35 protein-coding genes and 1 pseudogene (1 of these 36 only partly in view) are annotated in these 57,671 nt (G+C 75.2%); 16 read left to right on the top strand and 20 right to left on the bottom strand.

Going from position 1 to position 57,671, the window contains the following annotated elements; translation table 11 throughout:
* The 8 genes from GBN72_RS15320 to GBN72_RS15285 all read left to right on the top strand — a co-directional run.
* A protein-coding gene (locus GBN72_RS15320) for a MetQ/NlpA family ABC transporter substrate-binding protein (protein WP_164540649.1) crosses the window boundary here: on the top strand, positions 1-777 show its 3' portion. Its footprint begins 81 nt before the window's first position; 777 of the gene's 858 nt are visible here — the last part of the coding sequence; its start codon lies off the left edge, out of view; it ends in the stop codon at positions 775-777.
* A gap of 52 nt (positions 778-829) precedes the next feature.
* Positions 830-2,080 (top strand): acyl-CoA dehydrogenase, encoded by a 1,251-nt coding sequence (locus GBN72_RS15315; protein WP_151772344.1) that lies wholly within the window; start codon positions 830-832, stop codon positions 2,078-2,080.
* The gene (locus GBN72_RS15310; protein ID WP_151772343.1) at positions 2,064-3,482 is read left to right on the top strand and encodes an NtaA/DmoA family FMN-dependent monooxygenase; all 1,419 of its coding nucleotides are present in this window, start codon (positions 2,064-2,066) and stop codon (positions 3,480-3,482) included. The genes GBN72_RS15315 and GBN72_RS15310 overlap by 17 nt, the downstream gene beginning before the upstream one ends.
* A complete protein-coding gene (locus tag GBN72_RS15305) occupies positions 3,479-4,504 on the top strand; it encodes a methionine ABC transporter ATP-binding protein (protein WP_218042054.1) in 1,026 nt (341 codons plus the stop codon). Before GBN72_RS15310 ends, GBN72_RS15305 begins: the two co-directional genes overlap by 4 nt.
* A complete protein-coding gene (locus tag GBN72_RS15300) occupies positions 4,501-5,172 on the top strand; it encodes a methionine ABC transporter permease (RefSeq protein ID WP_151772342.1) in 672 nt (223 codons plus the stop codon). Before GBN72_RS15305 ends, GBN72_RS15300 begins: the two co-directional genes overlap by 4 nt.
* A gap of 106 nt (positions 5,173-5,278) precedes the next feature.
* Entirely contained in the window at positions 5,279-5,845 is a 567-nt protein-coding gene (locus tag GBN72_RS15295; protein ID WP_151772341.1) for a hypothetical protein, read from the top strand.
* Positions 5,846-5,943: 98 nt separating this feature from the next.
* Positions 5,944-8,046, top strand: a complete 2,103-nt coding sequence (locus GBN72_RS15290) for a M48 family metalloprotease (RefSeq protein ID WP_218042053.1) — start codon at positions 5,944-5,946, stop codon at positions 8,044-8,046.
* A gap of 134 nt (positions 8,047-8,180) precedes the next feature.
* Entirely contained in the window at positions 8,181-9,644 is a 1,464-nt protein-coding gene (locus GBN72_RS15285) for a choice-of-anchor A family protein (RefSeq protein WP_151772339.1), read from the top strand.
* Between the two features lie 128 nt (positions 9,645-9,772).
* Here GBN72_RS15285 and GBN72_RS15280 read toward each other — a convergent pair whose 3' ends face one another.
* Both GBN72_RS15280 and GBN72_RS15275 read right to left on the bottom strand, forming a co-directional pair.
* Entirely contained in the window at positions 9,773-10,843 is a 1,071-nt protein-coding gene (locus tag GBN72_RS15280) for a glycoside hydrolase family 11 protein (RefSeq protein WP_151772338.1), read from the bottom strand.
* 486 nt (positions 10,844-11,329) lie between these two features.
* Positions 11,330-12,439, bottom strand: coding sequence for a GDSL-type esterase/lipase family protein (locus tag GBN72_RS15275; protein ID WP_151772337.1), 1,110 nt, complete (start codon positions 12,437-12,439; stop codon positions 11,330-11,332).
* A gap of 222 nt (positions 12,440-12,661) precedes the next feature.
* Here GBN72_RS15275 and GBN72_RS15270 point away from each other — a divergent pair, with 222 nt between their 5' ends.
* Both GBN72_RS15270 and GBN72_RS15265 read left to right on the top strand, forming a co-directional pair.
* The gene (locus GBN72_RS15270) at positions 12,662-12,985 is read left to right on the top strand and encodes a nuclear transport factor 2 family protein (protein ID WP_151772336.1); all 324 of its coding nucleotides are present in this window, start codon (positions 12,662-12,664) and stop codon (positions 12,983-12,985) included.
* A gap of 50 nt (positions 12,986-13,035) precedes the next feature.
* Entirely contained in the window at positions 13,036-13,923 is an 888-nt protein-coding gene (locus tag GBN72_RS15265) for a MerR family transcriptional regulator (protein WP_151772335.1), read from the top strand.
* Here the strand turns inward: GBN72_RS15265 and GBN72_RS15260 are convergent.
* Together GBN72_RS15260 and GBN72_RS34730 are read right to left on the bottom strand one after the other, a co-directional pair.
* Positions 13,902-14,219 (bottom strand): annotated as a pseudogene (locus GBN72_RS15260) (N-acetylmannosamine-6-phosphate 2-epimerase); the annotation flags it as partial. The gene GBN72_RS15265 and the pseudogene GBN72_RS15260 overlap by 22 nt on opposite strands.
* Before the next feature lie 26 nt (positions 14,220-14,245).
* Positions 14,246-14,596, bottom strand: a complete 351-nt coding sequence (locus tag GBN72_RS34730; RefSeq protein WP_439959769.1) for an ROK family protein — start codon at positions 14,594-14,596, stop codon at positions 14,246-14,248.
* Between the two features lie 121 nt (positions 14,597-14,717).
* On the opposite strand from GBN72_RS34730, the gene GBN72_RS34725 reads away from it, so the two are divergent.
* Positions 14,718-15,401 carry a DUF4232 domain-containing protein gene (locus GBN72_RS34725; protein ID WP_151772333.1) on the top strand — a complete coding sequence of 228 codons (684 nt, stop codon included), beginning with the start codon at positions 14,718-14,720 and terminating at the stop codon, positions 15,399-15,401.
* A 24-nt stretch (positions 15,402-15,425) separates the two neighbouring features.
* Here GBN72_RS34725 and GBN72_RS15245 read toward each other — a convergent pair whose 3' ends face one another.
* The 9 genes from GBN72_RS15245 to GBN72_RS15200 all read right to left on the bottom strand — a co-directional run bounded on the left by GBN72_RS15245 (position 15,426) and on the right by GBN72_RS15200 (position 24,381).
* Positions 15,426-16,769, bottom strand: a complete 1,344-nt coding sequence (locus GBN72_RS15245; RefSeq protein ID WP_439959768.1) for an ammonium transporter — start codon at positions 16,767-16,769, stop codon at positions 15,426-15,428.
* Positions 16,770-16,805: 36 nt separating this feature from the next.
* Positions 16,806-17,747 (bottom strand): urease accessory protein UreD, encoded by a 942-nt coding sequence (locus GBN72_RS15240; protein WP_151772332.1) that lies wholly within the window; start codon positions 17,745-17,747, stop codon positions 16,806-16,808.
* Position 17,748: 1 nt separating this feature from the next.
* The gene (ureG, locus tag GBN72_RS15235; RefSeq protein ID WP_151772331.1) at positions 17,749-18,369 is read right to left on the bottom strand and encodes an urease accessory protein UreG; all 621 of its coding nucleotides are present in this window, start codon (positions 18,367-18,369) and stop codon (positions 17,749-17,751) included.
* Positions 18,370-18,410: 41 nt separating this feature from the next.
* Entirely contained in the window at positions 18,411-19,091 is a 681-nt protein-coding gene (locus GBN72_RS15230) for an urease accessory protein UreF (protein ID WP_246212574.1), read from the bottom strand.
* Positions 19,092-19,160: 69 nt separating this feature from the next.
* The gene (gene ureC, locus GBN72_RS15225) at positions 19,161-20,885 is read right to left on the bottom strand and encodes an urease subunit alpha (RefSeq protein ID WP_151772329.1); all 1,725 of its coding nucleotides are present in this window, start codon (positions 20,883-20,885) and stop codon (positions 19,161-19,163) included.
* 1 nt (position 20,886) lies between these two features.
* Positions 20,887-21,324 (bottom strand): urease subunit beta, encoded by a 438-nt coding sequence (locus GBN72_RS15220; RefSeq protein WP_151772328.1) that lies wholly within the window; start codon positions 21,322-21,324, stop codon positions 20,887-20,889.
* Positions 21,321-23,036 carry a sirohydrochlorin chelatase gene (locus GBN72_RS35880; protein ID WP_281371773.1) on the bottom strand — a complete coding sequence of 572 codons (1,716 nt, stop codon included), beginning with the start codon at positions 23,034-23,036 and terminating at the stop codon, positions 21,321-21,323. Before GBN72_RS35880 ends, GBN72_RS15220 begins: the two co-directional genes overlap by 4 nt.
* Before the next feature lie 4 nt (positions 23,037-23,040).
* Positions 23,041-23,346 carry an urease subunit gamma gene (locus GBN72_RS15205; RefSeq protein WP_151772327.1) on the bottom strand — a complete coding sequence of 102 codons (306 nt, stop codon included), beginning with the start codon at positions 23,344-23,346 and terminating at the stop codon, positions 23,041-23,043.
* Between the two features lie 60 nt (positions 23,347-23,406).
* Entirely contained in the window at positions 23,407-24,381 is a 975-nt protein-coding gene (locus GBN72_RS15200; protein ID WP_151772326.1) for an urea transporter, read from the bottom strand.
* A 104-nt stretch (positions 24,382-24,485) separates the two neighbouring features.
* Here GBN72_RS15200 and GBN72_RS15195 point away from each other — a divergent pair, with 104 nt between their 5' ends.
* The 5 genes from GBN72_RS15195 to GBN72_RS15175 all read left to right on the top strand — a co-directional run bounded on the left by GBN72_RS15195 (position 24,486) and on the right by GBN72_RS15175 (position 29,253).
* Entirely contained in the window at positions 24,486-24,998 is a 513-nt protein-coding gene (locus tag GBN72_RS15195; protein WP_151772325.1) for a fluoride efflux transporter FluC, read from the top strand.
* Positions 24,995-25,369, top strand: a complete 375-nt coding sequence (locus GBN72_RS15190; protein ID WP_151772324.1) for a fluoride efflux transporter FluC — start codon at positions 24,995-24,997, stop codon at positions 25,367-25,369. The genes GBN72_RS15195 and GBN72_RS15190 overlap by 4 nt, the downstream gene beginning before the upstream one ends.
* On the top strand, positions 25,363-27,396 hold the full coding sequence (locus tag GBN72_RS15185) for an FUSC family protein (RefSeq protein ID WP_151772323.1): 2,034 nt from the start codon (positions 25,363-25,365) through the stop codon (positions 27,394-27,396). Before GBN72_RS15190 ends, GBN72_RS15185 begins: the two co-directional genes overlap by 7 nt.
* A 185-nt stretch (positions 27,397-27,581) precedes the next feature.
* Positions 27,582-28,241 (top strand): hypothetical protein, encoded by a 660-nt coding sequence (locus GBN72_RS15180; protein WP_151772322.1) that lies wholly within the window; start codon positions 27,582-27,584, stop codon positions 28,239-28,241.
* A 145-nt stretch (positions 28,242-28,386) separates the two neighbouring features.
* The gene (locus GBN72_RS15175) at positions 28,387-29,253 is read left to right on the top strand and encodes a hypothetical protein (protein WP_151772321.1); all 867 of its coding nucleotides are present in this window, start codon (positions 28,387-28,389) and stop codon (positions 29,251-29,253) included.
* Between the two features lie 39 nt (positions 29,254-29,292).
* Here the strand turns inward: GBN72_RS15175 and GBN72_RS15170 are convergent, their stop codons facing one another.
* The 7 genes from GBN72_RS15170 to GBN72_RS35270 all read right to left on the bottom strand — a co-directional run.
* The gene (locus GBN72_RS15170; RefSeq protein ID WP_151772320.1) at positions 29,293-29,943 is read right to left on the bottom strand and encodes a DedA family protein; all 651 of its coding nucleotides are present in this window, start codon (positions 29,941-29,943) and stop codon (positions 29,293-29,295) included.
* An 87-nt stretch (positions 29,944-30,030) separates the two neighbouring features.
* A complete protein-coding gene (locus tag GBN72_RS15165; protein ID WP_151772319.1) occupies positions 30,031-31,080 on the bottom strand; it encodes an LLM class flavin-dependent oxidoreductase in 1,050 nt (349 codons plus the stop codon).
* Positions 31,081-31,186: 106 nt separating this feature from the next.
* On the bottom strand, positions 31,187-31,960 hold the full coding sequence (locus GBN72_RS15160; RefSeq protein WP_151772318.1) for a thioesterase II family protein: 774 nt from the start codon (positions 31,958-31,960) through the stop codon (positions 31,187-31,189).
* The gene (locus tag GBN72_RS15155; protein ID WP_151772317.1) at positions 31,960-32,475 is read right to left on the bottom strand and encodes a GNAT family N-acetyltransferase; all 516 of its coding nucleotides are present in this window, start codon (positions 32,473-32,475) and stop codon (positions 31,960-31,962) included. The genes GBN72_RS15160 and GBN72_RS15155 overlap by 1 nt, the downstream gene beginning before the upstream one ends.
* A gap of 95 nt (positions 32,476-32,570) precedes the next feature.
* The gene (locus tag GBN72_RS15150) at positions 32,571-32,774 is read right to left on the bottom strand and encodes an MbtH family protein (RefSeq protein WP_151772316.1); all 204 of its coding nucleotides are present in this window, start codon (positions 32,772-32,774) and stop codon (positions 32,571-32,573) included.
* Positions 32,775-32,924: 150 nt separating this feature from the next.
* Positions 32,925-53,099: a non-ribosomal peptide synthase/polyketide synthase gene (locus GBN72_RS15145; RefSeq protein ID WP_151772315.1), complete on the bottom strand. Its 20,175-nt coding sequence runs from the start codon at positions 53,097-53,099 to the stop codon at positions 32,925-32,927.
* Positions 53,100-53,113: 14 nt separating this feature from the next.
* On the bottom strand, positions 53,114-57,671 hold a 4,558-nt coding region (locus tag GBN72_RS35270; protein WP_246212503.1), incomplete at its 5' end, for a non-ribosomal peptide synthetase.

The raw sequence follows: 57,671 nt of genomic DNA, 5'->3' as shown, positions 1-57,671 counted from the left end.
TCGGATCCGGGAGCCGCCACGGACGGGGAAGGGGGACTTCCCACCGTGAAGGTCGCCGGCGGCCTGAGCGACCCGACCGAGGAGGGCGTGATCAAGTACGTGGCCGATCACGTCGCCGCCGACTACGGAATCAGGATCGAGATCACGCCGGTGGACGACGGCAACTCGCTCATCAAGGAGCTCAACGACTCGGACAGCGTGGACGCGGCCGTCCTCGGCTACAAGCCGTGGATCGACGGTCTGAACAAGAGCGAGGGATACCACGTCGAGGCGGTGGCGCCGCTCTTCAGCCAGCACTGGGTCTTCTACTCGAAGAAGTACGAGTCGCTGGAGGACCTTCCTCGTGACGCCAGCGTCGCGTACCGGGGTGACGCCCCCTTCTACACCGGGCAGATCCTGACGTCCCTCGACGAACTCGGCGTCATCGGTCTGCGCGCGAACCCCGACCCCCTGACCGTCTCGACGGACGACATCACGTCCAACCCGAAGCACCTCGATTTCGTCAGCGTCCAGTCCGCCGCGCGAGCACTGGACGACGTGGACCTGGCGGCGAGTCAGTCGACGGAGTTCGCGCTCGCCGACATCCCGGCCAAGTACAAGATCGCTCAGGTCGAGAACCAGGATCTCTTCGCCAAGCAGCTGGCCGTGCGGGCCGACCGCGTCGACGACCCGGACATCCAGAAGGTGATCGAGGCGTTCAAGGACCCGCGCGTCGGCAAGTGGGCCACGGAGAACTTCGGGGACCTCGTCTCGGCCGTCGACGGCACCAGTTCCTGAGCGGCGTTCCACCGGGGAGCCGAGCGCACATGGGCATCGAGAGCTGAGGGACATGACTGGGACGAAGCAACGGGGTCGCCGCGAGGAGAGACCCGGGGAACCCCTCGCCGAGCGGCGGGGCAAGGAGGTCCTGCGCCACGACGGGGTGGCGGAGGTGTCGGAACTGGTCCGGGAACTGCTCGGCCGGCCGGCCGGCGAGTGGCACAGGGACACACTGGTCGCCCGGTTGACCGCCGCCGGCGCGTTCGGCCTGACGGCGGACGGCGACCCCGGCTCGGAGGTGCGGGCGGACGCCGTGGTGCGGGTGACGCTGCTGGTCGCGCGGCTGTCGCCCTCGATCGCCCAGGTGGTGCAGACGCACTACTCGGCCCTGGCCGCGCTCGCGCGCTACGTGCGGCTCGACGGCTCGCGGCCGGCGGAGCTGCCCCGTGGCCGCTACGTGCAACTCCAGTCCGAGCCCACCGGGGTGACCGGCTCCACCGTGAGCTCCACGATCCGGCGGACCCCGGACGGACTGCGCCTCGACGGCGTCAAGGACTACGCGACGGGCATCCCGTGGGCGCAGTGGCTGAACACCGGAGCGATCCTCGACGGCCGGAAGGTCCAGGTCCTCCTGCCTCGTTCGGCGGCGGGCCTCTCGGTCCGGCCGACCTGGTCGGTGTTCGGCCAGCAGGACACGGAGAGCAACCGCGTCGAACTGGTGGACGTGCCCGTCGACCCGGATCTCGTCTTCGTCCCGGACGGCGTACCGCAGTCACCCATCACGAAACTGGCCCACGCGGCCATCGACATCGGTATCGGCGAAGCGGCCCTGGACGCCTTCAGGTCGTTCCTGCTGCACGACGGGCGGATTCGGCACGGTGCGGCGAGCGCCGGAGTCGATGGCATCCTCGACGACCCCTACATCCGCCGCCAGTTCGGCCACGGGGTGGTCGAACTGGCGGCGCTGCGCGCCCGGCTCCTCGAGCTCGCCGCGGCGATCGGCGGCACACGTCCGGTCGAGCCGGTCGAGCCGGTCGAGCCGGTCGAGCCGGTCGGCGAAGACGGCCAGGACGCCGAACGTGACGCCGATCTGGAGGCGCAGATCCGCGCGTTCGCCGCCTACACGGGCGAGGCCGCGGTGAAGCTGACGTCCGAACTCTTCAGCAACGCGGGCGGGCGTGCCGCGCACCTGGAGCGCCGACTGGACGCCTTCTGGCGGGACGCACGCGTCCACACCCTGCTGAATCCGAGGGACTGGAGCCTTTCCGAACTGGGCCGGCGGTTCCTGAGCGAGAGGTCCTCCGATGACCGGGACACCTGAGCCGCTTCGCCTCGGCCTCTTCCTGCGCCCCTTCGGCCACCACGTCGGCGCCGCGGCCGTCGGGGACGTGCGGAAGTACCCGAGCCAAGTGGCGATGTACGCGGACTACGCACGGCGGGCCGAGTCGGCCCACTTCGAGTTCGTGTTCCTCGCGGACAGTCTGCTCCACACGTCGCGCCCCAAGGGCGACTTCGTCCCGCAGGTCGAACCGTTCACGGCGCTGAGCGCGATCGCGGCGCTGACCTCCCGGATCGGGCTGGTCGGGACGGTCTCGACGACCTACAACGCGCCGTACCACATCGCGAGGCGGCTCGCGGCGCTGGACCATCTGTCCGGCGGGCGCGCGGGCTGGAACGTCGTGACGTCGCGGCACGACGCCGAGGCCCGGAACTTCGGCCTGCGGGATCATCCCGATCACGTCGAGCGGTACGCCAGGGCGTCCGAGGCGATCGAGGTCGTCAGGCAGCTGTGGGACAGCTGGGAGGAGGACGCGTTCTCGCTCGACCGGCCCTACGGCGAACGGTTCGTCCCCGGCAAGGTGCGGCCGGTCGAGTTCGCCGGGAAGCACTTCACCGTCGCCGGTCCGCTCGATCTGCCGCGTCCGCCCCAGGGAGCGCCGCTGATCGTCCAGGCGGGCGGCTCGGCCGACGGTGTGGCGCTCGGTTCCGGGCAGGCCGACGTCGTGTTCACCGCGCAGAGCGATCCGGGCGAGGGGATCGACTACCGGCAACGCATCCGGGAGGCCGCCCGGCTCGCGGGGCGTCCACGGCCACCGCTCGTCGTTCCGGGTCTCTACGTCCTCCTCGGCTCCTCCGAGGAGGAGGTGCGCCGGCGCTCCGACCGGCTCGCCGAGTTCATCGACTACGGTGCGGAGCTGGAACGCCTCTCCCTGCAGCACGGGCTGTCGCTCTCCGAGGAGGATCTGGACCGGCCCGTCAGCGCGGTGGAGGAGATCCTGGTCCCCACCGGCAAGGGGAGCCTCTGGCTCCAGGCCGCCCAGGTCAGGAACGCGCTGCGCCGGGGGTTCACCCTGCGCGAGTACGTGCGCGACAACGCGGAGCGCTCCTCGCACCTGCCGCTCGCCGGAACCCCTGAACAGGTGGCCGCGGGGATCATCGCACTGCGGCGGCGTGGATTCGCCGACGGGCTGAACATCAAACCGGCCGTGATGGACGTCGACCTGCCCGCGTTCGTCGACGAGGTGGTGCCGATCCTCAGACGCGCCGGCGTCCGCCCGGCGGGCTACGAGGGAACGACGTTGCGCGAGAACCTGGGTGTCGCCGTGGGCCCCGCCGTGTCGCACGGCCGCCGGACCGCAGATGCCACCCACGCCGCCCACGCCGCCGACGCCGCCGACGCCGCCGACGCCACCGATGCCGCCGATCGGAGTGATGACAGGTGATCCAGTTGATGTCGGCCGGAAAGACGTACTATCCGCGCGGGCGCTCCCCCGTCGTCGCGCTGAAGCCCACGACGCTGGACATTCCGGCCGGCGAGGTGACGGCGATCCTCGGCGAGAGCGGTGCCGGGAAGACCACGGTCGGGCGGCTCGTCAACGGTTTGACGCGGCCGACGACCGGATCGGTCTCCATCGACGGCGTGGACATCTCACGGCTCCCGCACAAGAAGCTGATCGACGCCACGCGGAAGATCGGTGTCATCTTCCAGGGATCGGCGCTCCTGTCCCGGCGAACGGCTCTGGAGAACGTGGAGCTTCCGCTCCAGATCTCCGGGGCCGGGCGGGCAGCACGGCGTGCGCGCGCCAGGGAACTCCTCGCGCGGGTCGGGCTGGAGGAGAAGGCCGGCGCCTACCCGTCACAGCTCTCGGGCGGGCAGAAGCAGCGGGTCGCGATCGCGCGCGCCCTGTCGGCCCGCCCCGACTACCTGCTCGCCGACGAGGCCACCTCGGGGCTCGACTCGGAGACGACCAGGTCGATCCTGCGGCTTCTTCGCGAACTGCGGGACGATCTGCGGCTGACCGTCGTCCTCATCACCCACGAGATGGACGTGGTCCGGGAACTCGCGGACCGGGCGGTCCTGTTCGAGGGCGGGGCGTTGGTCGAGCAGGCGGCCGTGAGCGATGCCGCGCGAACGCCGGACTCCCGGCTCGGCCGTCTCGTCCTTCCTCCCGTCAACATCGCGCCGGCACCACCCGGCACCACGACGTGGGAGGTCGGCTACGCACGGGAGGTGGCCCTGGACTGGCTGCCGGAACTGTCGGCACGCCTGGACGCGCGCATTCCCCTCCTCGGCGGGATCTCGGAGGTCATCAACGGCCACCCGGTCAGCAGGCTCTACCTCGCGATCCCCTCCGGTCTGCCGGCCCAGGCCGTCGCCGGGGCCGGGGAGGCCCTCGGCCTGGTCCTGCTACCTCGCGGTGGCGACGCCCCGGCCGACTCCCGGAAGGTGACACTCGCGCGATGATCCTGGCTCAGAACACCTCGCTGCAGGACGCCTTGACGCTGTTCTGGCCGGCCTTGCTGCAGACCTTCCAGATGGCCGCCATCGTGCTCGCCCTCACCACGGTGATCGGCGTCCCCTTCGCCACCTACCTCTTCAACGTCTCCCCCTTCGGCCTCTTTCCCCGGTACCACGTCTACACGGTGCTGAGCTGGCTCGTCAGCCTGGGAAGGTCGGTGCCCTTCCTGGTGCTCATGGCGGCGATCGTTCCGTACACACGGGCTCTGATGGGCACCGGCATCGGCGTGCGCGGTGCGATCGTTCCGCTGACGCTGGGTGCCCTGCCGGTGGTGGTACGCCTGGTCGAGTCCGCGCTCAGGAGCGTCCCGCCCGAGATCTCGGAGGTCGCCCAGGTGTCCGGTGCGTCGCGTCTGCGGACGATCCTGGTCGTGCAGTGGCCCGAGGCCGTCCCCGCCATCATGACGAGTTCGACGATCGCGGTCATCGGCGTCTTCGAACTCATCGCCGTCGCGGGGGTGATCGGAGCCGGCGGCATCGGGTACCTCGCCATCTCCTTCGGATACAACCGGTTCGACAACACCGTCATGCTGGTGACGGTCGTGGGACTGGCGGCGATCGCCATCACCATTCAGCTGGTGGGGGACGTCTTCGCGCGGATCCTGCGGAAGTAGTCCGGGCCGCGAGGGTGTGAACGGCGCGAAAGTCCGTTCACACTCTCGCGCCCCCTGGCCTATCCTGCGCCCGTCAAGGCATTACGGCGACGCGACGGGGGCGGCGGTGGGCACGGTTACCTACGACAAGGATCTGGCCACACGGCTGGCACGGCGGGCCGTGACCGAGGCGGCTCCGCACGAGCTGGCCCAGTTCGACATCACGGCGGCGGCCTTCCACGCCGCGCCCGAGGAGCGGCGCGTCGGCGGCGCCGTCCACCGCGGCGATCCCCTGGCCCTCGGGCTGGAGACGGCGGCCGCCATGCTCGGCACGGTCGCCCTGGCCGCCTCCGTCCAGGTCCTCACGCACCTGGGCCAGCAGGCGGCGGACCACGTGACCGACACCGCCCGCCGCGGACTGCTCAGACGCTTCGGCCGCCGCCGCCGGACCGAGGGGGCGGAGCCGCCGCGCGCGCTGGAGAGCCGCGACCCGCTCACGGCGGAGCAGCTCGCCGAACTGCGCCGGGTCGCCCGCGACACGGCGTTGCGCCGCCAGGTTCCGGAGGCGGAGGCGCGGGCGATCGCCGACGGCATCGTCGCCGAACTGGCCACCGCCACGGCGGGCGAGGCCGCGGGCCGCGCGCCCGACGGTCCCGCACCGGAACCGGAGGGCCCGTCCGAAGACGCGTCGTGACGGCGCCGCCGCCCCTGCCCCGGCCCCGTGAGACGGGCCGGTGGCTCCTGGCCCTCCCGGCCGGAACCACGGTCCGGTTCCTCCTGCTCATCGCCTCCGTGGCAGTCGCCACCTCTCTCGTGGCGAACATGGCGACGGCCGTGGTCCTGCAGGCCGTGGACGTCCGCGAGGCGCAGGCGCACATGGACTGCCTCGCGCGCGCCTCCACCGAGGCCGCACGGCGTCACGCCGACGGCGTGGCGGGCCCGGTGCCCGGCTTCCACGACACCGGCTGCGTCGACCCGCGCCCCGCCCTCGGATGGCTGGTCCCGCTGGTCGCCACCGGCGGGCTGCTGCTCGTGCTCGCGGCCGTATATCTGGCTCTTCCCCGCTGGCGCACGGTACGACGCGGATACCTGCCGCTCACCGCCATGGGCGAGCTGTCCGGGTATCTCGGCGGGCTGCTGCGGGAGACGGGGGTCCGGGCCCGGGTGACCTTCCTGGCCGAGCCGCTGAACCCGACCGTGTCGGCCCTCGCGTTCGGCCGGGCCGGACGACGGCGGGTGGTGCTGAGCGGCGGACTGCTCGCCCTCCACCAGCGCGACCGGCCGGCCTTCCGGGCGGTCGTGCTCCATGAACTGGCCCACATCCGCAACCGCGACCTGGACATCGGCTTCGTCGCCCTGATCGTGTGGCGGACCTGCGGGCCGGTCCTGCTGGTGGTCGCCACTCTGTCGCTGTTCCTCAGCCCCGCGGCCGGCAACCTCCGCCTGTTCGCCTCGCTGGTCCTCTATTCCGCCGAACTCGCCCTACTGGCCGTTCTGGTGACACTGCTCGGCAGCGCCGTGCTGCGCAGCCGTGAACTGTACGCGGACGCCAGGGTGCGCGAGTGGGAGGATTCCGGCGACTCCCTGCGGCGGCTGTTCGAGGTCTACGGCCCGGGGGTGCGGGGCGCACGCACGGGCACGGCGGCCGGCCGGCTGAAGTGGCTGGTGCGGGTGCACCCGTCCCCGGAGCGGCGGATGGCGACGCTCGTCGACACCCGCCCGTTGACCCGGCCGCGGTTCTGGGACATGGCGGCGGTCGGCGCCGCGGTGGGGTTCTTCAACGCCGTGGCGGGGCTCGGGCCGGGTGGCGGAGGCTTCCGGTCCGGCTCGGCGCCCGACGTTCTCGCGTCGGTACTCTCCGCGCTGCTGCTCCTGGCCGCCGGCGGCACGGTGGTGTGGCGCGCCGTCGCGGACGGCGCGGCGGCACCGGCGCAGCTGCGGAACGCGGGGATCGGCCTCGGCCTCGGCCTCGGCGTGACGAACCTCCTCGGCACCTACCGCGTGTGGGTGCAGTTCGGCATCGGCGGGTCGGGGCTGTCGTCGGCCGTCCCGTACGCGGTCCTGACCTGTCTCGCGGGCTGGGTGCTGGTGCGGTGGCTGGCCTCGGTCGCCCGGGCCTGGCAGCCGGTCCTGGAGCGGACCGGGCGGGCACGGCTGGTGCCGGCCCTCGTCCTGACCGTCTTGGCGGCCGGGCTCTTCACCACCGTCGACCTGGTGCTGCGGCTGCCCGGGCTGATGACCTACGCGGCGGCGTACTTCGCCCCCGACCTGCCCGGTCCGCTCCTGCTGGTCTGGGGCATCGGCCGGCTCCTGGGCGACCGGCTGACCAGCCATGTGCTGCCGCTGCTGCTCACGGCGGCGCTCGTACCCGTCGCCGGGTACGCCCTGGCCCGCCGGACGGACCGGGCCGCGCAGGGCTTCGGGGACCCGCTGCCGACGGCGGGACTCGCGGTGCGACTCGGCGTCCCGGCGGCACTGGTGGCCGCCGCGGGGAACCTGGTGGCGGCGGTCCTCCTCCCCTCCCTCCCGGTCTGGTCGTTGCTGGCGTTGTTCGGCGCGGGTCAGCTGTGGGCCGCGCTGCGGGCGACCCGCGACCATGCCCCGCTGCGGCTGGCCCGCGGGCTGACGACCGTGCTCTCGTGCGGGGCGCTGGCCTTCCTCGCCTTCGTCATGGCGGCCGAGGTGCTCGCCACCTGCCTGGACGGTGCGTGCACGCCGCTTCCGGACGCCGGGCAGACGCGCACCGTGCTGCTGGGCGTGTCGGTCACCTCGGGCCCCGCGTGGGCGCTCTTCGCCCTCCAGGTCTCGCTCACCGGCGCGTACCGCCGCCGGACCGGACGCGCGCCGGGGGGCGCGGGCCGCCGGTCCGGCACGCCCGTGCGCCCTCACCTGTGACGCGGTCGCACCGCGGAGCCCGCCTCGCCGCGGACCGGGTGCCGCACAGCGATCACTGCTCCGTCCGGCCCCATGCCCGTCAGCCTGGCCGTACACCCGATGCCCATACAGGCACATATACATATCTTGCGACCATGAGACATGTGATGAAACGCCCTCCCGGACGTTCGGCGTTCGCGTCGCCCCTGGTGCTGCTGGTGGCCGCGGGCACCGCCTGCTCGGGCACCCTCACGGCCCTGACCCTGACCGGCCGGAGCGCGGAGGTCGCATCCCGCGCCCCGGTCGTCATCGGCAATCCGGTCGAGGGGAACAACGGATTCGGCGTCGTCACCGAAGGCGACGCCACCCTCGGCAGTACCGAGTCCGAGGGTCCGGTCGCCGTCGGCGGCGACCTGACCTTCGGCGCCGGCTACAACGTCGCCCTGGACACTCCGGGCGACTTCGTCGTCCCCGGAGACGCACGGCCGACCGCCCTCCTCGTCGGCGGCAGGATCGACCACGCCGGCAGCAGCCCGGTGGGCGTCCTGAGGGTCCTCCAGGACGGCTACGTGAAGATCGGGGACGAGACCGGCAGCACCGCGCTCGACCGGGACCCCAACGGGGCGAGCGTCAACACCCGGGTGGTCGAGGAGGGCAGCACCTACGACTCCACGCCGCGCGTCGAGCTCACCGTGGGGCAGCCGGCCGGGTCGGTCTTCCGGTCCGGGCTGATGGACTTCACCTCCCTGTTCTCCGTCTACCGGGACCGCGCCGACCGGATGGCCGAGTGCGCCGCCGACGTGACGCTGCTCGACGGCTCCGGCAACCCCCTGGATCCGTCGGACATCACGCCGGGGACCGACGTGCGGATCTCGCTGACCGGCGGCCGGACGAACGTGCTGCGCCTGACCGGGCAACAGCTCAACGACATCGACGAGATCACCTTCCTCGACCGGCCCACCGCCGACACGCCACTGCTCGTGGACGTCGACACCACGGCGACCGCCGGGGTCTTCGCCTGGAACACCCCGACGCCGGCCGGCATCTCCAGCGCCGATGCCCCCTACATCCTGTGGAACTTCGCGGACGCGACGAGCATCACCATCGAGTCGGGGGACTCGGTGGAGGGGACGATCTTCGCCCCGCGTGCCGACCTCGTCGACCTCGACCCCTCGAACATCGAGGGGGACGTGATCGTGAAGACCCTGGTGGCCGGCCCGTTGACCGGCGGCCCCTCGGGCGGAGGGGTGAACGCGGGCGAGATCCATTACCACCCGTTCGACGCCGAGCTGCTGTGCGGGCCGGCCACGAGTCCCTCCCCGAGCCCGTCCGGCTCCGGGTCACCCTCCCCCAGCCCCACGGGATCCGGGTCACCCTCCCCGAGCCCGTCCGGCTCCGGGTCACCCTCCCCCAGCCCCACGGGATCCGGGTCACCCTCCCCGAGCCCGTCCGGCTCCGGGTCGCCTTCCCCCAGCCCCACCGGCTCCGGGTCACCCTCCCCCAGCCCCACGCATTCCCCGACCCGGCCGCCGAAGCCGCATCCTCCGCACCACCCGCAGCACCCGCAGCACCCGCAGCACCCTCACCCCGAGCCGGGTTACGGCTACGGGCACGACTGACGCCCCTTCCGGCCGGTACGGCGCCCCGGTCCCGGGAACGAGGTCCGGGTTCCGGGACCGAAAAAGGGGTGCCCGGCCTGCGAAGACGCAGGCCAGGCACCCCCTTGCCGTTCGGTTGCCGACCGGGGTCAGCTCACGGTGCAGCTGCCGACCGACGGGGTCGGGCTGCTGGGTCCGCTGACGGTGAAGCCGAACGACGTCGACTGCCCGGCGCCCAGGGTGCGGTTGTGGCCGGCCGGGGTCACCGTCACCACGTTCCCGCTCCTGCTGGCGGTGCCGTTCCAGAGCGAGGAGATCGTCTGGTTGCTGGCCAGCGTCACCGGCACCCGCCAGTTGGTGACCCCGCCGCTGCCGGCGGTGATGGTCACCTCACCGTTGAAGCCGTTGTTCCACGAGTTCGTGGTGCGGTACGTGGCGCTGCAGGCGCCGGTGCCGCCGGGCGGGGGCGTGGTGGGGGGCGGGGTGGTGGGGGGCGGAGTGGTGGGGGTTCCGCCGGTCAGGGAGACGTTGGAGCTGCCGGTGCTCTGGTAGCCCTCGGTGGCCATGATCATGTAGTAGTTGAACGACCCCATGGGCATCCCCGCCCGCTCCCAGGCGTCGAAGTGGACACCGGTGTTGATGGTGCCGCTGCTCCGCTTGCTCTGGCGGATGCTCCAGTACTGCTGGAAGGTCTTGGTGCCTTCCACGGAGGGCTGGTTGGTGCGGGTGGACTCGTAGATGTCGTACGTGCCGCCGCCGTCGGTGACCGTGCCGCGCTTGGCGCCGGCCGAACCGGGGTTGTACGGGCCGAAGTTCTCCACGATGTAGTACTCGACCAGCGGGTTGGCGGTCCACCCGTACAGGGCCAGGTAACCGTTGCTGCCGGGGTTGAAGCTGCCGGAGTAGGTGACGGCCCGGCGACTGCCGTTGCTCCACCCGAGGCCGCCGACCCAGTTGTTGGTGTTGCTCCACTGGCTGCTGTACTGACCGGCCGCGCCCAGCGTCATGGTGACGGAGCCCGGGTCGTCGGTCCAGAAGGAGTAGTAGTACCCGTTGTACGTACCGGTCGAGTTGCTGGTGAGGACCTGGTCGGCACGGGCCGTGCCGGGCAGGAGCAGCCCGGAACCGGCAGCTGCCACCAGCGCCCCGGCGCCACCGAGGACGAACCTCCTACGGCTGACCGGAGCTAAATCGGACTTCTTCTCGGGGGTTTCGCTCATACGAGTGTTCCTCCTCGTAAATGGCACCGTCAGTGACCGAGAGACACGCCGAACGCGCCTCCGTGTACAGCGACGAGGCGACAGGGGGACCGGCCGTACGCCTGCGACGTATGACCGGGGAGCGTCACAACAGTCTTCGGAGGCGGAGAAGTTGTCAATGGTTTCGGAACGTTTTCGAAACTTGGCGGCCTCATGGACTGCGGTAGCCCTGGGGCGACCGGACGGCGGGGAGCACGCGGACGGAGAGCGGCCGTGACGGCTCCGGCCCGGCACTCCGAAACTTTCGATCCCGTTCCGCGGCGTGCCGAGGCGGCCGCGACGGGACTTCCGGAGGCTGCGCGGCCGTCGTCCCGGCAGCCCGCACGATCACGCAGAGTGTGCGTCCCGGGCGCCGGAGCGCCCCCGGCCCCGGGGCGGGGGACGGGCCGGCGCCCGGGCGCGGAAGCGATCCGGACGCCCGCGCCGCCGCGCACCGTCCCCCTGCCCTCAGGAGGCGGCCCGCGCCGTGCAGCCGACGGCCGCCGACGGGCTTCCGCCCGTGCCGGAGCCGGTGACGATGGCGCCGAAGCCGGCGCTCGCTCCGGGAGCGAGGGTGCCGTTCCACGCCGCGTTGGTGACCCTGGCGGTACCGGCGGAGGTGGTCAGGCTGCCGTTCCAGACCTGCGTGACCCGGCCGCCGCCGGCGGGCGCGACGGTCACCGTCCAGCCGGAGAGGGCGGAGGAGGAGGTGTTGGTCACCGTCACCTCGGCCTGGTATCCGCCCTGCCACGAGGAGACGGCCCGGAAGGTCGCGGTGCAGACGGCCTCGCCGTCACCCGGTTCACCCGGTTCACCCGGCTCACCCGGCACGCCCGCGTCGAGCAGCGAGGCCAGGGCCGGGTACCAGCGGGCGGCGATCTTCGCGTCGCCCGAGGCGTTGGGGTGCACGCCGTCGTAGGTGTCGGCGGCCGTGCCGAAGCCGGTCCACTGGTCGACGACGGTGACCGGGGAGAGACTCGTACTCGTCGCGGCGGCCCAGGCGGGGATCCGCGCGTTCAGCTCGACGACGCGCTGGGCGCACTCCCCGCAGGTGCTGGGGTTCATCGGGATGATCTGCGCGACGAGGACCTTCACGTCCGCGTCGACGGCCCGCATCTGCTCCACCAGCTTGGTGTAGGCGGCGAGGATGCGGTCCGGCGGGATGTTGCTCCAGACGTCGTTGGTGCCGAAGTGCATCATCACGACGTCCGGGCGGGTCGCGGCGAGCCGCGCCGGAAGCAGGTTCTGGCCGGCCGTGTTGGTCACCAGTTCGCCGCCGTGGCCCTCGTTGTCGCCGTCGTACTCCTGCCCGCAGCCCTGCGGGCCGAGGGTGCCGACGAAGTCGACGCCGGTGTACCCCGCGTCACGCAACTGGTTCCACAGCACCGCCCGCCAGCATCCCGGGGACCCGGTGATCGAGTCGCCGAGCGGCATGACGCGCACCGGATCCGCGAGCGCCTTCCCCGTCGGCGCGGCCGCGGCGTGCGGGGCGGGGGCCAGTACCAGGGACAGGATCAGGGCGGCCAACAGGCCGAGGAACGGGAGGACTTGCGGGCGTAAGAAACCGGTCCTGCGCATCGGTGGTCCCTTCTCGAGAGGGGGGCATGGGAGCGCTCCCATGTCCCCTCAGGCCACCACCTTTGTCGTGCGTACGTCAAGACTGCCGTGGCGGGCGAGGCGTACGGGGGTGGTCGGACTTGAGTCTCCCCCCGAGGGAGGGTTCAGGGTCGGTGCCGGGGGCAGCCACAGCGCACCTCACCACCCCACACCCCACACCGCACACCGCACGAGGAGAAGACCATGCAGGACGTCCGGAGATTCGCCGAGGACTACGTCGCCGCGGCGAGCGCCGAGGACCACGAGCGGTACCTCGCGCTCTTCGCCGACGAGGCCGTCGTGCACGACGACGGTCACAGCCACCGCGGGCTCCCGGCGGTACGCCGCTGGCGGGCCTCGGTGCCCTCCGTGCGCCACGCCCTCCGCGAGGTCACGGGCACGGCCGCCGCCTGCCAGGCCGTCGCGGAGATCTGCGGGGACTTCCCCGGCAGTCCCCTCGACCTGCGTTTCGCCTTCGAGAGGGACGGGCGGGGGAAGATCGTCCTGTTGGAGATCACCGTCCGGTAGCGGGTTCCGCACCGTTGCCGGCGCGCACACGTGACCACCGGGAGCGAATCGTGACCGAGCGGCTGACCATCGGGGAGTTCTCCCGGATCACGCACCTGAGCATCCGCGCGTTGCGCCGTTACCACGAGCAGGACCTGCTCGTCCCGGCGGAGGTCGACCCGGTCTCGGGCTACCGCTACTACGCGCCGGAGCAGGTCCGGCCGGCCCTGGCCATCAGGCGGTTCCGCGAGCTCGACCTGCCGCTGGCGGATCTGCGGCGTTTCATCGAGGCCGGGTCCGCAGGCGAACCGGACGACGGCGCGGCGCAGGAGGTCGTCGTCGCCCACCTGCGGCGGCTCGAGGACCGGCTCGGCCGCACCCGGCGCGCGGTCGAGGCGCTCCGGGAACTCCTCGACCCGGACGCCGGACGGGCGGTCGCCCTGGAGGACCTGCCGCCACGGCTCGTCCTCGCCGTGTCCGTCGACGTGCCGCCCGGCGCGGACCTGAGCTGGTACGGCGACGCGATGCGTGATCTGGACGCGGCGGCCGGCCGCCGGCCGGTGTCCCCGCCGGGCGGCCGGTACGAGCACCGGCTGTTCACCGAGGGTCACGGCCGCGCCACCGTGTACCTCCCGGCGGAGCCGCCGCTGCGACCGGGAGCACCGGCCACCGTGCGCGAGCTCCGGCTGCCGCGGCGGACCGCCGCGGTCGCCACCCACTGCGGTCCGCACGACGATCTCGACCTCACCTACGCCGCGGTGGGGTCCTTCGCCGCCCGCAACGGCTTGCGCCCGGACGCCCTCGTCGAGGAGGTCTATCTCGTCGGTCCGCGTGACACCGACCGGCCGGACGAGTGGCGCACCCTCGTCGCGTGGCTGCTCGCCCCCGGCTCCGACCCCGACCCAGGCCCGGGCCCCGGTCACGGCCCCAGCCCCGGTCACGGTCGACGGCCCGCGTGACGGCCGGTCAGCCGGGGAGCGCCTCGGGTGAAGAGCCGGGTCGGCGCGGTGGGCGCGGTGATGGCGGAGCCCACGACGACGCTCGCCGCGCCCACGGCCAGGGCTGCGGCGGCCTGCGCCGGTGTGGCGATCCGCCCCCCGGCGACCACGGGCACGTCGATCGCGGCGGCCAGGTCCGCGACGAGGGCCAGGTCGGGCGCCACCTGCCGCGGGGAGCCGGGGACGTAGCCGGACAGGGTCGTCGACACCAGGTCGGCGCCCTGGGCTGCGGCCTCCCGCCCTTGGAGGTCGGCCATGGGCTGCTGCGGGATCGGCGGCGGGGTCATCGCTGTGCTCCGGTGGTGTGGGGAGGGCGCTGGGGCGAGGTGCGGGTCGGCGCGGCGGCGCCGAGGACCGCCGGGTCGGGTCCGTCCCGCGGTGCGGTGGGGCGCAACCTGCGCAGTGGCTGCACGAGTTCGCCGGCGAACGCGGCGCACAGGGCGTCCTGGTGCAGGGCGCCGATGAGCGGCACGCCGCCCGCGACGACGACCCGGTGCGGGCCGAGCGCGTCGGCGAGTCCGCCCGGGGCCCGGCCGGCCGCGCGGGCGCCGAGGGTGATGGCGGCCGTGGCGTGCGGGTCGCCGTGAGCGGCGCGGCGGGCGACGGCCCGCAGGTCGCCGGCCCGCCGGGTCACAACCGTCGTGTCTGTGTCACGAACGTGACCGCGAACGGCCCCGGCCCGGCACGGGCGGGTACGGGCGCCGCCCGGGTGGGGCACCCTCACCAGTACACGCAGACACCTGGGGGGAATTCTCATGGACCGCGCACTTCGCCCACGCCGTACCGCCGCCGCACTGGCCGCCCTCTCGCTCGGCGCCCTCCTGCTGACCGCGTGCGGCGGTGGCGACGCCGGCAAGGACACGGGAACCCCCGCCACGTCGGCCGCCCCGTCCCCGGCGGGCACCGGCGAGCCCTCCGCCACGCCCTCGACGGCCGGCCCGGGCGACGGCGGCGGCAGCAGCACCCCCGGAGGCTCCCCGGACGACGGCGACGGCACCCCGCCGCCGTCGAAGGCCGGATCCGACGACGACCAGGACGGGGGCGTAGGCATGTGCGAGACGCACGACATGGCCTACACCGTCACCGTCGCCTCCAAGCCCGCCCACCACGCGCTGCTGACCGCGGTGAACAAGGGCGGCGCTCCCTGCCTGCTCCCGGTGAACGAGCTGGTGATCACCATCCCGGGCCTCGACGGCGCCGCCGAGCACGTGGGCCCCGAGGACACGGACCGGATCGTGGAGCCCGGCGGGCGTGCGTACGCCGGGATCCGGTTCTCGCGCGGGGACGACGCGGGCGGCAAGAGCGCCGACAAGGTGGAGGTCGCCCTCACCGCCGCCGAGACGCCCGCCACGCTGCCGGTCGGCGACGGCCCCGTCACGGTCAACGACATGCTGGTCACCAGCTTCCTCACCACCGCCGAGGACGCGCTCTCCTACTGACCGGGTGCGGTCGTACCGGGCTCCCTAGCGGTCCCGGTGCGACCGCAGGAGCTGCTGGATCTGCGCCAGCGTCTCCTTGTCGAGGCCCCGGCCGTCGGCCGTGGGCTCCAGCTCGGTGACGGTGCGGATGTCGTAGGCACGTTCGTCGTCCTCACCGGGCACCGCGGCGTACTCCTCCTTCTCGGAGAAGCCGACGACCTTGTCGACGGCCTTCGCGATGAGCCAGGTGAGGACGAACGAGAAGGCGGCGACGGCGAGGATGGCGACGACCTGCCTCCAGAGCAGGGAGAGCCCGCCGCCGTAGAAGAGGCCCTCCTTGCCGCTGACGTCGCGGGTGGCGAACAGGCCCACCATCAGCAGTCCGACGAATCCGCCGGCGCCGTGGACGCCGACCACGTCGAGGGTGTCGTCGACGTTCAGGCGGTACTTGAGGGTGACGGCCCAGGCGCAGAACGCGCCGGTCACCAGGCCGGTGATCAGCGCGCCCGTGGGGTCGATCTCGCCGCACGCGGGGGTGATGGCCACCATGCCCGCCACCGCGGAGGAACCGACGCCCATCATGGTGACCTTCCTGGTCCGCGCGTACTCCACGAGCGGCCAGGTGACCATCGCGCCCGCCGCCGCGAGCTGGGTGTTGATGAAGGCGGTGGCGGCGGTGCCGGTGTCGCGGAGCGCCGAACCGGCGTTGAAGGCCAGCCAGCCGAACCACAGGAGCGCCACGCCGATCATGACCAGCGGGATGTTGCTTGGGCGCGGCTCCTTGCGCCGGAAGTCGGCGGGCCCCCTGATGACCAGCGCCGCGGCGAGCCCGGCGATGCCCGAGTTGAGTTCCACGGGCAGGCCTCCGGCGAAGTCCAGGGCGCCCAGGTGGGCCGAGATCCACCCGTTCTCCGTGTCGAAGACCCAGTGCGCGATGGGCACGTACACGATCAGCAGCCACAGCACGGAGAACACCAGCCAGCCCCGCATGGAGGCCCGGCCGGCGATGGATCCGCTGATGAGCGCCACCGTGACGATGGCGAAACCCATCTGGAAGGTGGCGTAGATGTAGGTGGGGAAGGAGTCGGTGAGGGTTTCCGGCCCGATGCCGCGGAGGAAGGCGTGGTCCAGGTTCCCGATGAGACCCACCCCGCCGACGTCCGGGCCGAAGGCGAGGCTGTACCCGATCAGGTACCAGGCGATGGTGACGAAGCACAGCGAGGCGAAGCTCATCTTGAGCATCACCAGGATGTGCTTGGTGCGCACCATGCCGCCGTAGAAGAAGGCCAGGGCGGGCGTCATCAGCAGCACCATGGCGGTCGCCGCCAGCATCCAGGCGGTGTCGCCCGAGTCGTACGCCGGTGGCATGGCGGCGAGGACGGTGGTCATGAACGTGGTCTCCTCATGGCTGACGGGGGGCGGGCGTCACGGCTTGCGCAGGTCGGGGGCCGGGTGGCCGGTGAGCAGCCGCCGGACGGCGTCCCACCCGGCCCGGACCGCCTCGGCGACCCTGGGCTGGTCCTGGCCGAGCACGCGCACCCAGGCCCCGCAGTCGTCCGGCAGCACGCTCGCCCCGTGGAGCACCGCACGGGACTCCACGGACCGGTGCAGGGCGTCGGCGAGCTCCGCGGCGGGGCGCAGGGAGCTGATCACGTAGAGCGTGGCGACGTGGTCGTGCCCGGCGAACACGCCCGGCCCGGTCACCCCGCCCGGCAGGCCGGGCCGCAGCCGCAGGGTGTCCACGGCCAGCGGCCTCCCGTCGGGGCGGCGGATCTCCAGGTCGTTGGTGAGCACCGTGTACTCGTGCCGTTCGCCGCGCGCGAGCCGCCCGGCGGTGAACGTCTCCGCGTAGACCACCGTGGCGCCCTCGTGCACCGTCAGCTCGACACCCTGGTGGAAGCGCGAGCCGCGGAACGGGATGACGGGGTCGGGCAGGTACTCGACGTAGGCGCCCTCCTCCGCGGTGAGGTGGACGCGCTGCGTCGCGTAGTCGTCCTCCATCCGGTAGACCTTGGTGGCCGCCTGGGTGGTGAAGAGGGCCTGGGTGTCCGGGCCGCACCGCAGGTCCTGGCGGTAGCGGTCGGCCTGGGCGATCCCCCCGCCCGTGGCCATCACGTAGGTGAACGCCATGCCGGGCATCGCCGGGTCGACGTAGAGCGGGCGCATGATCTGCAGCGGCGACTTCTGGTACCGCGCGACCAGTTCGGTCCGGTCGCCGCGCCGCGCGTACCCGAGGTCGAGGATCCCCACCTTGGCCGGCGAGCCGGGTGCGAGGGTTCGGGGCACGGAGGCGAACGCAGCCGTCTCGGGCGGGAGCCGGACCGGTTCGTAGTGTTCCGGCGCGAGCCGGTCGTGGGTGGCCGTCATCTCAGGTCAGGACCTTGTGCCGGGCTTCGAGGAAGGCGGCCACCTCGTCGACCCCCTGTCCCGTCAGGCAGTCGGTCAGCACCACCGGCCCGTCGCCCCGCACCCGGTGCGCGTCGGCCTCCATCACGCCGAGGTCGGTCCGCACGTAGGGGGCGATGTCCACCTTGTTGATCACCAGCAGGTCGGAGTCGGTGATGCCGGGCCCCCGCTTGCGCGGCATCTTCTCCCCCTCCGCGGTGTCCAGCACGAAGACGAAGAGGTCGACCAGCGCCGGGCTGAAGGTGAGGGTGAGGTTGTCGCCGCCGCTCTCGTAGAGGAGGACGTCGACGTCGGGGTGGCGTTCGAGCATCTCGGCCCCGGCGGCCAGGTTCATCGTGGGGTCGTCGCGGACGGCGGTGTGGGGGCACGCCCCGGTCTCGACGCCCACGACGCGGTCGCCGTCGAGGACCCCCTGGAGCGTCCGGCGGACGTGCTGGGCGTCCTCCTGGGTGTAGATGTCGTTGGTGATGACCGCCGGCCGCCTGCCCCCCGCGATCAGGACGGGCACCAAGGCCTCGATCAGGGCCGTCTTGCCGGAGCCGACGGGGCCGCCGATCCCGACGCGCAGGACGTTGTCTCGCATGGTCTTTCCTTTCCGGTGCGGACGCCGTGCAGGGCGGCCGGTCAGGTCGCGAACAGGCGGGCCTCCGCCCGCTCGTGCCGGGCGGACATGACGTCCGCCGCGAAGGTGGTCGCGCCGAGGTCGGCGAGTTCGCGGGTGAGTGCCGCGTGCGTGGTCTCCACGATCACGGGGGCCGCCTCCCGCAGCAGGGACTGGGCCCGCCGGTGGTCCGTCAGCCGCAGCCGCAGCGCGGCGCCGGCGAAGCTCGCGCAGAAGGCGAACAGGTCCGAGGCGACGGCCTGGCGGGCCGGGACCCCGCTCGCCGCGTAGACCACGCCGGCGGCCACGGCCTGGGTGCCGGGGACCCGGCGGTCGGTCACCGCCCGCAGGTGGCGGGCGATGCCGTCCGCCCCGAACACCTCGGCCGCCAGGTCGAGCAGCTGCCGGCCGGTGCGGGTGGCGGCCTGGCGCATCTCGCGGTTGAGCTTGGTGGCGTACAGCCGTCTGTCGACCGCGGCCACCGTCTCCCAGTCCTCCGCGGTCGCCGCCCGGTGGGCGAGCGCGAGCGCGGTGGCGTCCGCGGGGCCCACCCCGTGGCGGAGGAGGTCGTGGAGCAGCGCGGGCAGCGAGCCGGCGTCCACCGCCCCCGCCTGCGCGAAGCCCTCCAGTCCGTGTGACAGCGTGTAGAAGCCGCTGGGGAACGCCGAGTCGGTCAGCTGGAGGCTGACCAGGAGGCGGTCCAGCTCCGTCGTCCGCCCGCCCTCCGCCCGGGCCGCCGCCTTGCCGGCGGCCGTCTCCTCCCGGTACACGCCTCAGACCAGGAAGTAGAGCTGGTTGAGCGGCAGCTTCTGGGCCGGGGCGATCGTGGCGACCTCGCCGTTCACGGTGACCTGGTAGGTCTCCGGGTCGACGGTGATGTCCGGGACCACGTCGTTGCGGACCATGTTGTGCTTGCCGATCGTGCGGGTCTTGCGCACCGGCAGGACGGTGCGCTCCAGCCCCAGCTTCTCGGGGACGCCGGCGGCGATGCCCGCCTGGGACATGAAGGTGACGTGGGTCGCCTGCATGGCGCGGCCGTAGTGGCCGAAGGTGGGCCGGTAGTAGACCGGCTGCGGGGTCGGCAGGGAGGCGTTGGGGTCGCCCATCTGCGCCCAGGACACGATGCCGCCCTTGAGCACCATCTTCGGCTTGGCGCCGAAGGAGTGCATCGGCCACAGCACGATGTCGGCCAGCTTGCCGGCCTCCAGGGAGCCGACGTAATCGGCGATGCCGCTGGCGATGGCGGGGTTGATGGTGACCTTGGCGAGGTAGCGCAGGACGCGCTGGTTGTCGTTGCGGTCGGTGTCCTCGGGCAGCGTGCCGAGCTGTTCCTTGCACACATGCGCGATCTGGAACGCCCGGGTGACGGACTCGCCGATGCGTCCCATCGCCTGGGAGTCGGACGAGATCATGGAGATGATGCCGCGGTCGTGCAGCACCGTCTCGGCGGCGATCGTCTCCGCCCGCACCCGGCTGTCCGCGAAGGCGACGTCCTCGGGGATGTCGTGGCTGAGGTGGTGACAGACCATCACCATGTCCAGCAGCTCGTCCACGGAGTTCTTGGTGTACGGCAGGGTGGGGTTGGTGGAGGAGGGGAGGACGTTCGCCTCGCCGGTCACCCGCAGGATGTCGGGGGCGTGCCCGCCGCCCGCGCCCTCGCTGTGGAAGGTGTGGATGGTGCGGCCGTCGATCGCGGAACGGGTGTCCTCGAAGAAGCCGCCCTCGTTGAGGGTGTCGGTGTGGATGGCGATCTGGACGTCGTGCCGGTCGGCCACGGCGAGCGCGGTGTCGATGACCGCGGGGGTGGAGCCCCAGTCCTCGTGCACCTTCAGTGCGGCCGCGCCCGCCTCGATCTGCTCGTCCAGCACGCCGGGGAGGCTGGCGTTGCCCTTTCCCATGATGCCGAGGTTGACCGGCAGGTCCTCGGCTGCCTGGAGGATCCGGGCGAGGTTGTAGGGGCCGGGGGTACAGGTGGTGCCGTTGGAACCGTCCGTGGGGCCGGTGCCGCCGCCGAACAGGGTGGTGATGCCGTTGCTGAGCGCCTGCTCGCACTGCTGCGGGGAGATGAGGTGGACGTGCGAGTCCATCGCCCCGGCGGTCGCGATCAGGTGCTCGCCGGCGATGACCTCGGTACAGGCGCCGATGACGAGCCGGGGGTCGACGGCGTTCTGCGTCTGCGGGTTGCCGGCCTTGCCGATGCCCGCGATGAACCCGTCCTTGACGCCGATGTCGCACTTGACCACGCCGACCACCGGGTCCAGGACCACCACGTTGGTGATCACCAGGTCCAGGGCGCCCTGGGCGGCGGTGGCCTGCGGGTCCGAGGCCATGCCGTCGCGCATGGTCTTGCCGCCGCCGTAGACCACCTCGTCGCCGTAGGACCCGGCGCGGAAGTCCTTCTCGACCTCGATGACGAGGTTGGTGTCGGCGAGGCGGATGCGGTCGCCGACGGTGGGCCCGAACAGGTCGGAGTACTGCTTGCGGGTGATGACCGGCATGTCAGTTCGATCCCCTCTTCTTGGACTTCTTGTCGTCGGCCTTGCCCTGCCCGGTGCCGCCCTCCGGCGCGGCACCCTGGAAACCGCGCTGCAGTGCGCGGGCGACGGCCTCGACCCGGGCGGGGTGGGACTTGACGCTGCCGTTGAGAAGGCCGCTGAAGCCGGTGAGGCGGCCGGTGCCGGCGTACGTGCACAGTTCGACCTCGTGCGTGCCGCCAGGCTCGAAGCGGACGGAGAGGCCGGCCGGGATGTTGAGGTGCATCCCCAGGGTCGCGTCGCGGTCGAAGTCGAGGGCGGAGTTGGCCTCGAAGAAGTGGTAGTGGGAGCCGACCTGGATCGCCCGGTCGCCGGTGTTGCGGACCGTGACCTTGACGGTCCGCCGGCCGGCGTTGATCTCGATCTCGCCGTCTCCGTACTGGTACCGCGGGGGAAGTGTCATCGAGTGCTCCTGGTGGAGAGGTGGACGTGCGGGTGCGCGCCCGGCGCGGGAGTCCCGGCCCCGTCGCGCGCGGGAGCGGATGCGTGCGGGGCGCCGGGGAGGTGGTGCGCCGGGTGCGCCGTCGCCGGGTCGGGGTCCGGCGCCCCGGCGGGGGCCCGCGGATGCGGGCGGGCGCGGACGTCCTCGGCGGGCGCGGGCGGGGCCGTACCGGGGCCGGGGCGGTGGGCCGGGCCCCCCTCGGAACCCTCACCGCGGGGACGCCCGCGGCCTTCTTCGCCCTGACGCTGCCCTTGGCCGTCACCGTGACCGTGCCCGTTGCCCTGCCCGTTTTCCTGCCCGCCTTCGGGGTCGTGGCCGTCGCCGCGACCGTGCCCACTGCCGTGACCGTGGTCATGACCGCTGCCGCAGCCGCGGTGGTGGCCATGGCTTTCGCCGTTCCCACGGCCGCGGTCGTGGCTGTGCCCGCTTCCCCGGCCGTCGCCGTTGCCGTGCCGGTCGGCGTTGCCATTGCCGTCGCCGTGACGGTGGCCGTGGCCATGACCGTCGCCGCCATGCCCGTGGCCGTCGCCGCCATGGCCGTGGCTGCCGCCTCCGTGACCGTGCCCCTCGTCGCCGCCATGGCTGTGGCTGTGCCCGTGGCCGGGGACGGGGACGGGGACGGGCAGGTGGTCATTGCCGTGACGGTCGCCGTGACGGTGCCCGTGCTCGTCGCCGCCGGCATGACCGTGGCTGCCGCCGCCGTGACCGTGGCCGTCGCCGTGGCTGCCGCCGTCGCTGTGACCGTGCCCGTCGTCGCCGCCATGGCTGTGGCTGCCGCCGCCGTGACCGTAACCGTGGTCGTCGCCATGGCTGTGGCTGCCGCCGCCATGGCCGTGACCGTGCCCGTCACCGTGACCGTGGTCGTGGCCATGACCGTGGTCGTGATCGTGGCCATGGCCGTGGCCGTGGCCGTCGCCATGGCGGTGGCCGTCGCCGGCGTGGCTGTGGACGTCGTCGCCGTGGCTGTGGGCGTAGCCGTGGGCGTGGTCGGCGGCGAGGCCGCGGGCGAGGCCGTCGTCCCCGAGCCGCTCACGGCGCTGCCACGCCTGGCGCACGCGCGCGTCGAGCACCCCCGCGACGGCGGAGGCGGTGAGCAGCGGTCCGCCCGGCGCGCAGTGCCCGGGGTCGGGAACCGGCGGCGTGACCCACGCCGCCGGAAGCAGGGTGACGTGCTCCGCGCCGAGCGCGCGGCAGCGGCGGACGCCCTCCGCCGGGTCGGGGTCGCCCCCCAGCAGGGCGACCTCCACCGTCCGGTGACGTCCGTACTGGCGGACCAGGCGGGCGGTCCGGAAGAGGTCGGCGTCGGCGAACGGGTCGCCCGTCGGGGCGGTGACCAGCAGCGCCTCCTCCGCCGGGACCTTCGTGGCGGCCGCCCGCAGCCATCCGACGAGGTGGTCCCCGGTCCCGAACGGTTCGGCCAGGACCAGCCCGGCGCGTTCGTCCTCCGACAGCGCCCGGAGCGTCCGCGCGGTGTCGGCGACGAGCCCGGGGTCGCGCCCCAGGGTCATGGGCACGACGCACACCCGCTCGCCGCGCGCGCGGAGGGCGGCCACCCGGCGGTACAGCTCGCGGCCCTGCGTGACCACCGGCACCCGGTCGCCCAGCAGCGGGGGCAGCGCCCGCCCCTGGTCGCTCTCGTGCCCGCCGACGGCGACGACGACCCCGTGCGGCACGGCGTCAGCCTCCGACCGGGTCGTGGCAGGAGACCAGCTTGTTGCCGTCGTCGAAGGTCGCCTCGACCTGGAGGAGGGGCAGCATCTCGCGCACTCCCGGCATGGTGTCGTCCTCGCCGAGCACCTGCCGGCCGAGTTCCATGCAGTCGGCGACGCTCTTCCCGTCGCGGGCGCCCTCGAGGATGGCCTCCGTGACCAGGGCGACCGTCTCGCTGTAGTTGAGCTTCAGCCCGCGGTCGTGGCGCTTGCGGGCCAGGTCGGCCACGACGTACACGAGCAGCTTGTCGATCTCACGGGGGGCCAGGTTCATCGGGCGATGCCTTCCTCGGTAGCGGTTGCGCGCTCGGCTGTGTGCGGGGGTGGGTGACGCTCAGCCGTCCTCCGCCCTGGTGATGCGTGGCAGGAGCGGCACGGCCGCCAGCAGCGCCCAGGTGGTGATGTTGAACGGCCAGGTGAAGGTGTGGCTGCCGAACACCTTGAAGAGCACGGAGAGCGAGGCCGTCAGGCCGGTGCTGGCGGCGGCGGCCAGCACGGCGTAGCCGTAGTTCCACGGCGAGGGGCGCAGCAGCACCACCCCGAAGGCCAGCGCGGTCAGCACGGCGTTGTAGCCGTAGATGCCCTCGCCGATCAGCGCGGCGGGCGCGCCGAGCGCCCATGCGGTGAGCAGCCCGGTGACGCTGCCCACCACGGTGAACAGGCCCACCTTCCAGCCCGCCAGGAACAGGCCGACCAGCATGATCAGGCCGACGTACCAGGTGCCGGCGAAGAAGATCTGGCCGATGTTGGTGAAGAAGCCCTGCCACAGGTCCGTCCAGCTGACGACCGGGGAGGTCGGGGTGGCCGGCGTGACCGCCGTCGCGGGGGTGCCGTGCCAGACGCGTTCGAAGGACGGGGCGCCCAGGACCATGACCAGCGACACCAGGCAGAAGGGCCCGGTGAACGCCTTCAGCCCGAACGGGACGAGCAGGTGGTTGAGGGTGGCGGTGACCAGGGTGCACATGACGGCGGCGGAGACGGCCATGACGTACGTCGAGAGGCTGTGGCCGAGGTACACGACCATGGCGATGGCGCCGAGCACTCCGCAGTAGGTCATCAGCCCCTGGGTCACCGTGTCCTGGGGGACGGCCAGCAGGCGCGCGGTGAGCGTCGAGACCACCGCGCCGATGGTGGCGAAGAGGCCCATCTCCCAGCTCTCCACCCACAGGGCGGCCAGGATCACCGCGGAGGTCCACACGCTCGCCTGGAAGTCCACCTGCCCCACGCCGCGCAGCGCGCCGAGGGCGGTCCCCTTGAGGCTGTCGGTCCCGCCCCCGGCGCCGCCGGCCTGCTCGGTGCGCGTCGTCACGTCGATCCTCCGGGGTGCTGGGGGTGCTGCGCCGATCGGGCTGTTGTCCCTGCGGGGGCCCACTGCTGTCGGCTGACCGGCCGTCAGCAACCTAGGGTGACAATATGGAACATTTCGGTAGGTTCCACCTCCATTCGCATCCGGATCACACGAACGGCCCCCAGTGGCCGGTGGTCGCCGCGGTGGCGGTCGGTGGCGCGGTGGGCGCCGCGCTGCGCTTCGGGGCCGCGAACGTGTGGCGCAACGGCAGTGACGCGGAGCTGGTGTGGCCGAAGGGGGAGGCCGCCTTCCCGTGGACCACCCTGCTGGTCAACGTCGTCGGCTGTTTCCTCATGGGGGTGCTGACGGTGACGTTGAAGGAGCGGTTCACCGGGGCGCCCCGGCTGCTGAACCCGCTGCTGGGGACCGGCGTGCTCGGCGGCTTCACCACGTTCTCGTCCTACACGGACGACGCGCGGCGCCTGTTCGAGAACGACCAGCCGGGTTCCGCTCTGGGCTACCTCGTCCTCACGGTGGCGGGGGCGCTGGCGGGCGTCGCGCTGGGCGCGGTGCTGACCCGCGTGGTCCTGACGGGGCGTGGGACCACGGACGGGGAAACGGGGAGCGGCCGCCGATGAGTCACCTGCTGCTGGTCCTGCTGGGCGGAGCCGCCGGCGCCGCCGCCCGTTACCTGATCTCGGCCGCGGCGGGCAGGCGCCTTGGCGGCGCGTTCCACTGGGGCACGTTCCTCGCCAACATGGCCGCCTGTCTGATCCTCGGGTTCCTGGTCGAGGCGGGCGGGGAGGACGCGCTCGGCCCGTCCGGGCAGGCGCTGCTGGCCACGGGGTTCTGCGGCGCGCTGTCCACCTGGTCGACGTTCTCCCACGAGGTCATGGCCATGGCCGACGGCCGGCGGGTGGCAGGGGCGGCCGGCTATCTCCTCGTCACGGTCGTGGCCGGCCTCGGCCTGTCGTTCGCGGGGGCGGGCATCGCCGCGGCCCTGTGGTGACCGGAGCCGCCTCCCGCCGGGCGCACCGGTGGCGCGCGGCGCTGCCCCCGCTCGACCGGGGCCGTGGCGTCAAGGCGCTGGTCGCCTTCGGCCTCTCCGTCGGACTGGTCACGGCGGGAGCCGGCATCCACAACGGGGTCTTCACCGCCATGGGCTGCTACATCGACGCCTACGGCGCCCGCGACCCGTACCCCCGGCGGGGTCCGCTGCTCGTCGTCCTGTCCGCGGGCTTCGCCACAGCCTTCCTGGCGGGTTCGCTCGCCGCGGGACAGGTCTGGGCGATGGTGGGGGTCCTCTCCGTCTTCGCCGCCGGCGCCACCCTGCTCGTCCGCACGCTGCGGCTGAGCGGGCCGGGCAGCTACTTCGTGGTGCTGGTGGCCGCCCTGACGGCGTTCCTGCCGCCGGTGGGCCTCGCCGACACGGCGGTCCGGGTCGGCTTCCTGCTGTTCGGCGCGGCCGTGTCCTGGCTCTCCATCATGTCGGGGTGGATCTTGCGGCCCCACGGGCCGGAGGACGGCGCCGTGGCGTCCGCCCTGCGGTCCGTCGCGGCCTACGCGGAGTCGGTGGCGGAGGCGAAGGCAGGGGCAGAGGCGGGGGCGGGGGCGGAGGCAGGGGCAGAGGCGGGGGCGGGGGCGGAGGCGGGCGGGGACGGCGGCGGACCCGCGGCGCCGCGGCGCAAGGCGTACCTGGCGGTCCACGGCGGCTGGTCGGCCGTGCAGGACGCCCGGGGGCTGCGCGCGGCGCGCGGCGCCGCTCCCGCACCGCGCCTGCTGGTGCTGTACACCCTGATGCTCCGTCTGGAGGTGGTGCTCGACGCGGTGACGGATGCGGCGGAGCGGGACGGACGGGTGCCGGCCGGGTGGGCCCCGGCGCTGCGCGAGGCGGCGGGCGCGGTCGCGGCCGGCGAGGACCCGGTGCGATGGCCCGCTGCGGCGGACGGGGCGGCGGACGGGGCGTCCGCGCTGCCGCCGCCGGACGGGAGCCGCGCGCTCTCCCCCGAACTGCTGGGGGTGGCACGCGGGTTGTGGCCGAGACCGCTGCCGCCGGGCGGTGCCCTGCGCGCCGACCTGGGCGGTCTGCTGTCCTCCGCGTCCCCCTCACCGGTCCTCGCGCTGCGCGTCGGGCTCGCCGTCGCGGCGGGCACGGCCCTGGCCGCCGTGCTGCCCGTCCTGCATCCGGCCTGGGTGGCGGTGGGAGCGGCCGCCGCCCTGCAGGGCGCGAGCCAGCAGCCGGTGCGGCGTTCGCGGGGCCGTCTGACCGGCACGGTGGCCGGGGCCGGCGTGACCGCGGTGGTGTGCCACTTCTTCGAGCCCGGCGTCTGGGCGACCGTGGCGGCCGCCACCGTGGTACACGCGGTGGCCCGGGCCGTACCCGTCAGCGCCATGTTCACGCGGATGCTGCTGAACACGCCGGTGGCCCTGCTGCTCGTGGGGGCCGTGCTGCCGGAGGGCACGAGCCTGGAGGAACTGGCCCTCTACCGCATGCTCGACCTCGGCCTCGGGCTCGTCGTGGGGCTGGCCGCGGCCGTGCTCCTGCCGCGGGTGCCCGTGCGACGGGTGTGCGAGGCCGTCGCCCGCGCCGTGGCCGCGGCCGGGCACGCGGTGGGCCGGCGGCTGCGCACGGGGGCCGCCGACGCCGAGTCGGAGGGCGTGGCGTGGCGGCACATGGCGGACCTGTGGACCATGCACGCGTCGGTGCCCGCGGAGGAGCTCCGTACGACCGGCACGGCGGACCGGCTGTGGCCGGCCGTGCTGGCGGTGCGCCGTCTGCTCGTGCCCCGCCTCCTGGGCGGCGCGCCCGCACCGCCGGGCCCCGGCGACGGCGCGCTGGCCGGAGCGTACCTGGACCACGCGGCGGACGCCGCCCGCGCGGGTCTGCCCGGGTCCCCCGGCGTCCGCGCGGCGCTCGCCGACGCGCCTCCCGCGGCCCTTGCGGACCGCCGGCCGGAACTGCACCGGCGGCTGACGGAACTGCGGCGGGCCCTGCGGGGCGACGGCCCGCCCTCCGGGGCCGGGGCGCCGGGCTGACCTGCGGGGCCGGCCTTCCCCCCGGTCGCCCACCTGCTCCGCCCGGCATGCGGAGCCTCGCCGGGGACGGCACAGTGGGGCTGCGTCGGCGGCGGCCACGTCGCGGCGACCGGCCCCGCACCGAGGGCTCGGGCCCGCGTCTCCGCCGCCCGGGAAGCGCACGTCGCGGGCCGGTTGGAGGACCGATGCACGCCAAGCCACTCAGCAGGATCACCGGGAGTCTGAGACACCGCCGGCCGCGCGCGCCGGGTGCCCACGGCGACGGGCAGGGCCCTGACGCGTTCGGGCTGGACGAGGACAAGGTCGAGGGCTTCACGGCCGGGACGCTGGGGCCCGAGGACGAGGCGAGGCTGGCCGAGCAGGTCGCCGCGGTCCTCCCCCTGCGGTGGTCCCTGACGCCGCGCGCCGAGGAACGGCTGAGCCAGGTGAACGACCGTCTGGGAGGCAACCGCCGGCTGATGGAGTGGCTGGACGGTCATCCCGGTCTGCCCAGGCTGACGGCCCGGCTCGTCGTCCTGACGGAGAACCTGGACCACTTCGGCGAGAACGCCGCCGTGGTCGACGCGGTGCGCGCCTACCGGGGCCGCTCGCCGCTGCCGGCCGGGCTGCGGGACGTCCTTCCGCCGGACACCGACGAGGCGACGCTCTCCGGCATCGCCCAGCGCGTCGAGGAGTTGCTCGGGGAGCGCCGTACCCAGGACGCGACACGGCTCGCCCTGACCACGACCGAGTGGCTGGGCGGCGTCGCCCGGGGCGCCGCCCCGGACTCCCCCGAGGTCACCGAGATGAGCGAGCTGATGTCCCACCTCCACACCGACATCGCGCGGGCGGCGCCCGCCTCCTGACGCCCCGCCGCGCCCCCTCGTCACCCGTCCGACGGTGCTGCGCTGGTCGTGGCCGCCGGTCGGTGGTGCGGTGGACGCACAGCGGGAACCCCCGGAGCGCCCCGGCGCCGGGCCGTCGTTTTCTTCCGTTCCTCAGGAGGCACTGGTGACCACCCCCCGTCCGTCCGTGCCGGCCGCGGGCCCGGCCGTTCGCCCGGCCCGTTTCCTCGCCGCCGCGGCGGCGGCCGCGGCGCTGTTCGCCACCGCGGCCTGCTCCGCGGGGGAAGGGGCGACCGGGCCGCAGTCGCGCACCGGCGCCGGACCGGCTGAGCGCCCCGCCGCGGCGGCCACGCCCGCCTCCCCCTCGCCGACGCCCGGCCTCACCGAGGAGGGCGCGCGCCAGGCGCTGATCACCGAGGCGGACATCGAGGACGCCTGGACCCAGGTCGGACCCGGGACCGCGCGGGCCTGGCGGAACCGCCTGCTGCTCGGCGACGTCGACGCGGCGCAGTTCCTGACGGGCCGGTCGGACGTCTCCGACTGCGGACGCCTGGCCGAGGCGCTCTTCGACGAGACGCTGCTGGGCAGCCCTTCCGGTGCCTCGGCGCTCACCGGTTTCGAGGAGGGCGACTCCCGGCTGCTCTACCAGGTCGCCGCCTACGGGCAGTCGGACCTCGACGCGTCGATGCGGTGGCTGCGGTCGCTGCCGCAGAGCTGCGACAGCTTCACCCTCACCGGCGACGACGGCGGGCGGCGGACCGTCGAGGTGGTGGAGACGTCGCTGCCCGACGTGGGCGACGCCCGGCAGGGGCTCACGGTGACGGTGCGGGGCACCGGCGCCGGTGAACCGGCGACCCTCACCCTGGCGGTGGCGGTGGTCCAGGTCGGCGCCGACGCGATCACGGTCACCCAGGGCGGTCTGGACGGCGCGAAGGAGAGCACCACCAGGTCCGCGGTCCAGCAGGGCACCCAGCGGCTCCAGGACGTCCTCGCCGGCCGCACGCCGTCGTCCGATCCCTCGCTCTTCGACTGACGCCGGCCGGGCGTCGACGGGGCGAAGGGCCCCGGGCCCTCACGGCCCGGGGCGGGCCTGCCGCTCCCGCTCCCGCGCCCGCCGGCGCCGCAGCAGGTGCCGGACGATCAGGGCGGCGACCAGGACGCCGAGGCCGATGAGGACGTACCGCTGGTAGCGGGAGACCACCGCGTAGATCTCGGTGATGTGGTCCCCGGCCAGGTACGCGAGTGTCGCCCACAGCCCCACCCACAGTGCCGCGCCGAGTGCGTTGAAGGCGAGGAACCGCCACCACGGCATGCCGGTGGTGCCGGCGGCGATGCCGTTGACCTGGCGCAGGCCGTCGACGAAGCGGGCCACGGTGACGATCTTGCCGCCGTGGCGGGTGTAGAACGCCTCGGCCCGCGCGAACCGTTCCGGCGTCAGGAGGACGTACCTGCCCCATCGGTGCACCAGGGCGCGGCCCCCGTACCTGCCGATCAGGTAGCCGATGTTGTCCCCGGCGACGGCGGCGGCGAACGCGGTCAGCGCCACGGCCGCGATGTTCAGCCGCCCGGCCCCCGCGTAGACGCCCGCGGCGATCAGGACCGTCTCGCCGGGGACCGGGAGGCCGAAGTCCTCGACGAGGATCACGCCGCCCACCGCCCAGTAGCCGTAGTGGCCGAGCAGCGGTTCCAGATGCGCCAGGGGGCCCGGCAGGGGGTGGGCCATGGCGTCATCGTAGGCGCGGCGGGCGGCCGGTGACCGCGGCACCGCGCCGGGTCCCGCCCGCGCGCCGGCCGGCCGCCCGCGGGTTGTTCAGCCGGCCGGGTGCCAGCCGAGGAGGGGTCCCAGACGGGTGGCGAAGTCGGTGAGGATCTGCGCGTGGTCCTCCTTGGCGAACGTGAACGGCAGGGCGAAGGCCACCTCGTCGGCCTCCCGGAAGGAGGCGAGCGAGGTGAGGCGTTCGGCGAGTTCCTCGCTGGGGCCCACCAGGTCGGGGGCGAACAGCAGCCGCGCCGGACCCTGCGGGGAGCGGGTGCGGGGAAGCCGCTCCCGCGCGTACCGCTCGTAGCGGGCCCGCTGGGCCGGTGACGCGCCGTCGGTCGGGACGACCACCAGCCCGTGCGAGACACGGGCCTGTTCACCGTGCGGGTGGGCGGCGCGGAAGGCGCGGATGTGGGAGAGCTGGACGGCGTCGAAGTCCGGGACGGCGTCCTCGGGGCCCTCGGCCCTGACCACGCTGCTGGTCAGCAGGTTCATGCCCTGCTCCCCCGCCCAGCCCGCGGAACGCAGACCGGCCCCGCCGTACCACATGCGCTCGCGCAGGCCGGGCGAATGCGGCTGCACCCGGTCGGAGAAGACCTCGATGCCCTGGGTGCCGCTGAAGCGGGACGCGGGCCTGCCGGCGACCAGGTCGAGCAGGCGGCTCACCCGCCCGTACCCGAAGTCCTCGGCGTCCGCGGTGTCCGGGTAGAGCGCGTCCTTGACGTCCTCCCAGTGGACCGGCGGGCCGACGCTGACGCCGGGGTTGAGGCGGCCGCCCGACAGGACGTCCACGGTGGCCAGGTCCTCGGCGAGGCGCAGCGGGTTCTCCCAGCCGAGGGGGGTGACGGCGGTGCCCAGCGCGATGCGCCGGGTGCGCTGGGTCGCCGCGGCCAGGACCGCCACCGGCGAGGAGATGCCGTGCTGGAGGTGGCGGTGGCGCAGCCAGGCACTGTCCAGGCCGAGGCGCTCGCCGAGTTCGATCAACTCCAGCGTGGCCTCGTGGCCGGGGCGTGGGTCGGCCTCGTCGAACAGTCCGATGGTCAGGAAGCCGAGCTTGCGCAGCGGCCGGGACGTGGCGGGGGTGTCCGGGGCGGACGGCATGGGGCTCCTCGGATTCCGTCGGGCGGTGTCACCCGGTGCGAACCCCCGCCGGCGCGCTCCTGTTCCGGGCGGCCCGGCGGGGTCCGGCGTCCCGCGCGGCCCACGGTCACGGTCCCCCGAGGTGCGGGGCGAGCCGGGAGGAGAGGTGCGCGAGCAGCGCGGCCTGCCGCTCACGCAGGAAGAAGTGCCCGCCGGGCAGCACCACCGTCTCGTGCCCGGCGTCGGTGACCTGCGCCCAGGTGTCCAGGTCGGCCACCGGGCAGACGGGGTCGTCGTCGCCGCCGTAGACGGTGACCGGGACCCGCAGCCGCTCGGCCGGGGGGTCCGGGCGGTAGGCGTCGAGCAGCCGGTGGTCGCCCCGCAGGGACGGCATCAGCACCTCGCGCAGGTCGGGATGGTCGTACGCCCACGCGTCGGGGCTCGACAGGCGCCTGACCGACTCCAGCAGCCCGGCGTCGTCGAGCCGGACCGGCACCCGGCCGCCGAGGTGCGGGGCCCGCCGCCCGGACACCAGGAGCGCGACGGGTTCGGTGTCCGCCGCCCGCCGCAGGCGCAGCGCGACCTCGTAGGCGACGGCGCTGCCCATGCTGTGCCCGAACAGGGCGACGGGCAGGCCGAGGTGGGGCAGGAGGGCGGTGGTGACCGCTTCGGCCAGGCCGGCCAGGGAGTCCGCGCACGGTTCGGCGAGGCGGTCCTGCCGGCCCGGGTACTGGACCGCCAGCAGCTCCACCCCCTCGGGCAGCCCGGACGGCCAGTCGGCGTACGCCGTCGCGGCTCCCCCGGCGTGCGGGAAGCAGACCAGCCGCAGCCGCGGGCGTCCGGTCCCCTGGCGCCGGAACCAGGGGCTGTGCGCGTCGGTCCGCGCTCCGGTCGTGTCCATCAGGCGGAGCCGGTGACGGGGAGCACGACCATCCGGGTCACCGTGCCGTCCTCGGACACGACGTCCTTGACCTGGCGGAAGCCGAGCCGGCGGGACATGGCGAGGCTGGCGGCGTTCCCCGCGCCGACCATGCCCCAGACCTCCGTCAGGCCGAGGTTGTCGGCGGCGTGGCGGAGCAGGCCGCGCACCGCCTCGGTGCCCAGACCCTTGCCCCAGTACGCGGGGGCCAGGGCGGTGACGAGTTCGTGGCCCTCGACGTTGCCGGTCTTCTTCACCTCGGCGTGCCCGACGTACGTCCCCTCGTGCCACAGCCCCCACACGTCGAACAGTCGCTGCGGGTAGACCTCGTCGAGGACGGCGCGGAACAGGGCGCGGATCTCCGCCTCCGGGACCCGCTCCTGGCCCATCCAGCGGCAGACCTCCTCGTCGCGCAGCAGGGCGACGAAGGCGTCCTCGTCCGCTGGACGGTACGGCAGGAACTCCAGGCGTTCGGTGTACAGGACGGGTGTCTTCATCACGGTCTCCAGGTCGACGGGAGTGGTGGGGGCGGGTGCCGGGCGCGGCGGCACGGGCGTCGGGCCGTGCCGCCGCGCCCCGGCGTGACGCCGGATCAGGCCTCGGCGTTCTCCATGCGCTCGCGCAGGCTGCGCGGGCGCATGTCGGTCCAGACCTCGTCGACGTAGGCGGTGCACTCGGCCTCGGTGCCCTCCTTGCCGACGGGCTGCCATCCGGCGGGCACCTCGATGTCGGCCGGCCACAGCGAGTACTGGTCCTCGTCGTTGCGCAGCACCTGGTAGCGGGTGTTCTCGTCCATCTGTCTGCCTCTCCGTCTCTCTGTTTCTCTGTCTCTCTGCTTCTCTGTCTCTTGGTTCGTGCCGTCACGCCGGGCCGCTCGCGCGGCCGTGCGCCGGGCGTGTGGCGCCCCGGTGCCGGGGCGGGCAGCGCGCCCTGGCGGCGCCCATCCTCAGTTCCCCCCTCGGGCGTGGCGCGCGATGTGCCGCAGTGCCTCGGCGAAGTCCGTGGCGACGCGCCGGACCGTCTCCGTGTCGTGGACGGCGGGGCGGTGGTTCCAGGTGAAGGTGAGGCGGCCGTGGCGCACCGCGCCGCCCACCTCGAGCAGGTGGGAACCTCCGTCGCGGGGGTCGTGGTCCTGGCCGAGGCTGCCGTGCGGGGCGCGGATCAGCCCGGCGCCCTGGGCCGCGTCCGCGGCCGGGCGGGCGTCCAGCTGGCCGAGGTAGTTGAAGACGACCTGGCCGAGCGCCGCCTCGCCGCCGAGCCGCGCGCGCACCTCGGGCGGGCCGTAGGCGCGCAGGGCGCCGAAGCCGATGCCGTTGCCCGGTACGGCGCGCAGCTGGCGGCGCACGGACTTCACCAGGGCGCGCCAGTCACGGCCGGGGCAGAGGTCGTCGGGTGTGTCGACGCTCAGCGCGACCGGGTGGACGGTGGTGAACCAGCCGACGGTGCGCGACAGGTCCACCCCGTCGAGCAGGTCCTCGCGGCCGTGGCTCTCCAGGTCCAGGCGGACCCTCTTCCCGCCGGTCCACCGGGCCAGGGCGAGGGCGAGGGCGGCCAGCAGGACGTCGTTGACGCGGGTGCGGTAGGCGGTGGGGGCGGAGCGCAGCAGGGCCTCGGTGTCCTCCTCGTCGAGTTCCACGGTGAGCGTGCGGGAGGCGCCCGCGTCGGGGAGCACCCGGCCGGGCAGCGGTTCGGCGGCGGTCACCGCCTCCTCCCAGTGGGGGACTTCGTGGTCCAGGCCGCCGCCCGCCACGTGCTGTGCGAGCCCGCGGGCCCAGTCGCGGTAGGAGGTGGTGCGCTCCCCCAGGTCGACCGGTTCGCCGCGTACCGCCTGGTGGTAGGCGGTCTCCAGGTCGTCGCGCAGGATCCGCCAGGACACGGCGTCCACCACGAGGTGGTGGGCGACCAGCAGGAGGAAGGCGGGGCGGCCGGGGCCGGCGGTGAACAGCCCGGCGGCCAGCAGCGGCCCCTGCTCCAGGCCGAAGCCGGCGTGGAGTGCGTCGGCGGCCCGCTCCATGACGGCGTGGACGCGCTCCGGGGGCAGGCCCGTCAGGTGGTGGTGGACCAGGACGTCCTGCCGTTCGGCCGGCGGCGGGTTGAACTGGCGCCAGCCGTCGGTGTCCCGGGTGAAGCGCATGCGGAGCGCGTCGTGGTGGTGGAGCAGGGCGACGAGGGCCGTCTCCAGGGCCGCCGGGTCGGGTGTGCCCTCGAGTTCGAGGAGGAGGGACTGGTTGAAGTGGTGGTGCGCGGCGCGCGGGGTGGTCAGGAACCACTCCTGGATGGGGGTGAGCGGCACCTCGCCGCTGACCGGGCCGTCCCCGGTGCGCTGCGGCCCGGTGCGGACGACGGCGGCCAGGCCGGCGACGGTCTGGTGGGCGAACAGGTCGCGGGTGGCGAGGTGGAGTCCCTCGCGGCGCAGACGGGACACCACCTGCATGCTGAGGATCGAATCGCCGCCCAGGTGGAAGAAGTTGTCGTCGGCGCCGACCTCCGGCACGCCGAGGACCTCGGCCCAGACGCGGGCGACGCGCCGCTCCGTCTCCGTGCGGGGGGCGGTGCGCGGCGCGCCGGAGACCGGCGCCGGGGCGGGTGCGGGAAGGGCGCGCCGGTCCAGTTTGCCGCTCGGGGTGAGCGGCAGCGCCTCGAGCGGGACGAACACCGAGGGCACCATGTACGGCGGCAGACGCCGGGCCAGCTCCTCGCGCAGGGCGGCCGACTCGTCGTGCGGGGCGGCCGGTTCGTCGTGCGGGGCGGCCGGTTCCACGGCGGGGCGGCGGTCGCCCGCGGTGGGGCCGGTGTCCGCGGGACCCGCGCCGGTGGCCGTGGCGGTACCGGCACCGCTGTCAGTACCGGCACGGGTACCGGCACCGGCATCCGCACCGGTGGGGACGACGTAGGCCACCAGCCGTGCGGTGCCGGTCGGCCCGTCGTCGCGGACGACGACGACCGCGTCGCGCACCCGTCCGCTCCGCCGCAGGGCGGCTTCGATCTCGCCCGGCTCGATGCGGTGGCCGCGGAGTTTGACCTGGTGGTCGGCGCGCCCGGCGAACAGCAGCTGTCCGTCGGCGTCCCTGCGCACCAGGTCGCCGGTGCGGTACATCCGTTCCCCGGGCGCTCCGGACGGGTCGGGCAGGAAGCGGGCCGCGGTCAGGCCGGGCCGGCCCAGGTAGCCGCGGGCCAGGCCCGGGCCCGCGATGTACAGCTCCCCCAGCACGCCGGGCGGGACGGGCCGCAGGGCGGCGTCCAGGACGTGCACGCGGGTGGCGCCGGCCGGCCCGCCGATGGGCGGCGCTCCCGCGGCGGGGGCGAGCGGGCCGGTCCAGGTCGCCACCACGGTGGCCTCGGTGGGCCCGTAGGAGTTGATCATCCGGCGGCCGGGCGCCCACCGTTCGACCAGGTCGGCGGGGCATGCCTCGGCGCCGACGATCAGGGTGCGCAGCGCGGGGAGCCCGGCGGCGGCCGTGCCGGGGAGGGTGGCGAGGGCCGCCGGGGGGATCAGCGTGTGGCTGATGCGCCGCCCGGCGAGGACCTCGAGCAGCCGTTCGCCGACCAGCGGTCCCTCCTCCCCGGTCACCAGGGTGGCGCCGGTGAGCAGGGAGACGCACAGTTCCAGGACGGAGGCGTCGAAGCTGGGCGAGGCGAACTGCAGCATCCGGTCGCCGGGGCCCGCCGCGTAGCGTTCGGCGGCGGCCGCGGCGAACGCGGCCAGGCCGGTGTGGGTGACGACGACGCCCTTGGGGGTGCCGGTGGAGCCCGAGGTGTGGATGACGTACGCGGGGTGCGCGGTGGAGAGCGGGGCGAGGCGGTCCGCGTCGGTGGGGGCGGTGTCCGGTCCGTCGCCGTCCCACACCCGGGCCGCGTCGTCCAGCACCAGGGCGGCGCCGGCGTCGCGGAGGACGAAGGCGCGGCGCTCCTCGGGGTGGTCCGGGTCGACGGGGACGAAGGCGCCGCCCGCCTTGGCGACGGCGAGCTGGGCGACCACCGCGGCCGCGCCGCGGGGCAGCCGCAGGGCCACCACCGTCTCGGGGCCGACCCCGCGGCCGATGAGCCGGTGGGCGAGCCGGTTGGCGGCCCGGTCGGTCTCCGCGTAGGTCCACTCCCGGCCGCCCTCGGCCAGGGCGACGGCGTCCGGGGTGCGGGCCGCCTGCCGTTCGAACAGCTCGGGCAGCGTGGCCTCGGGCACCGGGCGGGCGGTGCCGCTTCCGGCGGCGAGCAGGGCCTCGAGCTCCGCGTCGGTGGAGAGCGGCAGGGCGCCCAGCGGCCGGTGCGGGTCGTCGGCGAGGGCGGTCAGCAGCGTGGTGAGCTGTGCGGCCATGCGCCGGGCGGTGGCGTCGTCGAACAGGCCGGTGCTGTAGGTGAGCAGGCCGTGCAGGGCGCCGTCGTCGCCCTCGGCGAACTCAAAGGTGAGGTCGAACGCCGCGTGCCGCAGCTCGGTCTCGGCGTCGGTGACCTCCAGGTCCGGCAGGCCGGTCGCGGGGGACGGGGTGTTCTGCAGGACGACCATCACCTGGAAGAGGGGGGTGCGGCTGGTGTCGCGTTCCGGGCGCACCTCGTCCACCACCCGCTCGAAGGGCACGTCCTGGTGGGTGAAGGCGTCGAGCACGGTCCGCCGTACGCCGGAGAGGAACTCCGGGAAGGACTGCTCGGGGCGCACCTCGGAGCGCAGGACCAGGGTGTTGACGAAGAAGCCGACCAGGTTCTGTGTCTCGGGCAGGTCGCGGCCGGAGGTGACGGTGCCGACGGCGATGTCCTGGCCGCCGGTCAGCCGGGCCAGGTAGGCCTGGGTGGCGGCGACCAGGGTGGTGAACAGGGTGGCGCCGCGCTCCTGTCCGGCCCGGGTGAGCCGGCGGGCGGTGTCCGGCGGCAGCACCAGGCGGGTGGTGGCGCCGTCGGCGGTGCGCACCGGCGGGCGCGGCCGGTCGGTCGGCAGGTCGAGCGGTTCGAGGCCGGCCAGCCGCTCCTTCCAGTACCCGAGGTGCTCTCCGGCGGCGGCGTCGGCGACGGTGCGCTGCCAGTGCGCGTAGTCGGCGTACTGCACGGGCAGCGCGGGGAGTTCGCCCGTGGCGGTGCCGGTCTCGGCCCGGTAGAGGTGGAACAGGTCGCCGGTGAGGACCCCGGTGGACCAGCCGTCGGTGACGATGTGGTGCGTCACGAGGGCCAGGACGTGTTCGTCGCCGGACAGCCGCACCAGCGCGGGGCGCAGCAGCGGCCCCTGGCGCAGGTCGAAGGGGCGGGTGCGTTCGTCCGTGAGGAGTTCCTCCAGCCGCGCCGCGCGGTCGGGTGCGGGCAGGCCGGAGAGGTCGTGCAGCGGCAGCGGGACGTCCTGCGGGGGGTGCACGATCTGCACGCCGTGGCCGTCGGCCGAGTCGAAGGTGGTGCGCAGCGACTCGTGGCGGGCGACGACGGACCGCAGCGCCCGGGTGAGGGCTCCGGTGTCCAGGCGGCCGCGCAGGCGCAGCGCGAGCGCGGTGACGTAGGCGGCGTCGCCGGGCGCGAACTCCTCGAGGAACCACAGGCGTTGCTGCGCGTAGGACATGGGCGTCGGCGTCGTGCCGTCGCGCGGCACCGGGGTCGGGGCGGGCCGTGCCGGTGCCGCGCCGGGCGCGGTGAGCAGGGCGGCGAGCGCGGCCGGGGTCGGGTGGTCGAACACGGCGCGCGGCGAGATGTCGGCGCCGAAGGTCTCCGCGAGGCGTGAGGCCAGGCGGATGCTGAGGATGGAGTCGCCACCCAGCAGGAAGAAGTCGTCCCGCACGCCGGGCCTCTCGCCGCCCAGCACCTCGGCGAAGACCTCCACGGTGCGGTGCTCGGCCTCGGTGCGGGGCTCGGCGTACGCGTCGTCCGGTCGCCCGTCGGCGTCCGCCGGGGCCGGCAGCGCCGCCCGGTCGACCTTGCCGTTGCCGCTGAGCGGGAGTGCCGGGAGCGGGACGACCGCGGAGGGCAGGAGGTAGTCGGGCAGGGTGTGCCGGGCGAACTCCAGCAGCGCTCGCGGGTCCCGGCCGGCCTCGCCGACGACGTAGGCGACCAGCCGCCTGGATCCCGGGCCGTCCTGGCGGGCCACCACCGCGACGTCCGCGACGCCCGGGTGGGCGGCGAGGGCGGCCTCGACCTCGCCGGGCTCGACGCGGAAGCCGCGGATCTTCACCTGGTCGTCGGCGCGGCCGAGGAACTCGAGGGTGCCGTCGGCGCGCCGCCGGGCGAGGTCGCCGGTGCGGTACGCGCGGGTGCCGGGCGGGCCGCAGGGGTCCGCGACGAAGCGCGCGGCGGTCTCGCCGGGGCGGCCGAGGTAGCCGCGGGCCACCCCCTCCCCCGCGACGTACAGCTCGCCGGCGCAGCCCGGCGGGACGGGGCGCAGCCTGCTGTCCAGGACGTGCGCGCGCCGGTCGTCCAGCGGACGGCCGATCGGCACGGTGCCGGGCACGGAGGCGGCGTCGGCGAGGGCGTGGGAGGTGGCGAAGGTGGTGGTCTCGGTGGGGCCGTAGCCGTCGACGACGGTCAGGCCGGGGCAGGCGGTCAGCACCCGGCGCACGGCGGCCGCAGGGACCACGTCGCCGCCGGTCCACACCTGGCGCAGTCCCGCGAAGCAGTCCGGGGCGTCCTGGGCGAGCAGGCGGAACAGGCCTGCCGTCAGCCACAGGGCGGTCAGGCCGCCGTCGCCCTCCTTCCCGGCCAGGCGTCGCAGCAGCGTCGCGTCGACGGTGTCGCCGGGGGCGACGACCACCGTCCCGCCGGACAGCAGGGGGGCCCAGACCTCGAAGGTCGCCGCGTCGAAGGCCACCGGCGAGTGCAGCAGCACCCGTGCGCACACGCCGTCGCCGAACCGGCTGTCGGTGGCGAGCGACGCCACGTCCCGGTGCCGCACGGCGACCGCCTTGGGCCGGCCGGTGGAGCCGGAGGTGAACATGACGTAGGCGAGGCGGTCGGGGTCGGCGGGCGGGAAGGGCGCGGCCGGGGTTCCGGCCGGGTCGTCGGCGGCGCACGCGGTGACGTCCTGGGCGGTGAGCCGCGCCGCCGCGCCCGCCTGCGCCAGCAGCGTCCGGCGCCGCTCCTCGGGGGCGCGGGCGTCCACCGGGACGTAGGCGCCGCCCGCCTTGAGGACCGCGAGCTGGGCGACGACGAGTTCGGCGCCGCGTTCCATGAGGAGGGCGACGCGGTCCTCCGGACCCACGCCGTCCCGGAGGAGGCCGGCGGCCAGCCGGTCGGACCAGGCGTCGAGGAGGCGGTAGGTGACCTCGCGGTCGCCGTCGTGGACCGCGACCGCGTCGGGGGTGCGGCGGGCCTGCGCGGCGAAGAGGCCGACGGGGCTGTCCGGCGCGGCGCGGCGGGCGGTGGTGTTCCACCGGGCCAGCGTCCGCCGGTCCTCTGCGGTCAGCAGGTCCAGGTCGTCCACCGTGACACCGCCGTCCCGGGCCTCGCCGTCGAGGGCGTCGGTGAGCGCGGTGACCAGGACGGTCAGCCGGGCCGCGGCGTCTTCCACGGTCGGGGCGTCGAACAGCGCGGAGTCGTAGGCCACATCGAGGCCCAGCCGGTCGCCGAGGTGGGCGCGCAGGCACAGCGGGAAGGTGGTGGCGTCGTCGGCGCGCACCTCCTCGACGCCCACGCCGGTGCGGGCGGCGGCGGTCTCGTCGACGGGGTAGTTCTCGAAGACCACCATGCTGTCGAACAGCGGCTCGCCGGACGGGAGCGGGCCGGCGGCCTGGATGCGGGGCAGGGCGAGGAAGTCGTGGCGGCGCGCCTCGGTCTGTTCCTCCTGCACGCCGCGCAGCCAGTCCCGCACGCTGCCGGACGGCACCCGCACCCGGGTGGGCACGGTGTTGATGAACATGCCGATCATCGTCTCGACGCCGGGCAGTTCGGCCGGACGTCCGGAGACGGTAGTGCCGAACACCACGTCGTGTCGTCCGCCGGTGCGTGCCAGCAGCAGCGCCCAGGCGCCCTGGACGACGGTGTTGACGGTGAGCCCGGCGCGCGCCGCCGCCTCCCGCAGCCGGCGGGAGGCCGGCTCGTCCAGCGTGTGGCGGACGGTGGCGGCGGAGCGGGCGCGGTGCGCCTCGGCGGGGACGCGGTCGTAGGGCAGCGGGGTGCGCCCGGTGAAGCCGGCGAGGACGCCCGCCCAGTGCCGTTCGGCCGCGGCGGCGTCGCTCTCCTCCCGCTCGGCCAGCCAGCGCAGGTACTCCGCGAAGGGCCTGCGGGCCGGGGGCGCGGCGGCCCGGCCGCCGGTGCGGGAGGCGTACAGCTCGCACACCTCGGTGAGCAGCTGCCCGGTGCTCCAGCCGTCCAGGGCGATGTGGTGGGTGGACCACACCAGCAGCACCTCGTCGCCGGGCAGGGCGGCCAGGGTGAGGCGGGTGAGCGGGGCGCGGGTGACGTCCAGGCCGGCCGCGCGGTCGTCGTCGAGGAGCCGTCCGGTCGCCTCGCTCCGCTCCCGTTCCGTCATCCCGCGCAGGTCGAGGTGGGTGACGGGCAGGTCGACGGCGCGGTGGACGACCTGGACCGGGTGCGGCAGGCCCTTCCAGTGGACGCTGGTGCGCAGGGCGGGGGTGCGGTCGGTCAGCCGCTGCCACGCCTCGGCGAAGGCGTGCGGGTCCGCGACGCCGGACAGCCGTACGGCGACGCGGTCGGCGTAGGCGTCCGCGGTGTCGACCAGCCCGTGGAAGAGCATGCCGGCCTGGAGCGGGGTCAGCGGCAGCACGTCGTCGACGTCGCGGCCGTCGCCGACGAGGCGGTCCAGCTGTTCCTGGCCGAGGCCCGCGAGCGGGAAGTCGGAGGGGGTGCGGCCGCCGGCGTCCGGGCGGGCGCAGTGCGCGGCGATCTCCCGCAGCGCGGTCAGGGTCTCCTCGGCGAGACGGCGTACGAGGGCCTCGTCGTGGACGGCGGGCGGGTAGGTCCAGCCGAGCTCGAGCCGGCCGTCCTGGACGACGCCGGTGACGTCCAGCAGGTAGGGGCGTTCCTCGTCCGGGTCGGTGTCCCGGCCCGCCGGGGGCAGCGCGCCCCGCAGCAGTCCGTCGCCGGCCGTCCCGCCCGCGTCCCACCGCCCGTGGTAGTTGAACCCGACCTGCGGCCGCAGGGCGCCGGCGAGCGGGCCGCCGGGCGCCAGGTGGCGCAGCGCCCCGTGGCTCAGCCCGCGCCGTGGCACGGCGCGCAGTTGTTCCTTGACCGAGCGGAGCGTGTCGTGCCAGCCGGCCGCGGGGTCGACGGCGAGCGCGAGCGGGAACTCGGCGGTGAACCAGCCGACGGTGCGCGACAGGTCCACGTCGTCGAACAGGTCCTCGCGGCCGTGTCCCTCGACGCCGATCAGGACGGTGTCGCGTCCGCACCAGCGGGCCAGGGTGCGGCCCAGGGCGCTCAGCAGCACGTCGTTGACCTGGGTGCGGTAGGCGTCGGGGACCCGGCGCAGCAGCGCGTCGGTCTCCTCGCGTTCCAGGGCGACGGTGACGGTGGCGGCGGCGCCGTGGGTGTTGGGGCCGATCCGGCCGGGCGGCAGGGCGGCCGCATCGGTGCCGGTCGCAGCGGTGCCGGTCGCCGTCCAGTACGCGAGGTCGGCGTCGAACGCTCCGGCGCGCGTGTGTTCCTCCAGCCGGGTGGCCCAGGTGGTGTACGCGGTCGCCACCGGGGGGAGTTCGACGGGCCGTCCGGCCGCGGCGGCGCGGTGGGCGTTCTCCAGGTCGGCGAGCAGGATGCGCCAGGAGACGCCGTCGACCGCCAGGTGGTGGACGGTGAGGACGAGTTGCTGGGGGTCCCCGTCGAGGAGCAGGGCCCGTACGACCCGCCCCTCGGCCGGGTCCAGGGCGGATTGCGCCGCGTCCACCAGGCGCCGGACCTCCGCCTCCCCGGACGGGGCGGCGTGGTGGGTGAACACCTGGTGCGGGGCCTCGGGCAGGACCTCCTGGCGCGGGCCGGCCGGTGTCTGCCGGAACCGGGTGCGCAGGGCGGGGTGGTGGCGCACGAGCGCCTCGACCGCCCGGCGCAGCGCCTCGGGGTCGGTGCCGGGGGCGAGGCGCAGGCGCTGGGTCATGGTGAAGCGCAGCGGGTCGCCGGGCCGGCGGCCGTCGAGGTACCAGTGCTGGATGGGGGTGAGCGGCGCCTCGGCGGGCGCCTCGGCGGTGGCCGCAGGAGCGCCGGAGTCGGTGACGCGCAGGGCGAGTTCGGCGACCGTCCGGTGGCGGAAGACGTCCTTGGTGGTCAGCGCCAGGCCGGCCCGGCGGGCGCGGGAGACGATCTGGATGCTGAGGATGGAGTCCCCGCCCAGGGAGAAGAAGTCGTCCCGGGCGCCGACCCGTTCGACGCCGAGGACGTCCTTCCAGATCGCCGCCAGGCGCTCCTCGGTGCCGGGGCGGGGCGCCACCCACGGGGTGCCGCCGTCGGGCTGCGCGGGGGGTGCGGGCAGCGCGCGCCGGTCGGTCTTGCCGCCGGCGGTGCGCGGGATGCGCTCGAGCGGCACGAACGCGGTGGGCACCATGTGGTCCGGCAGCGTGCGCCGCAGCCGCACCCGCAGTTCGTCGGCGGACGGGCTCCGGCCGTCGGCGGCCACCAGGTAGGCGACGAGCGTGGTGCGGCCCGCGTGCTCGCGGGCCGCGACGGCCGCGTCGGCGACGTCCGGGTGGGCGAGGAGCGCGGCCTCGACCTCGCCGGGCTCGACGCGGAACCCGCGGATCTTGACCTGCTCGTCCGCCCGGCCGAGGAACTCCAGCCGCCCGTGGGCGTCCCACCGGACACGGTCCCCGGTGCGGTACATCCGCTCCCCCGGCGCCGGGGTGAACGGGTCGGGCAGGAAGCGGGAGGCGGTCGCGCCGGGCCGGCCCACGTATCCGCGGGCGACCTGCGGTCCGGACAGGTACAGCTCGCCGGGCACGCCGGGCGGCACCGGCCGCAGGGCTCCGTCGAGGACGTGGGCGCGCAGGTTGTGGCCGGGGCGGCCGATGACCGGCCGGGCGGGGCTGTCGGCGCAGCGGCCGTAGACCGCGTCGACGGTGGTCTCGGTCGGTCCGTACATGTTGTACGCCGAGACCCCGAGTCCGGCCGCCGCGCACAACTCGCGCCAGGTGGCGCCGTCGACGGCCTCGCCGCCGACCAGGAGCAGCTCCGGACGGTGCCGCCCGGGGGCGAGGAGGCCGGCGGCGAGCAGTTCGCGCAGGAAGGTCGGCGTGACGTTGACGAGGTCCAGGCGGTGCTCGTCGATCCGGGCGCGGAAGGCGTCCGGGTCCAGGCGGGTGTCCTCGTCGATCAGGTGGACCTCGTGGCCGAGGGCGAGCAGCAGCGGGCCTTCCCAGGAGGTGTCGAAGGAGAACGAGGCGCTGAGCGCGGCGCGCAGCCGGCGGCCGCCGCCGGTGTGCGGGGCGAGCAGGTTGTCGCGGTGGTCGCGGCAGAGGTTGACCAGCTGGCGGTGTTCGACGGCGACGCCCTTGGGCCGGCCGGTGGAGCCGGAGGTGTGGACGACGTAGGCGGTGTGCCGGGGGTCGAGCGGCCGGCGCCGGTCGGCGTCGGCGGGGTCGTGCGCGGGCAGCCGGTCCCAGGGCACGGCTCGCAGGGCGTCCGGGGTCAGCACGGTGCGCGCGCCGGTGTCCGCCAGCAGGGCGGTGACGCGTGCGGCGGGCAGGCCGGGGTCGAGGAACTGCACGGCGGCGCCCGCCTTGAGCACGGCGAGCAGCGCGACCAGCAGGTCGCCGGTGCGCGGCAGCCGGACGGCGACCACGTCCTCCGGGCCCGCCCCGAGTCCGGCGAGGTGGTGGGCGAGCCGGTTGGCGCGGGTGTTGAGGGCGGCGAAGTCCCAGGTGGCGTCGCGGGTCACCAGGGCGGTGGCGTGCGGGGTGCGGGCTGCCTGGGCCTCGAACAGGGCGGTGAAGGTGGTGTCCGGTTCCGGGCGGGAGGCGCCCTGCCACGCGTGCCGGACCTGGCGCCGCTCGGCCTCGGTGAGCAGCGGCAGTTCGCCGGCGGGCCGCTCCGGGTCCGCGACGGCGGCCTCGAGGAGCAGCCGGAGCCGGCCGGCGAGGCGGCGGGCGGTGACCTCGTCGAACAGGCCGGTGCTGTACTCCAGGTGGCAGGTGACGCCGTCGTCGTGCTCGACGAAGTCGAAGGCCAGGTCGAAGGTGGCGTGCCGGACGGGCGGCGTCACCGGTTCGACGTCCAGGCCGGGCAGTTCCGGGGCCCTGGCGCCCAGGTTGTGCAGGGCGACCATGACCTGGAACAGCGGGGTGCGGCTGGTGTCGCGTTCCGGCTGGAGGGCGTCGACCAGCTGCTCGAAGGGCACCTCCTGGTGGGCGAACGCCTCCAGCACCGTCTCGCGGGCCTGCTCGAGCAGCCGCCGGAACGACAGCTCGGGCCGCACCCGGGCGCGCAGCACCAGCGTGTTGACGAACATGCCGACCAGGTCGTGGAGTTCGGGCCGCTCACGCCCCGCGGTGACGGTGCCGACGGCCACGTCCTCCTGTTCCGTCCAGCGGGCCAGCAGGATCTGGCAGGCGGTCAGCAGCGCCATGTAGAGGGTGGCGTCCGCGGTGCGGGCCGTCTCGCGCAGGCGGCCGGTGAGCGCGGCCGGCAGCTCGAAGGTGAGGAGGGCGCCTTCGCGGGTGCGGACGGCGGGCCGGGGCCGGTCGGTGGGCGGCTCCAGCGGGGTCAGCCCGTCCAGGACCCTCCGCCAGTGGGCGAGGTCCTGCTCGGCCCGGTCGGTCCGGGCGCGCTGCCAGGCGGCGAAGTCGCGGTAGCGCAGGGGCAGTTCGGGCAGGTTCGGGGGGCGGTCGCGGTGTGCCGCCGTGTACAGCTCGCTCAGGTCGCGGCCGAGGACGGCGACGGACCAGCCGTCGGTGACGATGTGGTGCAGGGCGAGGACCAGCACGTGGTCGTCGGCGGCCAGGCGGGCGAGGCGGGCCCGCAGCAGCGGGCCTGCCTCGAGGTCGAAGGGGGTGGCTGCCTCGGCGGCCAGCAGCGCGTCGAGGGCCTGCTCGCCCATGCCGGTCAGGTCGTCGGCCGGCAGGCCGACGGGGAACGGCGGGCGCACCACCTGCCGGGCTGAGCCGTCCCGTTCGGCGAAGGTGGTGCGCAGCGCCTCGTGCCGGGCGACCAGGCCGTCCAGGGCGGCGCGCAGGGCCCTCTCGTCGAGCGGGCCGCGCATCCGCAGCACGGACAGCGTCGTGTACTCGGTGGCCCCCGGTTCGAACCGGTCGAGGAACCACAGGCGTTGCTGGGCGTACGACAGCGGTGCGGGGCCGTCGGGGCGGACGGCCGGGATGAGGTCGGGTGGGCCGTCGGCCGGGTCGCCGAGTGCCGCCGCCAGCGCGGCGGGCGTGGGGTGGGTGAACAGCAGGCGGGGGGAGACGTCCGTGCCGAAGGCCGCGCGCAGCCGCGCGGTGGCGCGCACGGCGAGCAGGGAGTCCCCGCCGAGGGCGAAGAAGTCGTCCTCGGCACCGATCTCCGCGACGTCCAGGACGTCCGCCCAGGCGGCAGCGACGAGGCGTTCGGCATGGGTGCGGGGCGCGACGCGGTCGCCGCGGGCGGCGAAGCCGTCGGGGCCGGGGGCGGGCAGGGCGCGCCGGTCGAGCTTGCCGTTGACGGTCAGCGGCAGCGCGGTCAGCGGCACGTAGGCCGCGGGCACCATGTAGGACGGCAGGGACCGCTCGAGGTGGGCGCGGAGCTCGGCGGCGGACGGCGGGGTCCCGCCCGTCGCGGCACCGGTCGTCGCGTCGCCCGGGTCCTCGCCCGCGCCGGCCCCGCCGCCCGTGCCGCCGGCGGGCACGACGTAGGCGACGAGCCGCCGGGTGCCGGAGGCGTCCTGGTGGACCTCGACGGCGGCGGCGCCGATCCCCGGGTGGGTGTGCAGCGCCGCCTCGATCTCGCCCGGCTCGATGCGGTAGCCGCGGATCTTGACCTGCTGGTCGGCACGGCCCAGGTACTCCAGGGTGCCGTCGGCCCGCCGGCGGGCCCGGTCGCCGGTGCGGTACATGCGGGTGCCGGGCGCCCCGTACGGGTCGGCGGGGAAGCGGCTCGCGGTCAGCCCGGGACGGCCCAGGTAGCCGCGGGCCAGCCCCTCCCCCGCCACGTACATCTCCCCGGTCGCGCCCGGCGGCACCGGCGCCAAGGCGTCGTCGAGGACGTACACCCGCAGGTCCTCGATGCCCGTGCCGATGAGGCCGGCGGCTCCGGTCGGCCGCGTGAGGTCGAGCGTGCCGTCGAGCGGGGCGTAGGTGACGTGCACGGTGGTCTCGGTGATGCCGTACATGTTCACCAGGCGCGGCGCGTCGTGCGGGTGCCGGTCGTACCAGCGGGCGAGCGGCGCCACGTCGAGCGCCTCGCCGCCGAAGACCACCGTCCGCAGGGCCAGCCGGTCACCGGTCTCCGGGTGCTCGGCGTCGGCGCGGATCAGCGGGTGGAACGCGGACGGCGTCTGGTTGAGGACGGTGACCCGCTCGTCGGCGAGGAGCCGGAGGAAGTCCTCCGGCGAGCGGGCGACGTCGTCGGGGACGACGACGAGCCGGCCGCCGTGCAGCAGCGCGCCCCACAGCTCCCACACGGAGAAGTCGAAGGCGTAGGAGTGGAACAGCGTCCACACGTCGTGCTCGTCGAAGCCGAACCAGTGCGCGGTCCGGGTGAAGAGGCGGACCACGTTGGCGTGCGGCACGACCACGCCCTTGGGGCGGCCGGTGGAGCCGGAGGTGTGGATGGCGTACGCGGGGTGTTCCGGCAGCGGCCGCAGGGACGGGTCGCCGGGGCCGGTGGCCGGCCGGGCGGCGAGGTCCGCGGCGACCGCCGGGTCGTCCAGCGCCAGGACGGGCACGTCGGCGCCCCGGGCCCGCGGCGCGTCCTGGGCGGTGGTCACCAGCACGACCGGCCGCGCGTCGTCCAGGACGGCGGCCAGCCGCTCGTCGGGCACCCGCGGGTCGACCGGAAGGTAGGCGGCGCCGGTCTTCAGCACGGCGAGGATCGCCACGACCTGGTCGACGCCGCGGGGCAGGGCGAGCGCGACGTAGCGCTCCGGGCGGGCTCCGGCCTCGGCGAGGCGGTGGGCGAGGCGGCCCGCCCGGGCGTCGAGGCCCGCGTAGTCCAGGTGTTCGCCCCGCCAGGTGACGGCGGGGGCGGCGGGCGTGCGGGCGGCCTGCGCCTCGAAGAGGTCGACCAGGGTCTCGGCGGGGCGGCCGTGGACGGTGCCGCCCGCCCCGGCGAGCAGGCGCCGCCGCTCCTCGGGTGTCGTCCAGGGCAGTGCGCGCAGCGGGCGGCCGGGCGCGTCGGCGAAGCCCGTCAGCAGCAGACGGAGCCGGCCGGCCAGCGCCCGGACCGTCCCGGCGTCGAACAGGCCGGGGTCGTAGGCCAGGTCGAAGCCGATCCGCCCGCCCTGGAAGGCGCGCAGCACCAGCGGGTAGTTGGTGGCGTCGCGGGAGGTCACCTCGGCCAGGCGCACGCCGGAGACGGCCGTACGGGCCTCGTCGAACGGGTAGTTCTCGAAGGCGACCATGCTGTGGAACAGCGGGCTGCCCGGCGGCACGTCGCTGAGCGAGGTCAGCTCGGCCAGGGACACCGCGGCGTGCCGGCGGGCCTCGGCCTGCTCCCGCTGGAGGTCGCGCAGCCAGTCGGCGGCCGGCCGGCGGGGGTCCACCCGGACCCGGGTGGGCAGGGTGTTGATGAACATGCCGATCATCGACTCGGCGCCGGGCAGGTCGTCGGGGCGGCCGGAGACGGTGGTGCCGAACACCACGTCGTCCTGGGCGGCGTGGCGGGCGAGCAGCAGCGCCCAGGCGCCCTGCACGACGGTGCTCAGGGTCAGTCCGTTCTCCCTGGCGGCGCGGACGAGGCGTTCGGAGTCGGCGTCGCCCAGCTCGGTGGTGTGCACGGCCGCCGACCGGGCCTGGTGGGTGCGGTCCTGCGGTCGGTCGGCGGGGAGCGGCGTCGGCGCGGCGAAGCCGGCGAGGGCTTCGCGCCAGTGGTCGCGGGCGGCCTCGGTGTCCTGTTCCGCGAGCAGGCGGACGTGGTCGGCGAAGGGGCGGCGGACCGGCGGCCGGCTCTCGCCGCCCGACACGAGTGCGGCGTACTCCTCGCACACCTCGGTGAGCACCTGGGCCAGGCTCCAGCCGTCCAGGATCAGGTGGTGGGAGGTCCACAGCAGGCGCAGCTCGGCGTCGGGCAGGCGCACGAGGGTGAGCCGCATCAGCGGCGCGGCGGTGAGGTCGATGCCGCGGGCCAGGTCCTCCTCGCCCAGCCTCCTCAGCCGCTCGGCGCGTTCGCCGGGGTCGCCGCGCCGCCAGTCCAGGTGGGTGACGGGCACGGTGACGTGCCGGTGCACGATCTGCAACGGGACGGGCACGTCCTCCCACACCACCGAGGTGCGCAGCGCCGGCGTGCGGTCGGTGACCCGCTGCCAGGCGAGGGCGAAGGCCCGCGGGTCGGCGACGCCGCGCAGCAGCAGGGACGCCTGGTCGACGTACACGTCGTCGGGGCCGCCGACCAGACGGTGGAAGAGCATGCCCTCCTGGAGCGGGGTCAGCGGCAGGATGTCCTCCACCGCGCGTCCGTCACCGGCCAGCCGGTCCACGCCGGCCTGGTCGAGGCGGGCCAGGGGGAAGTCGGACGGGGTGCGGCCGCCGGCGTCCGGGCGGGCGCAGTGCTCGGCGATCGCGGCCAGCGCGGCGGTCATGCCGTCCGCCAGCCGTCGCACGGTCCGCTCGTCGTGGACCTCGTCGCTGTGGTGCCAGGTGATCTCCAGGGTGCCGTCGGTGACGGCGGCGGAGACGTCGAGGAGGTGGTCCAGCGGCTCGTCGGCCGCGATCTCCCGGCCCGGGGCCTGCCCGGCCTGGGCGAAGTCGCCCGAGCGGGGCGTCTCCCACCGGCCGTGGTAGGTGAACGACACCTGCGGCAGCGGGGAGTCGCGCAGGACGTGGGTCGCGGGGGCGGGCGAGCCGAGGTGGGCCAGTGCCTGGTGTCCGAGGCCGCGCCGGGGCACGGCGCGCAGCCGCTCCTTCACCGCCTTCAGCGTGGCGCCCCAGTCGGGCGCGCCGGCCGGTCCGGCCGGGGTGAGGGTGACCGGGTACAGGGAGGTGAACCAGCCCACCGTGCCGGAGAGGTCCAGGTCCTCCCCGGCCTCCTCGCGGCCGTGGCCCTCCAGGGCGACGGTGACGCGCTCGGCGCCGGCCCAGTCGGCGAGGACCCGGCCCAGCGCGGCGAGCAGGACGTCGTTGACCTGGGTGCGGTAGACGCCGGGCACCCGGCGCAGCAGCGCCTCGGTGGTGTCGCGGTCCACCCGCGCGCGGACGGTGCGCACCGACGCGGCCCGCGGACGGCCGGTCCGGTCCACGGGCAGCGGGGTGCGCGGCTCGGCGGCCTCGTCCAGCCAGTGGGGCAGGTCGGCGTCCAGGTCTCCGGCCCGCACCCGCTCGGCGAGGTGCGCGGCCCAGGTCGCGAAGGGCGTGGCCTCCGGTTCCAGGCGGACGGGCCCGCCGTCGGCCGCCTGGCGGTAGGCACGCTCGACGGCGGCGAGCAGCACGCGCCAGGAGACGCCGTCGACGGCCAGGTGATGGGCGGTCAGGAACAGCTGCGGGCGCTCCCCCGCGACGGCGGGCAGCAGCAGGGCGGCGCGGAAGAGGGCGCCGGTCGCGGGGTCGAGGGCGGCGCGGGCGGCGTCGGCGGCCTCCTCGCGGGCGGCCTCCGGGTCGGGCGCGGCGGACAGGTCGTGGCGGGTGAGCAGTCCGGTGGCCGGGCCTTCCCCGGGGTGCTGGCGCCAGGCGCCGTTGTCGCGGGTGAAGCGGGTGCGCAGCGCAGGGTGGCGTGCGGCCACCGCCTCCACCGCCGCCTCCAGGGCGCTCTCGTCGAGGTCGTGCGGCAGGTCGAGGAGGACCGACATGCTGAAGTGGCGCAGCGGGCCGTGGGCGGCGAGGAACCACTCCTGGACGGGGGTCAGCGGCGCCGGACCGGCCGGCCGGGGGGCGCGCGGCGCGGGGGCGGCCGGTGCGCGCCCGGCCGCGGCGGCGGCGAGGTCGGCGACGGTCTGGTGGCGGAAGACGTCCTGCGAGGACACGCGCAGGCCGGCGGCGCGGGCGCGGGCGACGGTCTGGATGCCGAGGATGGAGTCGCCGCCCAGTTCGAAGAAGTTGTCGGTGACGCCCACCCGGGCGATGCCCAGCACCTCGGCCCAGATCCCGGCCAGGGTCTCCTCGGCGGGGGTGCGCGGGGCGACGTGCTCCCGCTCGCGGCCGGCGCCGGGGTCGGGTGCGGGCAGGGCGCGCCTGTCCAGCTTGCCGCTGGTGGTGAGCGGCAGCGCGTCGAGGACGGTGAACGACGAGGGGACCATGTGCCCGGGCAGGACCCGGCTCAGGGCGTCGCGCAGCGCGGACCCGGCGGGGGCGGCGGCGGAGGCGGCGGGGACCACGTAGGCGGCGAGCCGTGTGTGGCCGTGCGCGTCGGCGGCGGCGACGACCGCGGCGGCGGTCAGCTCCGGCAGGTCGAGCAGGGCCGCCTCGATCTCGCCGGGCTCGATGCGGTGGCCGCGCACCTTCACCTGGTCGTCGGCGCGGCCGAGGTGGTCCAGGCGGCCGTCGGCGGTCCAGCGGGCCAGGTCGCCGGTGCGGTACATGCGGCCGCCGGGCGGACCGAACGGGTCGGGGAGGAAGCGCGCCGCGGTCAGGCCGGGGCGGCCGGCGTAGCCACGCGCCACCTGCTCGCCCGCCAGGTACAGTTCGCCGCCGACGCCGGGCGGCACGGGGCGCAGCCGGTCGTCGAGGACGTAGGCCCGCACGTTGGGCAGCGGGCGGCCCACCAAGGGGCGGCCGTCGCCCTCGATCCGGCAGGAGAGGGCGTCGACGGTGCACTCGGTGGGGCCGTAGAAGTTGTACGCGGCGACGTCGCGCCGCGCGGCGAGCTCGCGCCACAGGCCGGCGCCGATGGCCTCGCCGCCGACCATCAGCACCCGCGGGCGGTGCCGGGCGTCGGTGAGCAGCCCGGCGGGCAGCAGCTGGCGCAGGTAGGAGGGCGTCACGTCCAGGAAGTCGACGCGGTGCTCGACGACGTACTCCACCAGGGCGGCCGGGTCCAGGCGGGTGGTCTCGTCGACGAGGTGCAGCGGGTGGCCGTCGGCCATCAGCAGCACGCCCTCCAAGGAGGTGTCGAAGGAGAACGACGCGGTGAGCGCCACGTTCAGCGGTCCGCCGCCGGCCTCCGCGACGAAGCCCTCGCGGTGCGCGGCGAGCAGGTTCGCCACCGAGCGGTGGGTCACGGCGACGCCCTTGGGGCGGCCGGTGGAGCCGGAGGTGTGGATGACGTAGGCGGGGTGTTCGGGGTCGAGGGGGGCGCGCGGCCGGGGGCCGGCGGGCAGGGCCGGGCCGTCCAGGGCGGCGCGCACCGCCGCCTCGTCCAGGACGAGGGCGGGGCGGGCGTCGTCGAGGAGGTACCGGATGCGCTCCTCGGGCAGGGCGGGGTCGATGGGGAGGTAGCCGGCGCCCGTCTTCCACACGGCGAGGATCGCCACGATCATGTCGGCGGTGCGCGGCAGGCGCAGGGCGACCAGCCGCTCGGGTCCGGCGCCCCGGGCGGCGAGGTGGTCCGCGAGCCGTTCGGCGCGGGCGTCGAGGGTGGCGTGGTCGAGGCGTTCGCCGCCGGCGACGAGGGCGGTGGCGTGCGGGGTGCGGGCCGCCCGCTCCTCGAGGAGGCGGGGCAGGAGCGTGGCGGGGACGGGTCGGGCGGTGTCATTCCAGTCCCGGGTGACCTGGCGTTCCTCGGCCGCGGAGAGCAGCGGGAGGGTGCCCAGGGGGCGGTCGGGTTCGGCGGCGGCGCCCGCGAGCAGCCGCCCGAGCTGGTCGGCCGTCCGGCGGGCGGTGTCCGCGTCGAACAGGTCGGTGCGGTACTCCAGCAGGCCGGTCAGCGCCTCACCCTCGGGCACGAACTCGATGCTGAGGTCGAACGTCGCGGCCTGCCGGGGCACCGCGACGGGTGTGGTGGTGAGGCCGCGGAGCGCGGGGGCCGTGGGCGGGGCCGGGTGCAGCAGGACCATCACGTCGAACAGCGGGTTGCGGCCCGCCTCACGGGGCGCGCCGACGGCTTCCACGAGCCGCTCGAAGGGGATGTCGCCGTGCGCGAAGGCGTCGTTGACGGTGTCGGCGGCCACCGCCAGCAGGTCGCGGAAGGAGCCGGCGGTCTCCACGGGGGTGCGCAGGACGACGGTGGAGACGAAGAAGCCGACGGCCCGTTCCAGGTCGGTGCGCGGGCGGCCCGGGGTGAGGGAGCCCACGGTGACGTCGTCCTGCCCGGACCAGCGGGCCAGCAGCGCCTGGCAGGCGGCGGTCAGGGCGGTGAAGAGGGTGGTGTGCTGCTCGGCGGCGAGGGCGCGCAGCCGTGCGGTGACGTCGGCGGGGACCGTGAAGGAGTGCACGGCGCCCGCGCCGGACTCCTCGCCGCGGCGCGGGCGGTCCAGGGGCAGGGCGGGCGGCACGGCCCCGCGCAGTCTGTCCGCCCGGCGGGCCGCCTCGCGGTCCGGCCGGTCCCCGGAGAGCTGTTCGCGCTGCCACACCGCGAAGTCCGGGTACTGGGTGGCCACCGGCGGCAGGTCCACCGGCTCGCCGTGGGCCAGGGCGTCGTAGGCGGCGCAGAGTTCCTCCAGGACGACGCCCGTCGACCAGCCGTCGGTGACGATGTGGTGGGCCGTCAGCAGCAGGACGTGCGCGCCGGCCGTCTCGCGGAGCAGCAGCGCGCGCAGCAGGGGGCCGGTGCGCAGGTCGAAGGGGCGGGCGTACTCGGCGCGCAGCGCGGCCTCGGTCCCGGCGGGGGTGACCTCGCGTACCGGCAGCGGGACGGGGGCGGGTGCGTGGACCCGCTGCGCGGGGTGGCCGTCCTCGCCCTCGTCGAAGGTGGTGCGCAGCGCCTCGTGACGGGCCACCACCAGGTCGAGGGCGCGGCTCAGGGCGCCGTGGTCGAGCGGGCCGGTGAGCCTGAGGGCGACGGCGCTGTTGTAGCGGGCGTCGCCGGGGCGCAGGCGGTCCAGGAACCACAGGCGTCGCTGGGCGAAGGACAGCGGCAGCGGGCGGGTGCGGTCGGCGTGCGGGATGTCCTGCCGGGCGGTGGTCGCGGGCGTGGCGGCGCGGCCGGCCAGCCGGCGGCGCAGGGCCTCCCTGAGGTCCTCGGGCAGGGCCTCGGCGCGGTTTCGCTTCGAAGACGTCATCGGGGTCGGGTCCTTCACCGTTCGTAGGATTCGCCGGCGCCACGGGCGGCGGCCTCGAGTTCGCTGAGCACCTGCTCCTCGACCAGCTCCGCCAGCGCGGCGACGGTGCGGGAGACCAGGACGTCGCGGGGCGTGAGCGTGACGCCGAAGGCGTCGTTGGCGCGGGAGACGATCCGCAGGGCGCGCAGGGAGTCGCCGCCGAGCAGGAAGAAGTCGTCCTCGGCGCCGACCGGTGTGCCCAGGACCTCCTCCCAGAGGGCGGCGAGCGCCTCCTCGGTCGGGGTGCGCGGGGCGACGCGTCCGGCCGTCGCCTCGGCCCGCGGCCCGGGGGCGGGCAGCGCGGCCCGGTCGGTCTTGCCGTTCCCGGTCAGCGGGAAGCGGTCCATCACCACGATCGCCGAGGGCACCATGGGGCCGGGCAGGGTGCGGGCGGTGTGTGCCCGCAGGGCGGACGCGGTGGGCGCGGCCTGGCCGGGCGCGGTGAGGACGTGGGCGACCAGCCGGGGCAGCCCCGGCTCGTCCTCCCGGACGCCCACCACGGCGTCCAGGACGGCGGGATGACGCACCAGGGCGGCCTCGACCTCGCCGGCCTCGATGCGGTGGCCGCGCAGCTTCAGCTGGTGGTCGGTGCGGCCCAGGTGGTGCAGTTCGCCGTGGGCGTCGCTGCGTACCAGGTCGCCGGTGCGGTACATGCGGCTGCCGGGCGGGCCGAACGGGTCGGCGGTGAACCGGGCCGCGGTCAGGCCGGGCCGGCCGAGGTAGCCGCGGGCCAGCGCGTCCCCGGCCAGCCAGAGTTCGCCGGCCGTCCCGGCGGGGACCGGCCGCAGCCGTGCGTCCAGGACGTAGGCGCGGGTGCCGGGCAGGCGGCGGCCGATGGGCGGGGCGGTGCCGTCGGGCTCCAGCGGAGCGGACCAGGTGGCGACCACGGTGGCCTCGGTCGGCCCGTAGGAGTTGATCATCCGGTGGTGCGGCGCCCACCGGGCGGCCAGTTCGGCGCGGCACGCGTCGGCGCCGACCACCAGGGTCCTGAGGTCCGGCAGGGTGCCGGGGACGTCCGGGGGCACGGTGGCGAGCGCGGCCGGCGGCAGCAGCGTGTGGGTGATGCGTTCCTCGCGCAGCACCTGGGCGAGCTGTGCGCCGAGCAGCGGTCCGGGGGCCGGCACGACCAGGCGGGCGCCGTGCGGCAGGGACATGCACAGCTCCAGCACCGACGCGTCGAAGCTGGGCGTCGAGAACGCCAGCACCCGGTCGCCGGCGCGGACCCGGTAGTGGGCGGCCTCGGCGGCGGAGAAGGCGGCCAGGCCGCGGTGGGTGACCACGACGCCCTTGGGGGTGCCGGTGGACCCGGAGGTGTGGATGACGTACGCCGGGTCGTCGAGGTCCAGGGGGCGTGCGCGGTCGGCGTCGGTGGGCCGGTGCGCCGGTGCGCCGCCGGGCGGCGCCGCGAGGAGGGCGCCGGTCTCCTCGGCGTCGAGGACGACGGCGGGCGCCGCGTCGCGCAGCACCAGGGCGATGCGCTCCTCGGGGTGGCCGGGGTCGACCGGCAGGAAGGCGGCGCCGGTCTTGGCCACCGCGAACTGGGCGATCACCATCTCCGCGGAGCGGGGCAGCAGGAGCCCGACGAGCGTGCCGGGCGCGGCGCCGCGGGCGATGAGCCGGTGCGCCAGGCGGTTGGCCCGTTCCTCGATCTCCGCGAAGGTCAGTTCCAGGCCGGGTGCGGTGAGGGCGGGGGCGTCGGGCCACCGGTCCACGGCCGTCTCGATCAGCGCGGCCAGCGGCGCGGCGGTCACCGGCTCCGGGCCCGGGCCCGGGCGCGCCGGTCCGGCGAGCAGGCGTCCGCGTTCCTCCGGGGGCAGCACGTCGAGGTCGTCGAGCCGGGTGTCCTCGTCGGCGGCGGCGAGGCCCCGCAGGGTGTGCAGCAGCCGGGCGGCCAGCGAGCGGGCGGTGGTCTCCCCGAAGTACCGGGGGTCGTGGCCGAGTTCGACGGTGAGCCGCTCGCCGGGGGACACCACCACGGTGAGCGGGTAGTTGGTGGCCTCGCGGGCGTCCAGCTCGTGCACCCGGACGCCCTGGGAGCCGGCCGTGGTGTCGGCCACCGGGTAGTTCTCGAGGACGATGAGGCTGTCGAAGAGCGGCATGCCCTCGGGCAGTCCGCTCAGCGCCCGCAGCCGGGTCAGCGGCAGGTGCTCGAAGCGCCGGTCCTCGGCCCGTGCCCGCTGGGTCTCCCGCAGCCACGGCACGCAGCGGGCCTGCCCGTCGACGGTGACCCGGGCGGGCAGGGTGGTGATGAACAGGCCGGTGATGGTGTCCGCGCCGGGCAGGTCCGCCGGGCGTCCGGAGACGGTGGTGCCGAAGCAGACGTCCGGCGTGTCGCCGAGGCGGGACAGCAGCAGGGCCCAGGCTCCCTGGACGACAGTGTTGAGGGTGAGGTGGTGGCGGCGGGCGAACTCCCGGAGCCGGGTGGTCTCCCCGGCGTCGAGCCGGTGCGACAGCCAGGTGTCCGAGCGGGCCGTGGCGCCCTGCGCGGGCCGGGTGTCGTAGGGCAGCGGGGTGGGCGCGGTGAGGTCGCCGAGGACGGCGCGCCAGTGGTCGTCGGCGCCCTCGGTGCCCCGCGCGGCGAGCCAGGCCGCGTAGTCCGCGAACGGCCGTCGTTCCGGCAGCCGGGGTTCCTCGCCCCGGGCGAGCGCCGCGTGGGCCGCCAGGACGTCGCCGAGCACGTGGAAGACGCTCCAGCCGTCGAGCAGCAGGTGGTGGAAGGTCCACACCACGCGCACCTGGTCCGGGCCCAGCCGGATCAGGGTGACGCGCAGCAGCGGCGGCCGGTCCAGGGCCATGCCGCGGGCCCGGTCCTCGGCCAGCAGCCGGGTGAGCCGTTCGTCCCGCCGCGCCGGGGGCAGTGCGGACCAGTCGTCCTCGGTGACGGGCAGCCGGGCGGCGCGGCGCACCACCTGGAGGGGCTCCGGCACGTCGCTCAGGACGACGGCGGTGCGCAGCACGGGCGTGCGGTCGACGACGTGCTGCCAGGCGGCGGCGAGTGTCCGCGGATCGCGCACGCCGTCCATGACGAAGGTGATCTGTTCGACGTACAGGCCCTGCCCGGGTTCGTCCAGGGCGTGGACGACCATGCCGGCCTGGGTGGGGGTGAGCGGGTAGACGTCGGTGACGTCGCGGCCGGTGCCGGCGAGGCGGTCCACGGCGGCCTGGTCGAGGCGGGCCAGCGGGAAGTCCGACGGGGTGCGGCCGCCGGCGCCGGGGGTGGCGCAGTGCCGGACGATCGCGCGCAGTTCGTCCACCGTCTCGGCGGCGAGGCGGGCCACGGTCTCCCGGTGGTGGATCTCCCGGGAGTACGACCAGGTGAACTCCAGCCGTTTGTCGGTGACCCGGCCGAGCACGTCGATGAGGTGCGGGCGCCGCGCGCCGGGGTCCATGCCGCCGGACAGGCCGTCGCAGGGGGCGTGCAGCAGGCCGCCCGGGGCGGTGTGCCAGTCCTGCCGGCCCAGGTAGTTGAAGGAGATCTGCGGGAGTCCGGGCAGTTCGGCGGCGGTGTCGCCGCCGTCCGGGCGGAGGTACCGCAGGGCGCCGTGGCCGAGGCCGCCGTGCGGGACGGCCCGCAGGTTCTCCTTGACCGACTTCAGTACGGCCCCGGTGTCCGCCGAGCGCGGCACGTCCAGGGTGACGGGGTACATCGCGGTGAACCATCCGACGGTGCGGGAGAGGTCGGTCCCGTCGAAGAGGTCCTCGCGGCCGTGGCCCTCCAGGGCCACCGTCACCCGGTCGCGTCCCGTCCAGCGCGCGAGGACCCGGCCCAGGGCGCACAGCAGCACGTCGTTGACGCGGGTGCGGTACGCCTCGGGGACCTCCTGGAGCAGGCGGCGGGTGTCCTCGTCGTCCAGGACGGCGGTCACGCTCTCCTCGTGGGCGGCCGTGTCGGCGCCGTCGAGGTCGGTGGGCAGCTCGGTCTCCTCGACGTCCAGCCAGTACGGCAGTTCGGCGTCGAAGCCGCCGGCGGCGGTGTGCGCCGCCAGGCGCGTCGCCCAGGCGCGGAACGACGTGGTCTTCGGGCCGAGGTCCACCGGATCCCCGGCGCGCAGCGCGCGGTAGGCGGCGTCCAGGTCCTCCAGGATCACCCGCCAGGACACCGAGTCCACCACCAGGTGGTGGGCGGCCAGGAGCAGCACCGGCCGCCCTCCGTCGGCGGGGCGGCACAGCGCGGCGCGCAGCGGCGGGCCGGTGCGCAGGTCGAAGCCGCGGGCCAGGGCGGCGGCGACGGTCCGGTGCGGCGCGTCGTGCACCTCCAGGTGCGGTGCGGCGCCCGGCTCGGCGGCCCACTGGCGTGTGCCCTGGGCGCCGTCCGGCTCGTAGCGCATGCGCAGCGCGTCGTGGTGGTCGGTGACCGCCGCGAGCGCCGCCCGGAGCAGGTCGGGGTCGGTGCCGGGGTCGACGTGGTGGGAGACCGACTGGGTGAAGTGGGCGGGATCGCCGGTGAGGGTGTCGAGGAGCCAGTGCTGGACGGGGGTGAGTGGCACGTCGCCGGTCACGGCGCCCTGTTCGGCGAGGGTGGCCGCGGCGGGC

It is taken from the genome of Streptomyces abyssomicinicus (genome assembly GCF_008974245.1).
In the GTDB taxonomy this organism is placed as follows: Bacteria; Actinomycetota; Actinomycetes; order Streptomycetales; family Streptomycetaceae; genus Streptomyces; species Streptomyces abyssomicinicus.
This window is presented reverse-complemented; position numbering and strand designations above follow the sequence as displayed.

What these genes read in the sequence shown, in the direction of transcription:
- GBN72_RS15315 (WP_151772344.1), top strand. Translation starts at nt 830, where the DNA reads ATGACTGGGACGAAGCAACGGGGTCGCCGCGAGGAGAGACCCGGGGAA.
- GBN72_RS15310 (WP_151772343.1), top strand. Translation starts at nt 2,064, where the DNA reads ATGACCGGGACACCTGAGCCGCTTCGCCTCGGCCTCTTCCTGCGCCCC.
- GBN72_RS15300 (WP_151772342.1), top strand. Translation starts at nt 4,501, where the DNA reads ATGATCCTGGCTCAGAACACCTCGCTGCAGGACGCCTTGACGCTGTTC.
- GBN72_RS15285 (WP_151772339.1), top strand. Translation starts at nt 8,181, where the DNA reads ATGAGACATGTGATGAAACGCCCTCCCGGACGTTCGGCGTTCGCGTCG.
- GBN72_RS15280 (WP_151772338.1), bottom strand. Translation starts at nt 10,843, where the DNA reads ATGAGCGAAACCCCCGAGAAGAAGTCCGATTTAGCTCCGGTCAGCCGT.
- GBN72_RS15275 (WP_151772337.1), bottom strand. Translation starts at nt 12,439, where the DNA reads ATGCGCAGGACCGGTTTCTTACGCCCGCAAGTCCTCCCGTTCCTCGGC.
- GBN72_RS15270 (WP_151772336.1), top strand. Translation starts at nt 12,662, where the DNA reads ATGCAGGACGTCCGGAGATTCGCCGAGGACTACGTCGCCGCGGCGAGC.
- GBN72_RS34725 (WP_151772333.1), top strand. Translation starts at nt 14,718, where the DNA reads ATGGACCGCGCACTTCGCCCACGCCGTACCGCCGCCGCACTGGCCGCC.
- GBN72_RS15245 (WP_439959768.1), bottom strand. Translation starts at nt 16,769, where the DNA reads ATGACCACCGTCCTCGCCGCCATGCCACCGGCGTACGACTCGGGCGAC.
- GBN72_RS15240 (WP_151772332.1), bottom strand. Translation starts at nt 17,747, where the DNA reads ATGACGGCCACCCACGACCGGCTCGCGCCGGAACACTACGAACCGGTC.
- ureG (WP_151772331.1), bottom strand. Translation starts at nt 18,369, where the DNA reads ATGCGAGACAACGTCCTGCGCGTCGGGATCGGCGGCCCCGTCGGCTCC.
- ureC (WP_151772329.1), bottom strand. Translation starts at nt 20,885, where the DNA reads ATGCCGGTCATCACCCGCAAGCAGTACTCCGACCTGTTCGGGCCCACC.
- GBN72_RS15220 (WP_151772328.1), bottom strand. Translation starts at nt 21,324, where the DNA reads ATGACACTTCCCCCGCGGTACCAGTACGGAGACGGCGAGATCGAGATC.
- GBN72_RS15205 (WP_151772327.1), bottom strand. Translation starts at nt 23,346, where the DNA reads ATGAACCTGGCCCCCCGTGAGATCGACAAGCTGCTCGTGTACGTCGTG.
- GBN72_RS15195 (WP_151772325.1), top strand. Translation starts at nt 24,486, where the DNA reads ATGGAACATTTCGGTAGGTTCCACCTCCATTCGCATCCGGATCACACG.
- GBN72_RS15190 (WP_151772324.1), top strand. Translation starts at nt 24,995, where the DNA reads ATGAGTCACCTGCTGCTGGTCCTGCTGGGCGGAGCCGCCGGCGCCGCC.
- GBN72_RS15180 (WP_151772322.1), top strand. Translation starts at nt 27,582, where the DNA reads ATGCACGCCAAGCCACTCAGCAGGATCACCGGGAGTCTGAGACACCGC.
- GBN72_RS15170 (WP_151772320.1), bottom strand. Translation starts at nt 29,943, where the DNA reads ATGGCCCACCCCCTGCCGGGCCCCCTGGCGCATCTGGAACCGCTGCTC.
- GBN72_RS15165 (WP_151772319.1), bottom strand. Translation starts at nt 31,080, where the DNA reads ATGCCGTCCGCCCCGGACACCCCCGCCACGTCCCGGCCGCTGCGCAAG.
- GBN72_RS15160 (WP_151772318.1), bottom strand. Translation starts at nt 31,960, where the DNA reads ATGGACACGACCGGAGCGCGGACCGACGCGCACAGCCCCTGGTTCCGG.
- GBN72_RS15155 (WP_151772317.1), bottom strand. Translation starts at nt 32,475, where the DNA reads ATGAAGACACCCGTCCTGTACACCGAACGCCTGGAGTTCCTGCCGTAC.
- GBN72_RS15150 (WP_151772316.1), bottom strand. Translation starts at nt 32,774, where the DNA reads ATGGACGAGAACACCCGCTACCAGGTGCTGCGCAACGACGAGGACCAG.
- GBN72_RS15145 (WP_151772315.1), bottom strand. Translation starts at nt 53,099, where the DNA reads ATGACGTCTTCGAAGCGAAACCGCGCCGAGGCCCTGCCCGAGGACCTC.